Annotated in this window: 33 protein-coding genes and 1 pseudogene (1 of these 34 running past the window's edge); 22 read left to right on the top strand and 12 right to left on the bottom strand. The window is 43.2% G+C overall.

Translation table 11 applies throughout. From position 1 onward, the window contains the following. Nucleotides 1–1,357 (bottom strand): caspase family protein (locus tag F6K51_RS04165; RefSeq protein WP_293018249.1); only part of this gene is annotated, 1,357 nt, incomplete at its 3' end. A gap of 1,157 nt (nt 1,358–2,514) precedes the next feature. Here F6K51_RS04165 and F6K51_RS04160 point away from each other — a divergent pair. From F6K51_RS04160 to F6K51_RS04140, 5 genes are all read left to right on the top strand, one after another. Next, entirely contained in the window at nt 2,515–3,684 is a 1,170-nt protein-coding gene (locus F6K51_RS04160) for a transposase (protein WP_365939903.1), read from the top strand. Nucleotides 3,685–4,293: 609 nt separating this feature from the next. Beyond that, a complete protein-coding gene (locus tag F6K51_RS04155; protein WP_293018245.1) occupies nt 4,294–4,608 on the top strand; it encodes a tetratricopeptide repeat protein in 315 nt (104 codons plus the stop codon). A gap of 543 nt (nt 4,609–5,151) precedes the next feature. Then, nucleotides 5,152–5,385: a hypothetical protein gene (locus F6K51_RS04150; protein WP_293018244.1), complete on the top strand. Its 234-nt coding sequence runs from the start codon at nt 5,152–5,154 to the stop codon at nt 5,383–5,385. 293 nt (nt 5,386–5,678) lie between these two features. After that, complete coding sequence (locus F6K51_RS04145) at nt 5,679–9,197, top strand: filamentous hemagglutinin N-terminal domain-containing protein (RefSeq protein WP_293018243.1); 3,519 nt, start codon at nt 5,679–5,681, stop codon at nt 9,195–9,197. A gap of 25 nt (nt 9,198–9,222) precedes the next feature. Further along, nucleotides 9,223–9,354, top strand: coding sequence for a hypothetical protein (locus F6K51_RS04140; protein WP_293018241.1), 132 nt, complete (start codon nt 9,223–9,225; stop codon nt 9,352–9,354). Here F6K51_RS04140 and F6K51_RS04135 read toward each other — a convergent pair. The 3 genes from F6K51_RS04135 to F6K51_RS04125 form a co-directional block, all read right to left on the bottom strand. Further along, nucleotides 9,351–10,160, bottom strand: a complete 810-nt coding sequence (locus F6K51_RS04135; protein WP_293018240.1) for a TIGR03943 family protein — start codon at nt 10,158–10,160, stop codon at nt 9,351–9,353. The genes F6K51_RS04140 and F6K51_RS04135 overlap by 4 nt on opposite strands. 2 nt (nt 10,161–10,162) lie before the next feature. Next, nucleotides 10,163–10,321, bottom strand: a complete 159-nt coding sequence (locus tag F6K51_RS04130; protein WP_293018238.1) for a hypothetical protein — start codon at nt 10,319–10,321, stop codon at nt 10,163–10,165. A 216-nt stretch (nt 10,322–10,537) separates the two neighbouring features. Next, nucleotides 10,538–11,539, bottom strand: a complete 1,002-nt coding sequence (locus F6K51_RS04125; protein WP_293018236.1) for a permease — start codon at nt 11,537–11,539, stop codon at nt 10,538–10,540. 272 nt (nt 11,540–11,811) lie between these two features. Here F6K51_RS04125 and F6K51_RS04120 point away from each other — a divergent pair, with 272 nt between their 5' ends. The 4 genes from F6K51_RS04120 (at nt 11,812) to F6K51_RS04105 (ending at nt 16,400) form a co-directional block, all read left to right on the top strand. Then, a complete protein-coding gene (locus F6K51_RS04120) occupies nt 11,812–13,185 on the top strand; it encodes a hypothetical protein (protein WP_293018234.1) in 1,374 nt (457 codons plus the stop codon). Between the two features lie 341 nt (nt 13,186–13,526). Then, entirely contained in the window at nt 13,527–15,614 is a 2,088-nt protein-coding gene (locus F6K51_RS04115; RefSeq protein ID WP_293018232.1) for a glycosyltransferase family 39 protein, read from the top strand. Nucleotides 15,615–15,900: 286 nt separating this feature from the next. Continuing rightward, nucleotides 15,901–16,263 carry a four helix bundle protein gene (locus F6K51_RS04110; protein ID WP_293018231.1) on the top strand — a complete coding sequence of 121 codons (363 nt, stop codon included), beginning with the start codon at nt 15,901–15,903 and terminating at the stop codon, nt 16,261–16,263. Then, on the top strand, nt 16,260–16,400 hold the full coding sequence (locus tag F6K51_RS04105; RefSeq protein WP_293018229.1) for a hypothetical protein: 141 nt from the start codon (nt 16,260–16,262) through the stop codon (nt 16,398–16,400). The genes F6K51_RS04110 and F6K51_RS04105 overlap by 4 nt, the downstream gene beginning before the upstream one ends. Nucleotides 16,401–16,510: 110 nt before the next feature. Here F6K51_RS04105 and F6K51_RS04100 read toward each other — a convergent pair whose 3' ends face one another. The 3 genes from F6K51_RS04100 to F6K51_RS04090 all read right to left on the bottom strand — a co-directional run bounded on the left by F6K51_RS04100 (nt 16,511) and on the right by F6K51_RS04090 (nt 17,619). Continuing rightward, entirely contained in the window at nt 16,511–16,663 is a 153-nt protein-coding gene (locus tag F6K51_RS04100) for a hypothetical protein (protein WP_293018228.1), read from the bottom strand. Nucleotides 16,664–17,027: 364 nt separating this feature from the next. Further along, complete coding sequence (locus F6K51_RS04095; protein ID WP_293018227.1) at nt 17,028–17,282, bottom strand: hypothetical protein; 255 nt, start codon at nt 17,280–17,282, stop codon at nt 17,028–17,030. Between the two features lie 67 nt (nt 17,283–17,349). Continuing rightward, entirely contained in the window at nt 17,350–17,619 is a 270-nt protein-coding gene (locus tag F6K51_RS04090; protein ID WP_293018226.1) for a hypothetical protein, read from the bottom strand. 212 nt (nt 17,620–17,831) lie between these two features. Between F6K51_RS04090 and F6K51_RS04085 the strand changes: the two genes are divergently transcribed. The 3 genes from F6K51_RS04085 to F6K51_RS04075 all read left to right on the top strand — a co-directional run bounded on the left by F6K51_RS04085 (nt 17,832) and on the right by F6K51_RS04075 (nt 23,375). Next, nucleotides 17,832–18,668, top strand: a complete 837-nt coding sequence (locus F6K51_RS04085; RefSeq protein ID WP_293018224.1) for a hypothetical protein — start codon at nt 17,832–17,834, stop codon at nt 18,666–18,668. Continuing rightward, the gene (locus F6K51_RS04080) at nt 18,669–21,722 is read left to right on the top strand and encodes a tetratricopeptide repeat protein (RefSeq protein ID WP_365939906.1); all 3,054 of its coding nucleotides are present in this window, start codon (nt 18,669–18,671) and stop codon (nt 21,720–21,722) included. Between the two features lie 459 nt (nt 21,723–22,181). Then, nucleotides 22,182–23,375, top strand: coding sequence for an HhoA/HhoB/HtrA family serine endopeptidase (locus F6K51_RS04075; protein WP_293018223.1), 1,194 nt, complete (start codon nt 22,182–22,184; stop codon nt 23,373–23,375). Here the strand turns inward: F6K51_RS04075 and F6K51_RS04070 are convergent. The 4 genes from F6K51_RS04070 to dnaK form a co-directional block, all read right to left on the bottom strand. Further along, complete coding sequence (locus F6K51_RS04070) at nt 23,334–23,546, bottom strand: hypothetical protein (protein WP_293018222.1); 213 nt, start codon at nt 23,544–23,546, stop codon at nt 23,334–23,336. The two genes, F6K51_RS04075 and F6K51_RS04070, sit on opposite strands and share 42 nt — an antisense overlap. A gap of 98 nt (nt 23,547–23,644) precedes the next feature. Further along, on the bottom strand, nt 23,645–24,982 hold the full coding sequence (locus F6K51_RS04065) for an ATP-binding protein (protein WP_293018221.1): 1,338 nt from the start codon (nt 24,980–24,982) through the stop codon (nt 23,645–23,647). Between the two features lie 10 nt (nt 24,983–24,992). Beyond that, nucleotides 24,993–25,157, bottom strand: coding sequence for a hypothetical protein (locus F6K51_RS04060; RefSeq protein WP_198953976.1), 165 nt, complete (start codon nt 25,155–25,157; stop codon nt 24,993–24,995). 420 nt (nt 25,158–25,577) lie between these two features. Next, a complete protein-coding gene (gene dnaK, locus F6K51_RS04055) occupies nt 25,578–27,488 on the bottom strand; it encodes a molecular chaperone DnaK (RefSeq protein ID WP_293018219.1) in 1,911 nt (636 codons plus the stop codon). Between the two features lie 915 nt (nt 27,489–28,403). Here dnaK and F6K51_RS04050 point away from each other — a divergent pair. The 9 genes and pseudogenes from F6K51_RS04050 to F6K51_RS04015 all read left to right on the top strand — a co-directional run. Beyond that, nucleotides 28,404–28,649: pseudogene (locus F6K51_RS04050) on the top strand (tRNA-dihydrouridine synthase); the annotation flags it as partial. Continuing rightward, on the top strand, nt 28,607–28,717 hold the full coding sequence (locus tag F6K51_RS38300; protein ID WP_365939905.1) for a pentapeptide repeat-containing protein: 111 nt from the start codon (nt 28,607–28,609) through the stop codon (nt 28,715–28,717). The pseudogene F6K51_RS04050 and the gene F6K51_RS38300, both read left to right, overlap by 43 nt. 2 nt (nt 28,718–28,719) lie before the next feature. Beyond that, nucleotides 28,720–29,871, top strand: coding sequence for a condensation domain-containing protein (locus F6K51_RS04045; RefSeq protein WP_293018216.1), 1,152 nt, complete (start codon nt 28,720–28,722; stop codon nt 29,869–29,871). Between the two features lie 292 nt (nt 29,872–30,163). Continuing rightward, nucleotides 30,164–31,903, top strand: a complete 1,740-nt coding sequence (locus tag F6K51_RS04040; protein ID WP_293018214.1) for an SDR family NAD(P)-dependent oxidoreductase — start codon at nt 30,164–30,166, stop codon at nt 31,901–31,903. 79 nt (nt 31,904–31,982) lie between these two features. Beyond that, nucleotides 31,983–36,731, top strand: coding sequence for a PfaB family protein (locus tag F6K51_RS04035; RefSeq protein ID WP_293018212.1), 4,749 nt, complete (start codon nt 31,983–31,985; stop codon nt 36,729–36,731). Between the two features lie 17 nt (nt 36,732–36,748). Beyond that, a complete protein-coding gene (locus tag F6K51_RS04030; protein WP_293018210.1) occupies nt 36,749–37,033 on the top strand; it encodes a hypothetical protein in 285 nt (94 codons plus the stop codon). An 85-nt stretch (nt 37,034–37,118) separates the two neighbouring features. Continuing rightward, a complete protein-coding gene (locus tag F6K51_RS04025) occupies nt 37,119–38,813 on the top strand; it encodes a PfaD family polyunsaturated fatty acid/polyketide biosynthesis protein (RefSeq protein WP_293018208.1) in 1,695 nt (564 codons plus the stop codon). A 235-nt stretch (nt 38,814–39,048) separates the two neighbouring features. Then, complete coding sequence (locus tag F6K51_RS04020; protein WP_293018207.1) at nt 39,049–40,278, top strand: hypothetical protein; 1,230 nt, start codon at nt 39,049–39,051, stop codon at nt 40,276–40,278. A 39-nt stretch (nt 40,279–40,317) separates the two neighbouring features. After that, nucleotides 40,318–40,626, top strand: a complete 309-nt coding sequence (locus F6K51_RS04015) for a 2Fe-2S iron-sulfur cluster-binding protein (protein ID WP_293018206.1) — start codon at nt 40,318–40,320, stop codon at nt 40,624–40,626. 211 nt (nt 40,627–40,837) lie between these two features. Here the strand turns inward: F6K51_RS04015 and F6K51_RS04010 are convergent, their stop codons facing one another. Continuing rightward, on the bottom strand, nt 40,838–41,644 hold the full coding sequence (locus F6K51_RS04010) for a hypothetical protein (RefSeq protein WP_293018204.1): 807 nt from the start codon (nt 41,642–41,644) through the stop codon (nt 40,838–40,840). 470 nt (nt 41,645–42,114) lie between these two features. Between F6K51_RS04010 and F6K51_RS04005 the strand changes: the two genes are divergently transcribed. Beyond that, nucleotides 42,115–43,236 carry the 5' portion of a hypothetical protein gene (locus tag F6K51_RS04005; RefSeq protein WP_293018202.1) on the top strand. Its footprint extends 513 nt past the window's final position, so only the first 1,122 of its 1,635 coding nucleotides appear in the window; its start codon is at nt 42,115–42,117; its stop codon lies off the right edge, out of view.

Here is a 43,236-nt window from a genome sequence, read left to right as displayed (position 1 = left end):
GTAGGGTTAATACTACCCGTAATTTATCCCCATGGGCATTTATGGCTGTGAGTATCTGTTGGAAAAACTCTTTACGCTCATCTAAGTTTTGACAGAGTGTAATAATTTCTTCGCTTTGGTCAATAAATAGTAATAACTTAGAGTTGGGGTTATTTTTTGCCCAAACATCAATGCTCATTGCCAGGTTATGCTGGGGGTTTTGGGCTGCTACCTCTGGTAATTGGGCATCCCTTAAAGCCTTATTTAACCCTTGTAAGGGAGTCTCACCAGGACGGATGGGTGGCAAAATACACCATGTCTCGGTATTATCTTGCCGTAGTTTGGGAATTAATCCTGCCTTGACCAAGCTAGATTTACCGGAACCGGAAGCACCCAACACCACTGTCAGGGGATTAGCTTTGACAAAATCCTGTAACTTTTCTACTAATTCAGTTCTACCGAAAAACAGTGAACTGTGTTTCTCGTCAAAGGACTTTAAACCTCGGTAGGGATTTTGTGACTCATCCAATGGTGGTGCTGGTGGTAAATTAAGTTCATGTCCCGGAGAAAGAAAGATATATTCTCCCTTATCGTGCTTATTTAAACACCAAATACCAGGGGTTTGTCGTATCCGGCATTTTTCTGTGGGTATTTCGACTCGATCCCGTAAATGTAAATATAATTCTGTTGCTGTAATTACCCCATCTCCAGCCGGTTTACCATTTTTGGCGGGAGGAATTATATCTGCTGCACCTTCGAGGGCTTCTAATAATGCCGCCGCAAAAGGGGAATGATTGCCGACTTGACCGCGTTCGCTATCTAAATAAAAGTTATCGAGGGCTTTTTGGTCCGAGGCTGAGGAAGTAATAATTTGCCAGGCTGGGTCAGTAATAAAACGGTCATAACGCTCTTGGTGAATTACTTCTGGCGATGTTAGTAAATCCCTGGTGCTTGACCATTTAAAAGCACCAGCAAAACAGCAGTCTAGGATACCCAAGAAATGACGACAGGGTAATTGACTTAAAGCATCGTGTAACTTGGTCATGGGCAGATAACTATTAGTATCCCCCAGTTTGGCATCTTGAGGAATTAAGTAACCCGCCGGGCCATCATCCCCATTGAGAGCGACTCCATGACCAGCGAAGTAAAATAATAAGCGGTCATTTTTAGTGACTTGTTCTGGTAAAATATGAAATAAAAATTTGTGGAAGTTAGACAGAGTTGCCACTTCGTCTAAGCATACCCAGACTTGGTAATCATGCTTGGTGCGGAGAATTTCTACTAGTTTTTTGGCATCGTTTACGGCGGTGTTCAGGGAGGAAATGCCGTTTGTGTAGTTATTGATGCCGATGATAAATGCGAGATTGCGGGAGAACATATAGCAGTTGGCAATTTTATTAACTGCCAAATTATGGTTTTTTATTCAACAGGAATAACCCCTTATTAAGGGGCAGATATGTTTCAAAATTCGTAAGCATTTAGCTAAGGCAATACCTGCTAAATGCTGAGGGCTAATAGCCGATTTTTAAGTATCTATAAACTTATCTGGCTAACCCCCAAAAATTATGCATAAAATTTTCAAGGGTGGCTATCCCACAGGACTTACCCACGAACACTCTTAAGTCCCCATCTTCCCCCTATCGCCACACTCTTGCCCCTGTTACCTAGGTAAAAATTCTTCCTATTACCAATTACCAGGCTTCATGGATAAATTGAACGAAATTGTTGGCTTCTCTAGGGCTAATGCTAATAAAGATAACCAGATAGATAATTAGCATTAGGCTTAATGTGTTGAACTCTTTCATTTCTATTTTCCTCAGATTAGTTAGTAATTAACTTAGTGATTGACTTAGTGATTGAAGGGATCCTCGTAAGGATTAGTAAGTATTCAGCTATCAACAGCTGATAGCTGGCAAGGGTAGCTTTTAAACTAGCCCGTTAGACTTAGGCTCAATCCTGACATTGCTGTCGTTGATAAATCTCCAATTAACAAGCTCTAATCAACTTCTTCTTCTTCTAGTTTTGTAGCTTTTTAAAGTTTTGACAGTACCCTTGTGGGTACTCTTCATGCTGGAACGATTAGCTTTTGGACTGTAATTACTTAAAATCCCCATTTCTACCCAAAGCTGAATAATCAGGTACACTGGATTTTTTACCGATTCCCGATTCCCAATTCCCGATTCCCAATTCCCGATTCCCGAACCCAATTGAGAACTGTTATATTGGGTGGCATGGGCCCTTACAGCATTGAACTTGCTATCTGCCTAGCTTATAACTCCCTTGGATTGTGCGGTCGTTTTCTTTTCTTTGTTATTCTTATTACTTTTTTCTCTGTTCACCGAGAAAAGGGGGTTCGGGGGATGAGAAGCTCTTGCCTTTAGGTATAGGAAGGGATAATCCCCCAGAGCCAACCGTTCGCGCAGCGTGACATGCAGGTCAAGGGTTCAATACCCTTGAGGTTGGCGGCGAGATCTTCGGGAATATCCAGAATCTTGGTGTAGAATAAAATATATAGTCACCTTTGAAGTGATGGAGATGGTAAACACAGTATTAACAATAGTTTGCAAGATTCAACCGACCCCTGAACAAGCCGATAAAATTGAGGCGACACTCGAAGGGTTTGCGGATGCTTGTGCCTATACCAATAATGCTGTTAAGCCGTCCATAACCAGTAAAAACGCCATACAAGCTCAGGTTTATCAATACATTAGAGAAACCTATGACTTAAGCGCCAATTTAGCAGTAAGAGTTTGTGGACGTGTGGCTGCAAACAGAAAAACTGTTAAACACAAAAACAAGCCTGTATCAAAATTCAGTCCCACTAGTGCTGATTATGATTCAAGGATTTTTAGCTACAGGGAAAAAGAGCAAACTGTTAGCTTAACTTTAGTGGGTGGTAGAGAGAGATTCCTTTTGGAGATTGGGAATTATCAAATTGGCAAACTCAAAGGGAGAAAACCTACATCGGCTCAGTTATGCAAGCATCGTGATGGTCAATATTACATCCATATTCAAATAAAAAATAAGGCTCCTAAACCCCAAAAAACGAAAAAAGTAATTGGGGTAGACTTAGGTCGCACAGATATTGCTGTTACCAGCGAAAACCACAGTTTTTCTGGTAAGCAGGTAAACGAGATTAGAGACAAATTTGCTAGGGTCAGGAAACAAATTCAGCACAAAGCCTCGAAGGGCACAAGAAGTAGTAGGCGCAAATGTCGCCAACTTCAGAAACGGCTATCAGGTAAAGAAAGACGTTTTCAGACTTGGGTCAACCACAATGTAAGTAAGGCCATCGTAGAATCGGCAAAATCTCAAGGGGCAGTGATTGCCTTGGAGGATTTGACAGGTATCAGGGAAAGAACAAACCTCCAGCCAAGATCTAAAACTGAAAAAAGAAGATCCAACAATTGGGCATTCTATCAACTTCGCGAATTTATACAATATAAGGCTTTAGAGGCTGGAGTAAAAGTTATCTTTGTTAATCCTCGTTATACTTCCCAGACATGCCATCAATGCCTACACATCCATCCAATTAAGGGTAAATCTTACAGGTCTCGAAAGCGCTACAAATGTGGTGCCTGTGGATGGAATGGGGATGCTGACTTTAACGGTTCTATGATGATTAAATTATTGGGGCAGAGCGTAACCCTGCCCGGAGGTTCGTACTTATCCTGTTCTCTAACAGATATTGTACAGGGCTACTAAAAGCCCCTGGCATAAGTGCCGTGGGGATTGGTTACTCTACCCTGATAGGATGTCGTACTGGTCGTTAATTGTAATAGAGGTTATTACCTCTATTACAATTAACGTGTTATTCAGGGCTGATTGACTGACAAAACTCCTATAAACTATGGTGTCGCTGCTATCCCGCTAGGGGTTTTACCCCTAGCTAATCACTCAAGTCTGTTAAAACGGACTAGGGATAAAGGGTTGGAGTCGGTTGAAACCGACCTTAGCTATGAGCTGTGGACTTAAATCCATGGCGGGTTTGATAGCAAAGCCCAATATTTTTCAGTGAACCAGTATTCAAAGACACACTAGGCAAGACTGAAACCTGATGTTTAGATGCCCAAAACCCGCGATTTTGGGGATTGGTCAAGAACATCTCAATCGGGTGCATCTCATATTTGAAAATGTTCTGTAGGGTGCGTTAGGGATGGACTAGCCCTGATTTTCGCATTAGCCAGTATTGGAACAGTCCATCCCGTAACGCACCACCACGTTAAACAACATGCATTGAGATGCACCCTCTCAATCGGTAGCTACAGAGTAGTTTGTAGCTGCCTACTAATTGAAGTAGCAATAGGTAAGCCAATGGGAATTTTTAAGCCACGTCAGCAGCCAAAAGAAACCAATGCTCAAAGTGCTAATTTTTACTACTTTAGAGGAATTAGCCATGTAGTGGTGGGCAAATTTCAAGCAGCCATTCTGGAATTGAATGAAGCGATTGACATTGACCCCAACCATGCTGCTGCCTATGACAACCGTGGGATGTGCCTTCGAGAATTAGGAAAGCATCAAGAAGCCCTAGCAAATTTTCAAAAATCAGCGGAAATTTATCATAAACAGGGTAAAAATACTGATTATCAAAAGATAATAGCCAAAATTCACGACCTTCACTCACGGTGATTCACTTAAGCCTGTGTAGTGAATGGTAACTGGTAATAGTTGTGTAGGGTGGGAAATTGTAACGGGCAAGATGCCCGTTCCACCAAGATGCCCGTTCCACCAAGATGCCCGTTCCACCAAGATGCCCGTTACACTAATATGCCCGTTCCACTAATATGCCCGTTCCACCTACCGGGTCAAACAGCTTTTAGCAGATGCATCCGTAGGGCAAAACAGTGCTATCAATGAATCGAAATCGGTATCTAGTTCAGGACTGACACAAAACTGGGCACTAAGCGCTACAAGAAGTAGGGTAAGTTAATAACGCACCCTACAGATAAGGTGAATAGATAGGGTGACTACAGAAGTTCTAAATTCTTACTCTCGGCTTTTTCATAAATTTTCAGAAAGCGCCTGATTAACTAATGGGTTGTTCAAAGACTATGCAGGATTGGCGACCCTCGCCAAGGGCATCTATTGATTAAGTCATTTAACAATTATTTGTCAAATGTTATTGGTCTTTTTTTATTTTTACAAAGTTAATTATAAATTGACTAATGACCAATGTTGGATTATTACTTGAAACAAAAGCACCCAGTCATGCAACTTGGTAAAATTCTAGTCCGTAAACGACTTATTTCTCCTATTCAACTCAATACGGCCCTTGAAATCCAGTCTTTAACTGGTATAAAATTAGGAGAAATTTTGGTAACTAAAGAATTGATTGAATCTCAGGATTTGGAGCAAGCACTGTTAGAACAATATTGGCGAAAAAATGGGTTTTGGGTGATTGACTAATACTCCTGGGTATAATTAAAAATTAAAAATTAAAAATTAAAAATTAAAAATTAAAAATTAAAAAGTATTCTGGTTTTTGATAGCTTTGAATACTATAGCGTTTCTAGGACTAATGAGGTACATAGGATTGTTTAACTCTTGGCTCTTGGCTCTTGGCTCTTGGCTAATCCCTCTAGTGGCCTACGGCCTCAGTCCCTGCTCCCTAAAAACCCAGAACGAAAGTACCTAACAGCAATTGCAAACCGCTGTATAATTACCGAGAAGTTATCTCAAGCAATGACTTGAAGCTGAATATGGCAGCAGGAAAGCTGGTGCTCACCCCCACTGCAGCAAGGGTCAGGGCAATATCCCTCGCCCTAAGTGGGGTAACCTTAGCCATTTCGGGAAACGGTGTTTTGGCCGACTATGCCTTGGCTGAAATAGTTCCGGATGGGACATTGGGTAATGAATCCTCTGTGGTGATACCTAATACCACTGTCCGAGGAGAAATAGCCGATAAGATCGAAGGTGGCGCAACACGAGGTGCTAACCTATTTCACAGTTTCCAGGAATTTAATGTCGGGGAACTGCAACGGGTTTATTTTGCTAATCCTTCTGGAATCGAAAATATTCTAACACGGGTAACCGGGGGGAATATATCCAATATTCTAGGCACTTTGGGAGTAGATGGATCAGCTAATCTGTTTTTGCTCAATCCCAATGGTATTGTATTTGGATCCCAAGCGAGATTAGATGTAGCTGGTTCCTTTTTTGCGTCTACTGCTAATAGCTTGGTATTCGGTGATGGGCTAGAATTTAGTGCCACATCCCCACAAGCTCCGCCACTGTTAACGATTAATATTACCCCAGGATTGCAGTATGGCAAAGATGACCCGAGGACAACAATTACAAATCGTGGAAATTTAGCTGCTGGAAAAGACTTGACCCTAGCAGCAGGCAATCTCGATTTACAGGGTCAACTGGATGCTGGTAGGAATTTGACTCTGTTGGCAGAAGATACAGTCAACATCACCGATAGTGTAGCGCAACCGTTTAAAGCGTACTCTGGTGGTTCGCTACTGATTCAGGGAAATCAGTTAATTACTATTGCAGCAAAGAACCATTCCGATAGTGGTTTATTGGCTGGGTTGGATTTACGGTTGCGCTCTGCTAATCCCATCACCGGAGATACTAACTATACCGTTGGCGGAAATATCATCATTGAGCAGTTGGATGGTAACCCAGGAAATTTCATCAGTCCCAATGATCCCATTATTCTGGCCAATGGGGATGTCAGTTTAGGAAACTATACCGGAGCATCACTGCATATTTTGGCAGGAGGTAGTGTTACCGTTGGTGACATCGAAATTAACTCTACCGATACCGGGGATAATGCGATTAGCCCTAGTAACTCCAATCCGTTTTTGGCTAGTCTGGCTAATGTCACCTTGTCGGACGAAGCGAGAACCTCTGTAGTGATTGATGGCAGTAAGCGACCTACTTTAGATATCCGTGCTGGCATAGATTGGACATTACTCGGCGGTTTTCCAGGAAATACCGATAGTGGTAACCTTACCCCTAACTTTGGCACTGCTGCTACTAGTGCAAATATCGAAATTGGCAAAATCTCGATTAATTCTCCCAATGGACTAGTATTGTTAACCAATCAGTATCAAGCTAACCCATCTTTAGTTAGTGACACCCTGAAAATTAGTTCACTTCTGACTGGTGATGGTACCGATAAAACAAACTTCAATACCTTGACAAGCCAGACATTTTCAGGGAATGGTGGCGAGGTCTTGATTGATTATCGCGGGGGGATTGAAATAACAGAACGCATTGATGCTTCTTCTGCTTCTGGGCAAGCAGGGGATATTACCTTGATTACAAATGATGAAATATCCCTTGACAGAAGTTTCATTCGTAGCAACACCTTCGGCACCGAAAAGGGTGGGGATATCACTATCGATACTGGCTCCCTCTTTGCCACTGACGGCGCTCAGATCGAAACGAGTACGTTTGGACAAGCGAATGCCGGAAAAATTACCATTGTGGCTGATGATATAGTTTCCTTCGACGGAGTTGCACGAGGTCCAGAGACATTCACTGATCGAGTAACTGGCCCAGTCAATATTATCAGATCAGGTGCCGAAGGTAACAGTGGTGGTATTTTTATTACTACAGGTTCCTTGTTTGTAACTGGTGGCGCTCAAATGCAAGTTAGACTTGGAGATCTACGGCCCAATGAGGACTCCATGGGTAACTCGGGGAATATTGAAATTTTTGCCCGTGATCAAGTGACCTTTGGCGGTATCGGGAGTGCCCAATTTGGTACTGCCATCACTAGTGTGGAGGGAGGAGGTATAGGTGATGCTGGTGATATTAAGATTGAGGCAAGGTCAGTTGTTTTAACTAATGGCTCGCTGCAATCCAACACCATAGGTAAAGGGAATGCGGGTGAGGTAAAGATTTTTGCTAGGGAGACAGTCACCTTGGATAAAGGTCCTCGTTCTATCTTAAGTAGGGTTAACCCAGGGGGCGAGGGCAAGGGCGGTAATGTCTTCATACAAACTGGGTCACTTTTCCTCACCAATGGTGCTGGCATTATTTCTGATACCGAAGGGATAGGAAATGGGGGTAACATAACAATTGATGCGGATCAGGTCATCTTCGACGGTATAAGGAGTGATGACAACCCCCTTGATTGCGATAGAGCTGCATGTCCCAGTGGTGTATTCAGTAGTGTGTCACCAAGAGGGATAGGCGATGGTGGTAGGATTGAAATTAAAACTAACTCCATTTCTATGACTAATGGTGGGAGCATAGATGCCAGCACGAACGGCAATGGGATAGGTGGACCTATAGAGTTAACCACCAATAAACTAACTGTTAATGATGGACTTATTTCCAGCGCTGCAGGAGATCAAGCAACTGGTCAAGCTGGTACAATCACCATAAATACTGATTCCCTGAAGGTTGAGGATGAAGGGATAATAACCGTAACCAGCGATAAAGGGATAGCTGGCAACTTGGTAATTAATGCTAATTCTTTGTTGCTTAACAATGGAACACTAGAAGCTAAAACTGCCGATAATAATGGGGAATTAGGAGCGAACATCACACTAAACATATCAGACCTAATACAGATCAAAAACGAAAGCTTGATATCCGCAGAGGCTTCCGATGGTGCTAACGGAGGTAATATAACTATTGATAATAACCGTAATGATAATCCTAATGATGACCCACTACTAATTGCTTTTCCCCCAACTAGTGGTAATGGTAGCGATATCATTGCTAAAGCTCCCATGGGTCAAGGAGGTAATATAATTATCAATGCCTTCAGCGTCTTTGGTGATATCGAAGAGCGCCCAGCTTTCCCAGGCAATGGAACCAATGATATAGATGCCACTGGTAATATAAACGGTGATGTAAGTCTAAACACTACCAATGACTTCCTGGAGCGCGAGCCAAACAGCTTACCCACGGAACCAGGCAATGATCAACTTTACCAGCGCTGTCAACCAGGTAATAGCTCTGGCAGTAGGTTTATCAATACTGGACGTGGCGGCATACCCCCTCGCCCAGGTGAAATCAGCAGCAATACCCTTTGGGAAGATATACGCCGTCCCACTGCCCGTGGACGGTATCGCTCCCGTACGGCATTGGTGAAGCCCCCCGTTAAGCCCCCCACTACCCCTAAGCCAAAACGGATTATAGAAGCTCAAGGCTTGATGATTGATGCTGATGGCAATATCTTTCTGACTGCTTATCCCACTACCGTGACACCGGATGGGTCTTGGCGGCTGTCTGGAGAGTGTGGGCACAGGTAGTGTGGGGAGATGGGGAGATGGGGAGATGGGGAGAATTGAGGTAAATTTTAAATTCAATGTTCACAACTCCGACTCCCTACTCCCTACTCCCTACTCCCTACTCCCTACTCCCTACTCCCTACTCCCTACTCCCTACTCCCTACTCCCTACTCCCTAATAATAATAAGGATTTTTCGGTTCAGGAATTTTCTTAATCCCACTGGCTTCAATCACCAGCTGGCGTCTATCATCCAAGGTTTCAGTAATCATTTGACCTTCAACCTCGATCCAGGTATCGGATGGATAATCATTACGGTTTTCATTTATTTTTACTGGCAAACCCAAAGGATAAGCGTCAGCAGCACAACAGGTAATCACAAACCGGGAAATTAAGAGATGGTCTGGAGGGAGATTAGGAGCAATTACTACAAAACCATCTACTTTGACTTTTTGACCGGTATAAGCATCTGGTTCAGGATAAACATTCAAAAGCTTGATCCATTCAATTAGGGTGCGCTTTTCAGGATTGCTAGCACTGCGAAAGGATTGCGGTTGCGATCGCGTTATGGTGGGGGAGTCGGCTATACCCCGGTGTAGGGCGGTTTGGCTAGTAAATGCCTTGGGTGTCACGATTAAACCAACCATTGCCGTAGCGATTAGGAAGCCACTACTCCAACTAGGGGGAAATAAAGTTGTATGTTGAACAGCTGGTCTAGTTACTGCCTTACCTAATCGGTGTTTACGCTCTAACTTCAGGAGTTGGGATAACCTCAACCCTGATATTAACAATAAAATTATACCAGTGATAACTACCAAGCTAAAGTAATTGGGATGAATTAACAAACTTAACTCACCAGTTAGCCAGGATTTCAACAATAAAACTCCCCATAACGCTAAGGAAATTACTTCTGAAAGAGGAATTGACCAGTTTCTCCTGTAAGAACTTTTTCTGGACAAACGTCCTGAATGGTTAGATGGATTCATAATTAACAAGTCAATTGATTGTAGGAAGATTTAAAATTTAATCTAGGGAGTCGGGAGTCGGGAGTCGGGAGTCGGGAGTCGGGAATCGGGAGTCGGGAGTCGGGAGTCGGGGTTAAGAGATTGAGGCGGGGGCGCGGGGATTGTGGGGATAGGTGAGACATTTTGGGAAACCTTTATTACTGGATTCAACACTTCTGTTAAAATTACTCGTGACCCTTCATCCTTAATAATTCATCCTTCATAATTTAATTCCATAATCAGGTACACAGGATTTTTTCCCGATTCCCGATTCCCGATTCCCGATTCCCGATTCCCGATTCCCGATTCCCGATTCCCGATTCCCGATTCCCTACTCCCTACTCCCTACTCCCTACTCCCTAACTCACATACAAATTAAGAAACAAAGTCAATAAAAATGTTAATTGCCCTGCTATTAGAAATAGGTAAATGATTGACTTGGTTTTAAATACAGATAACAGTAAACCGATGGCTTTGATGTCAATCATTGGTCCGAAGATTAGAAATGCTAACAACGAGCCACTGGTGAAGGTTGAGGCAAAGGCGAGGGCAAAAAATGCATCGACAGTGGAACAGATGGATACTACAGCGGCCAATAGCATCATGGCCAAAATAGACATCACTGGTCCTTGACCGAGGCTAATGATAATATCACGGGGGATAACGACTTGAATGATGGCTGCGATCGCACTACCTAAAACTAGGATTGAGCCTAGCTCCCGAAACTCTTGTATAGCATTTTCGACAAAGAGCTGTAGTCGATCAGATAAGGGTTTAGTATTTATGTTCTGGCTAACGGGTGTGTTTAAGACATTAGCGTCTAAGGGCAAAGGTGTACCAGATTGACCGAGTAAATATGAGCCTGATTGTAGTAATGCTGGCTTATCCTCAGCAAATTTCCTTGGTCTAGAGCGAAACACTGCTCGTTGCAGTAGGGGGCCTAAGTCTTTCTGAGTACTGAAGACACAGCCGATAAAGATGGAAATACTTAAGGAAAATAAAATTCGCAATACCCAGATTTCCGGCTGGTCTCGAAAGGCTACCCAAGTTGACCAAATTACTACAGGATTGATGGTTGGGGCTGCGAGCAAAAACCCAATTGCTACTGGTGCTGGTGCTCCCTGGCTCAGCAACCGCCTAGCCACTGGCACATTACCACACTCACACACTGGGAACAAAAAGCCGACACAACTACCAAAAACTGCTCCTAGAAAGGGGTGGCGAGGCATACTAGCAATTAGCTTGCGCTCATCCACAAAAAACAGCAATAAGCTGGAGAGAATAACCCCCAGTAGCAAAAAAGGTGTTGCTTCAACCAACAAACTCAAGAATAGGGTGAAGGCGTTGTTGAGCTGATTCATGCATTTTCCTATTTATGCTTGAGCAACGTGTTAAGCAAGAGAAAAATCAAAGGTCAAAGGTCAAACACTAGTCTAGGGCAAGGCTTTTGGCTACCAGCGATAGGCAAATTTAATCGGGAATACCTTACCTGATACCAGATGATTCTTTTCTTTTCTAGCATAGAGGCTAGCTGTTTCCCCGTAGGGTGGCGCTTAGCTACACTTCATGAGAGGGTTGGGAATAGGTGACAGTGTTACTATCCTTGTTACTATCCTGATGAAAGGGTAAGCCAATGTCTGACCTAAGCAAAATAGTATACCCTAATCTTGACCTATTCCTCTACGATCTACGGGAAGGTCTAGGGCAAGACCCGGAAATTATTGATCACAACCGTGAACGATTCTGGCAAAGAATCTATGGTCATGCCGAGGGTGATGAATCAGACCTGATCCTAGAGCCAACGTTACTGGCTAAGCTGAAACAGGCAGAGCGCTCAGAATCTAGGTTGGTGGAACTATTGGGTGCTGATGTGGTCAAGCATTTCGAGCGTCCTTTGGAAGGCTACTACTACCCTATCCAAATTGGTAACACTTACGCCCTTCAGGTGAACTGTTCCGGAGTTTATGCTGATGGTATCAGACAATCCAACCATTCCCCCCAACCCATTACAAATATTAAGAAAATCCAAGGGGAAATTCTTGCCCACATCAATCACCAACCTGGAGCAATTGGTCAAACTTGGATCATGTGGGGTCAACTGTGTGACCGTGATCAAGACCCGACACAAATTGCCCTAGAATGCTACAAGCAACTGGTGTCTCAATCCGACTGGTCAAGAGACTTCCAAGCCCAAGGCAAAGTGCTAGGGGGGACTTTATTTGAATTTTGGCGTCCTCCCGCCGATTGGTCAGAGCCAGAAGCGATCAAGCACAACCATCATTTGTTAATCTGGTTGTTTCCCAAAAAGCGGTCTATTGATTCTATCATCGACACCATTACTGGCATTTATATAGACTTAATTTACCTATTGTATTATCGTAACAAAATTCTTTGGGCTTATGGTGAAATTAACAGACCACTAGCAGAACTGAAAGCTGATCTAGTCTCAGTTCAAAGTACTATTGAACAGATCAGTATGTTACCCCAAAATACAGTAAAATTAAGGGAAATACTAAGCAATAATCTCAACCTATTGTCTCGTTATGCTACTAATTTAGGGAGGCTGGATTCCCAAACCCAAACCATTAAAACCAATATCGAAGATTACCAACAACGATTGATTAAATTAAAACAGGTTTATCAACGGAGTGATTGGCACATTCTGGGAGAGTTTAGGGATTTAGCAGCTAGCCAATATCTGCAACAATTGGAGATGGAGCATGGCAGATTAAAGTCTGGTTTAACCTTACTAGAAAATCTAATTCGGACAGTAGATGGCATGACCCAAACTTACCAAACTCAGAGTAATCGCAGCTTACACCAAAGCATTGCTCTGGCTGGTGTGGGAGTAGCAACCAGTAGCATTACCGCTACTGTCCTAGTTAAACAACAACCCCCTGATAATAATAGTATCTTTATAGTAACACCAGCTTTTGCCTGGAGTATTCTCACTGGTGCGATCGCTACTCTGGTAATGTGGATAATTTTACGGTTATTTCGCCATTAAGGGAACAGGGAGTCGGGAGTCGGGAGTCGGGAGTCGGGAGTCGGGAGTCGGGAGTCGGGAGTCGGGGTAATAAAATTGAATGTAGCTGATCAGCTTAAAAAACGTTATATAAATTATTAAAAATAAGGGTTAATTATAACTGTTTCATTTCAATAAAAATGCCTTGTTTAATACGTTTTGTATTAAACAAAAAACCTTGAAATAAGAGTCAATAATAATTGCTAAAAATTTTAAATTACTAAGCTAAATCATTCCCGATTCCCGATTCCCGATTCCCGATTCCCGATTCCCGATTACCTGTTACCTACTCCCTACTCCCTACTCCCTACTCCCTTTCCTTTATGTACTTAAAAAAATCCCAAACCGCTTTATTACTGCTGCTGTGGATTACAATTGGGGCTTTGCTGCGCTTTGCTGGTCTACGGGTTTTACCTCCTTGGACTGATGAATGTGCGACAACAGTATTTAGCCTGGGTAACAGTTTTTACTCGTTACCTCTGAATCAGTTTATGGGAGTGGAAACCCTATTAAGCCCACTACAACCATCTCCTGAGGCTGGCATTAGTGATGTTATTCATTATTTATTAACGGAAAGTACCCATCCCCCAGTTTATTTTGCTCTGACCCATCTGTGGTTGAAACTATTCCGATTAGAGGATGGTATGGTTTCGATTTGGGCAGTGCGATCGCTTTCTGCCTTATTGGGAGTAATCTCGATTCCTGCTATCTTTTGCCTAGGTCGGCTGGCCTTTCGCTCACTATTGGTAGGTCATATAGCAGCAGCAATGATGGCTGTCTCTCCTTTCGGGATTTTCCTCGCTCAACAGGCTCGTCATTATACTCTGGCTATTTTGCTGGTGATAGCATCTCTGGGTTGCTTGGTGAAAGCGGTAGAGTTAATCCACCGTGGTGAACGGTTGCCCAGTTGGCTAGGGTTAGCGTGGGTGGGAGTGAATAGTCTCGGGATTGCTACCCATTATTTCTTTATCCTGACTTTAGGTGCGGAAGCGATCGCATTATTCGGACAAGCTTGGCGAGAAACTCAGCAAGACCGACTAGCTTTCATCAAACCTTACTGGTGGCGGATTTATGGAGTAGCTATGGGTTCCTTAGCGGGATGTTTAGTGTGGATACCGGCCTTACAAGCGATTCATGATAGTCCCCCTACCCAATGGATTTATAGCCAAAATGCGATCGCACGATGGATTGAACCCATAGGACGATTCTTACTATGGCTGTTCAGTATGGTGTTACTGCTACCTTCTTCTTTCTATGACCTATCCCTAGAAATTATTATTGTTTCCGGTATAGTTACGTTAATCCTGGTGATTTGGATAGTATCCCATCTCCGCTATGGACTGAAATTGCAGCAACTCGATCACCATAACCGTTTCGCTTTCACAATCCTAAGGGAGTATGTCTTAGCAGCAATTGGGTTATGTTTAGTCTTGACCTGGGGTTTCGGTATAGATTTAAGCACAGCCCCTCGTTTTCACTTCGTCTACTTTCCAGCAGTGATCCTCTTGGTGGCAGCAAGCTTAGGTGGTTGTTGGAATAAAATTGATCATTCCGCAGTTTTCAAGGGATCCCCCCTAACCCCCCTTAATAAGGGGGGGAAAGAGTACGGAAGTCTTAGTCAGAGGCAGACAGAGCTGGGATCCCCCCTAACCCCCCTTATTAAGGGGGGGAAAGACCTTAATAAGGGGGGGAAAGAGGAGGGAGTAGGGAGCAGGGAGCAGGGAGCAGGGAGCAGGGAGCAGGGAAATGGAACAAAATCCGATGTACCTGATCGGGATGACAAAGGGTATACAGCAAATTCCGCCCCCCTAACCCCCCAATTCTGGGGGGAATTAGCGGATGCTTCGCTTTTTGACAGATGGGGATTTAGGGGGCTTGCAGCTAAAGGCAGTGAGGTCAATTCATCTGAAAAAGGCTATAAGTCTTACTTTGGCAGAAGGATAGTTGTAGCGGTATGGTTGATTGGGCTGTTGGGTGGATTAGTGACAGTCTCGAATCTTGGTTATCTTCAAAACGAGCGCCCGGATCTATTAGTGTCTATTGTTAAGGAAGCAAGTGAAGCACCGGTTGCGATCGCAACGACCTACAAACACCATGGACAGACCGGGCGGATGATGGGATTAGCTTGGGGATTGAAAGGTATGGCTGTTGCTAATGGTTCTAATGGTAATTCCAAGGATTTTCCCCAATTTTTCTTAGTAGCTCGTGACCGGAATAGTTCCAGTTACGAGGATTCTGTCAAACAATTGCAACAAAAATTAATGGAATTGCCACGACCACTAGATTTATGGTTAGTCAATTTCCGTACCAAAATTGACCTAGACTCTCAGCAATGTTTTCGAGAAAAGCGCTCTCGAAAGTGGGCTGGTCAATACAGTTATAAGCTTTATCGATGTGTTGGGGAAAGCTGAACATAGGGGTTTCAGTTAGGTGAGGTAGATTTTTTAGGGAGCAGGGAGCAGGGAGCAGGGAGCAGGGGTAATAAAATTTAATGTACCTCATTTTTTTAGGGAAAGTGCTATAACTAGCATACAGCGGTTTGCCATTCAGTTAGGTATAAAGTTCTGGGTTTTTAGGGAGCAGGGAGCAGGGAGTAGGGAGCAGTGAAGAGGGAAGTCATAAGACGGAAAACAATCCTGTGCACCTGATAGTTATGCAAACCGCCGTAAACACTATACTCTATAAATAAGTTTATAAATGTCAAACATTAATAATTTTAAAGACTTAATAATTTGGCAAAAAGGCATGGATATAGCCGAAAAGTGTTATTTATTAACTAAATTTTTTCCTAAAGATGAATTATACGGCATGGTTCAACAAATTAGGAGAGCTGCGGTATCTATTCCGGCTAATATAGCAGAAGGATATGGGAGAAGGTCAACCGCTGAGTACGTCAGATTTCTTAATATTGCCCAAGGCTCAATTAACGAATTAGAAACACATATTATTTTATCTTCTAGAGTAGGCTTATCTAAGCAAACAGATATAGAAGTAATTGTTTCTTTACTTAAAGAAGAAAGTCGAATGATTATTGCTCTTATTAAAAAGCTAGAACAATGACTTCTGTTTCTCCTTCCCTGCTCCCTGCTCCCTGCTCCCTGCTCCCTGCTCCCTGCTCCCTAAAACCCAAAAAATTGTACTTTACTAGCTTAAAAACCGCTATACCATGGATAAAGATACTAAATTTGCTTTACTAGTAATTGCGATTCCCCTGTGTGGATTAATTTATTGTGGCTCAGCAATAGCAGTGATGGTTTACAGCGAATATGTCAGAGAACATCCCCTGACATTTGGTACCCTTTTCCTACTAATTCCCTTCGCTACCGGAGCATTCATTTGGCTGAGAGCTTCCGCTAAAGCTTATCAAGGAAAGGGAATAGGGAACAGGGAACAGGGAACAGGGAGTAGGGAGTAGGGAGTAGGGAGTAGGGAGTAGGGAAATGGCATCAACAATTCTCACAATTTCTAAACTGATTACTATACCCTACTGAAAGACAAAAGGCGAACAAAATTCAACCTTAATAACCTTAAACATCATAACCTTAAACCTTAAACATCCTAACCTTCAACCTTCAACATCCTAACCTTCAACCTTCAACATCCTAACCTTCAACCTTAAACACCCTAACCTTCAACCTTAATAACCTTGGCCTTTGGCCACGCTACGCGAACAACCTTCAACTTCCCAAAAAAAATAGCCGCAGAAATAATTTCCACGGCTAGAGGTTTTAATGATGACTACAATTTTTCAACCAAACCTAAACACAATCCCATGTCATGAGACCTAATGTTTCGGCCAGGGGGGTTACCCCCCCTAAATTAGTTTAATCGATAATCAGGTACTTGGTCATCATCGTGATGAATTCTCCTGGGATGCCAGTGGGCTGAAGGGGGCTCCACTCGGAGATTTCCGCGTAACGCAGCGCATATAGGGTATGCATGGTCTTGATTATTGCCTTACGTGATCCTTTTAAAATGTGCTTAACTGGGTATTTTTTTTGAGAAGGTTCCTGAGGAGTATTAGCGGGAGTAATCTCTTCAGGATTGTTGTTTTCGTTTGGGATAAACTCTTCAGTCATCGTTAAAACCTTTGTTTGAAGTTAACACTATAATCATAACGATTATATTAAAATGTGTCAAGGGGTTTTAGATTTTTTTTTTTGAGGGGGTATTGAAAGAAAATGAAATTAAGAATGAAGAATTAAGAATTAAGAATGAAGAATTAAGAATGAAGAATGAAGAATTAAGAATGAAGAATTTAGAATCGGGAATCGGGAATCGGGAATCGGGAATCGGGAATCGGGAATCGGGAATCGGGAATCGGGAATCGGGAATCGGGAATCGGGAATCGGGAATCGGGAACAGAGGGTAAATTTTGAAATGCGATCGCGTAGCGTCTCTTTCAGAGAATCGCATTTTTTTGAGAAGTAATTTTATCGAGAACTACGGAAACAGTAAATCGGTAAAGTAATGAATTGTGATAATTTTTGTTCCCTGTTCCCTGTTCCCTACTCCCTACTCCCTACTCCCTACTCCCTACTCCCTATATTTCCCTGTGTTAAACTAAATCGAGATTGGGTTTAAAGCATCTACTAGTTAATGCTATATAATTAACTGGAGGCTAATCCTTGAGTAAATTAACCGGCTTGATAAAAATCTCAAGCCACCAGGACTCATTTGCCAAGGCAGATGTGGTGTTTGTTCACGGGCTGGGAGGGAATGCGATAAGCACGTGGCATCCTAAGGAAAAACGGGATGATTATGACTTCTGGCCAGTTTGGTTAGGAAACGATAAGCTAGGTCTTAATATCTGGTCTTTTGGGTATAACGCTGAAGGGACAAACTGGAAAAGCAACAGCAGTATGCCCCTTTTCGATCAAGCCAGTAATTTATTAGATTGGTTAAATATCCACGATCTTGGCAAGCGTCCATTAGTATTTATTACTCACAGTATGGGCGGGCTTTTAGTCAAGAAAATGCTTAACAGTGCGTTGACCTTTCAAAAGCAAGCTATTCTTGAACAGACTACAGGGATTGTATTTCTGGCTACTCCCCACACTGGTGCTAATCTAGCTAATTTAATTGATAATATTGGCGTTTTGACACGAACCACCGTAACTGTGGAGGAACTAAAAGCTCATCACCCTCAGTTACGGGAATTAAATGAGTGGTATCGAGAACATGTTCGGAGTTTAGGAATTGCTACAAAGGTCTATTATGAAACCCAGCCTTTCAAAGGAATTTTAGTGGTAGACCCAGATAGTGCTAACCCAGGCATTGAAAAAGTTAAGCCGGTTGCCATAGCAAAGAACCATATTGACCTATGCAAACCAGAGTCTCAAGACAGTCAGGTCTATCTTGGTGTCAGGAAATTTATCAAAGAATGCCTCAAAACTCCTGTGCGCCTAAAGGATGACAGCAACGGAACAGTTTATGTTGGCGAGATTCGTATTCATGAGCATTAGCTGAAGTCGTCCGACTGGGAACGGACAAAGTTAAATCCCCCCAGTAACATTACTAATCGTGGCACTCCTCACTTTGTCGGGAGACAAGATAAACTTGAACAGCTCCATCAGGAACTTCAACAGAGCGATCAATTAGTGATTTGTGCCATTGCCGGAATGGGCGGTTTGGGCAAAACCGAATTAGCTCTACAATATGCACTGAGATATCAGGATAAGTATCGTGGTGGTTTGTGCTGGTTGCAAGTGCGCCGTGCAGATCTTGGCACTCAACTTGTTAGTTTTGGGCGTAGGGACTTAGGATTAACCATTCCAGATGAACTAGAGTTCAACGACCAGGTAAGATACTGCTGGAGAAATTGGCCAGAAGGAACAGTATTAATCGTGCTGGATGATGTTCTTTCTTTCGGCAATGACTATAAACAGAGAATTGAACCCTACTTACCTCCAGCCCAATCCCGCTTCAAGGTACTGGTCACCAGCCGTCAGCGTCCAGGAGCTTCTTACCGACGAATTGACTTGGATGTATTATCCCCAGAGGCAGCATTAGAATTATTCCGTAGCCTTGTTGGAAAAGAGCGCATTGACAAAGAACTAACAGAAGCAGAAGCCTTATGTGAATGGTTGGGTTATTTGCCCTTGGGTTTGGAATTAGTAGGACGATATTTAGATCTATATCCGAGTTCCACTATTGCTAAAGTTCAGAAACATTTAGAGCAAGAGAAATTAGCAGCTAAGGCGTTACTTTATCCAACAGAACAAGGGAAGATGACAGCCCCGTTGGATGTAGCAACAGCATTGGATTTATCGTGGAATGATTTACCACCAAAAGCCCAGCAGTTAGGATGTCATCTGAGTCTGTTTGCTCCTGCTCCTTTTGAGTGGTCACTGGTAGAGGCTTGTATTATCCAAGCTCAAGATCAGGAGGAATGGGGAAAAGCACAAGAAGAATTAGAAGAATTATGCGATCGCTTTCTAGTCAATCCTAATATGTTGGCATTGACTGAAAATAAAACCTATCGACTCCATCCACTAATTCGGGAATTCTTCCAGACCAAGCTCGCTCAATTACCAGAGGCTGATTCCTACAAGCAAAGCTTTTGTCAGGCAATGGCGGCTAAGGCAAAAGAAATTCCCAAGACACCAACTCGTGATCAGATTGCAGCAGTGACACCCGCCATCCCCCATTTAGCCGAAGCTGCCACAGTCTTCACTAATTGGATCAGGGATGAAGATTTACTATCACTCTTTACTGGCTTAGGAAGATTCTATGAAGGTCAAGGTAGCTATAACCAGGCTGAACGGTGGTGGGAGCTATGTTTAGACATAACCATAAGCCGCCTGGGTGAGAAACATCCCGATGTGGGCACCAGTCTCAACCATCTAGCAGAAATCTACTTTAATCAGGGGCGATACGATCAGGCTCAGTCCCTCTATGTCAAAGCATTGGAGCTCAGAAAAGAGTTACTGGGTGAAGAGCATCCTGATGTGGCCGAAACTTTCAACGACCTGGCAGTATTCCTCGAAGATCAGGGGCTGTTCGATCGCTCAGAATCCTTTTTCCTCAAGGCATTGGAGATAAGAAAGACACTGCTCAGTGAAGACCATCCTGATCTAGTCCTAAGTCTAAATAATTTGGGAAGAGTCTATGGGATTCAGGAGCGCTACGATCAGGCAAAATCCCTCTTAGATCAGGCATTGGAGATGACAAAAAAGTTGTTGAGTGAAGACCATCCTTATAAAATATATATTCTCAACAACTTAGGAGCACTCTACTCTGCCCAGGGGGACTACCATCAGGCAGAAGATTTCTATCATAAGGCATTGGAGATCGCAAGGCACCGCCTGAGTGAAAAACATCCTCATGTAGCTCACATTCTCAATAACCTAGCAAATCTCTACAATATTCAGGGGCAGTACGATCAGGCCGAACCCCTATTGCTGCAAGCATTGGATATTATAAAACCCTGCCTAGGTAAAAAATATCCTCATGTAGCTCACATTCTCAATGGCCTGGGTAACCTCTACAATCTTCAGGGGCAGTACGATCAGGCTGAAACCTTCTATCAGCAGGCATTGAAGATTAGACAGCACTGGTTGGGTGAACAACATCCCCATATAGCCGAGAGTCTCAACAGGCTGGCTGACCTCTACTATAGTCAGGAGCAATACGATCAGGCTGAAACCTTCTATCAGCAGGCATTGAAGATTAGACAGCACTGGTTGGGTGAACAACATCCCCATATAGCTGAGAGTCTCAACAGGCTGGCTGACCTCTACTATAGTCAGGAGCAATACGATCAGGCTGAAACCTTCTATATGCAAGCATTGGAGATGAGAAAGGGCTGCTTAGGTCAACAACATCCCCATATAGCTGAGAGTCTCAATAGGCTGGCTAACCTCTACTATAGTCAGGAGCAATACGATCAGGCCGAACCTCTCTATCAGCAGGCATTGGACATGAACAAGAAGTTGCTGGGTCGCAAGCATATCTATGTAGCCCACATTCTCAATAACCTAGCAAATCTCTACAATATTCAGGGGCAGTACGATCAGGCAAAACCTCTATATATCGAGGCATTGGATATGAAAAAGCAGTTGCTCGGTAAGAACCATCCAGATTTAGTCGTCAGTCTCAATAACCTGGCAAATTTCTACTATAGTCAGGAGCAATACGATCAGGCTGAAACCTTCTATATGCAAGCATTGGAGATGAGAAAGGGCTGCTTAGGTGAACAACATCCCCATATAGCTGATAGTCTCAACAGGCTGGCTGACCTCTACTATAGTCAGGAGCAATACGATCAGGCTGAAACCTTCTATATGCAAGCATTGGAGATGAGAAAGGGCTGCTTAGGTGAACAACATCCCCATATAGCTGATAGTCTCAATAACCTGGCAAATTTCTACTATAGTCAGGAGCAGTACAATCAGGCAGAACCTCTATATATCGAGGCATTGGAGATTGCAGAGCGGAAGTTAGGGTCAAATCATCCTAAAACGGTAACCTTTCGTGATAATCTGGAAAGGTTGCGTGATATCCGTAATAATCCCTAATTTTTGAATTATTTTAGGAAAAAATTGGCTATTTTGTGTGATTTATTCCTAAAACTGATCAGTTATCAAAAGAAATTATAATTCACAGGAAGCGATTGACCTTGGCCTTTAGGCCACGCTTCGCGAATGGTCACGCTACGCGATGCTCCTTTGGAGCCGCTAAAAGCGATTGACCTTGGCCTTTAGGCCACGCTTCGCGAATGGTCACGCTACGCGATCGCATTCTCAACCCAACAACCAAACAATAGCTCTGTTTACCAAATTCCTATCAAAAGCGCTACAATATAATATTACCCTATATTCATGCCTCTACCCACACCTCCCACACTCCCCACACCTCCCACACTCCCCACCCCCTATTTTCCCTAACTCAAAAATATTATTCCGTCAACACTTCTCATTTTTCAGTAAAGTGTAAGTATATAGACCCCAAAAGCAATTATTAAAAATTCTAGAACCATGAGTTTATCCCTAAAGCAGCTGACCGTTTATCTGACATTGCTGGGCTTGGGCGGAGGTGCAGGGGTTTTGGGTAGTCGCTATCTCATGGCAGAGCAAGAGGTAATCAGACGCCCACAAATCGTTCCAGCAGTATTACAACCATTCACGCCACAACGATCAACAGTTACACCCCAGAAAAACCTGAATTTCATTGCTAAAGCGGTAGAAAAAGTAGGTCCGGCAGTAGTGAGAATCGATGCCGCCCGTCAGGTATCACGGGATATCCCACAACCCTTCCAAAATCCCTTCTTTAGGCGCTTTTTTGGGGATGACCTGCCCATGCCACAACCGCGCATCGAGCAAGGCACCGGCTCTGGGTTTATCCTCAGCTCCGATGGACGCTTGATTACCAATGCCCACGTTGTAGAAGGCACAGAGGAAGTTAAAGTCACCCTAAAAGACGGTCGCAGCTTTGACGGTCAAGTCGTGGGCACTGACCCAGTCACCGATGTAGCCGTAGTCAAAATTGAAGCAACGGACTTGCCCACAGTCAACTTGGGTAAAGCTGAGAATTTGACTCCAGGAGAATGGGCGATCGCTATTGGTAATCCCCTCGGTTTAGATAATACTGTAACCGTCGGTATCATCAGTGCCTTAGGGCGCTCCAGTTCCCAAGTCGGGGTTCCTGAAAAACGGGTCAGCTTTATCCAAACGGATGCCGCCATTAACCCTGGTAATTCTGGTGGGCCGTTGTTGAATGCCACTGGTGAAGTCGTTGGGATTAACACCGCTATTCGAGCCAATGCCCAAGGCTTAGGGTTTGCTATCCCCGTGGAAACTGCGGAACGGATTGCCAATCAACTATTTTCTAAAGGTAAAGTTGAGCATCCTTACCTAGGCATTCAGATGGTGACCTTGACCCCAGAGTTGAGAGAAAAAATTAATCTCGACGAAAACTTTGACATTAAAGTCAACCAAGATGATGGGGTTTTAATCGTCCGGGTGGTGCCAGGCTCCCCCGCCCAGAGAGCTGGTTTCAAATCAGGAGATATCATTAAAACCGTTGCGTCGAAAGCAGTTAAAAATGCCACTGAGGTTCAGCAGGGTGTGGAAGCCTCAGAGGTTGGTGCCCAGTTAGAGGTGGAAGTGCTTCGTAACGGTAAGACTAAATTAATCACCGTGCGACCAGGGGCTTTTCCTATGGAAAATTGATGATAATAGAGGGAGTAGGGAGTAGGGAGTAGGGAATCGGGAATCGGAACCCACCCCTAACCCCTCCCAGGAGGGGAACGGGAATCGGGAATCGGGAGTCGGGGAAGTTGATTCAAGAAATAAGGCGATAATTATAATAAATGTGATAAGTGTGATATAATACCAAATCAAGATAGTTGAATGAATTGATTGTGACTAGGTGGGCAGTAGCTAGCTACAGGATTAGCAAGCTGAGTTAATCGGTCTGTGTACTGCCCACCCTACATCTCCTACATCTCCCGACTCCCTAATTCCTCTGCTCGTAAAAAATCAATAAACTGTCGTGCTGTTCTACCAGAGAAACCATTGGCTCGGATTGCCCACTGTAAGGCACGACGTCTGATTTCACTAGGCTCAAGGGGGATTTGGGCTAGGGTAGCTAGATGTTGGACAATCTTGAGGTAGGTTTTCTGGTCAGCTTTCTCAAAGGTTAGGGTTAAGCCAAAGCGATCGCTAAACGAGAGTTTCTCGTGAACCGTATCCCAACCATGGACTTCTTCATTGCTAGGACGGGGACGGTCTTCAAAGAATTCTCGAATCAAGTGTCGTCGATTAGAGGTGGCGTAAACCACAACATTAGCAGGTCGTGCCGTTAAATTCCCTTCCAAGATTACCTTTAAAGCTTTGTAGGAATCATTATCCTCTTCAAAGGATAAATCATCGATAAAGATAATAAATTTTTGAGGCTGGTCTCGCAATTGCTCGGTAATTACCGGTAAATCAATCATCTCTGATTTCGGGACTTCAATAATTCGCAATCCCTGCTCACCGTATTCATTTAACAACGCCTTGACCAAAGAAGACTTACCTGAACCGCGACTACCGTAAAGTAATACATTCAGGGCTCGGTAGCCTTTCAGCAGAAACTCTGTATTCTTGAGCAATTGCGTCCGCGCCAATTCATAGCCCACCAGCTCACTGAGTCTAATCGGATCTGGATTGGCAATACCAAGCAACTGACCCGATTGCCAACGAAACCCCTGATAGTCAGCAAAAAGTCCAGTCCCAAACTCTCGATAGTATGCTGCGATCGCTTCCAAACCATCAGCCCAATCCTCTAAATTGTTTAGTTTAGCTTGCAGCTCCCCTTGCCATCGAGTACGTTTATCACTCTGGTCAGCTCCCGACCTGGATTGACTTGACTCACAATTCCAAGGCACCAGTTCAACCGGTAAAACAGATGCTCTTTTGACCCACTTACAAAGTTGTTTACTGCTGCACTGATAGATATTTTGTAAAGCTTGTAAGTCATGACGAGCTGCCTCTACCAATGCTGGCGGTAATGTTTCTAATTCAGAACCTTGAACTTGCCTGGTAAAGGAATTATCAGCCCTCAGGATTTGCCTAAACAGATAATCTTGCCAACTTTGGTTTTTGTTAGCTAACCCTTGAAACCAGTCACCATAAGCTTTTAAACAACTGATGTCATCCACATCACTGTTCACCATAGCTTCTAATAGTTTCAAAAACGCTAAACCTACTCCTTCACTCAATACTGATTGATAAACTAGCAAAGATGCAGCTTGGTAGCGGAGGTATTGAATTGAATCAATCGTTTGTTTATCCACAATAGGGTTTTCAGTTGGGTAAGGTTTTTAGGGAGCAGGGAGTAGGGAGTAGGGAGTAGGGAGTAGGGAGTAGGGAATCGGGAATCGGGAATTCATAAGAGGCAAGAGGCAAGAGGCAAGAGGCAAGAGGCAAAAGTTTATTTAAGTTGGATTTTTTATGGTTTAAAAATGTCACATATAAACTACTTTAAATATTTACTAATTTGGCCAAAAGTACTGATAACCCTATTTTTAATAAACTCTACTAACTGACGACTATTCCCTCTAGCCCTTTGCCTTTTGCCTAGACTTTAGCTACTAATTTATCATATAGCAATCCGTGTCGTAATTGTGATAATTTTTTTCCCTATTCCCTATTTCCTATTCCCTATTCCCTATTCCCTATTCCCTACTCCCTACTCCCTACTCCCTACTCCCTAAAATCCCACAAACAAAAGGTTGATGAGCATTTTATCACTCATCAACCTTGATTAGACTTTGGCCAGGGATCAACTATAAGCTATCAGCTATCAGCTAATGGGCAAGCTACAGGAACAGTTTTTGAATAAAACAAGCTGACCGCTGACCGCTGACTGCTGATAGCTTACCTAAACCCCTACTTGCTTTCAGAAAACTCAGCGTCAATGACATCATCACCACCGGAGCTACCAGAAGCAGCAGCATCAGGACCTGGTGTGCCAGCATCAGTAGGCTGAGCAGCCCCCTCAGCTTGTTGATACAGGTTAGCACTAACACTGTAGAGAGCTTGTTGTAACTCAGGGGTCAGAGTCTTGATTTTCTCATCATCCTCTTGGCCAATTGCCTCTCGCAGGTCTTTGATCAACCCTTCGATCTTCTCCTTATCAGCTGCTGGCAATTTATCATCGAGTTCTTTAATCTGTTTCTCGGCCTGGTAGGTCAGAGAATCAGCTTGGTTCTTACGGTCAATCTTCTCGCGACGCTCTTGGTCAGCCTCTGCATTAGCTTCAGCATCCTTAACCATCCGGTCTACTTCCTGATCGGATAGGGTGGATGCACCAGTAATGTTGATCGACTGTTCCTTACCAGTGCCCTTGTCCTTAGCGGTAACATTCAGGATACCGTTGGCATCAATGTCAAAGGTTACCTCAATCTGAGGCACGCCACGGGGTGCAGGGGGAATACCATCCAATCTGAAGGTTCCCAGACTCTTGTTGTCAGAGGACATTTCCCGCTCACCCTGAAGAACATGGATTTCTACGTTGGTCTGACCATCCACAGCAGTGGAGAAGGTTTCTGACTTCTTGGTGGGGATAGTGGTGTTGCGAGGAATCAGTTTCGTCATCACGCCACCGAGAGTTTCCACACCCAAGGACAAGGGGGTGACATCCAACAGTAGGATATCCTTGACTTCACCAGCCAATACACCACCTTGGATAGCAGCACCTACCGCTACCACTTCATCTGGGTTAACGGTTTGGTTAGGATCCTTGCCAAGTACCTTCTTGACCACCTGTTGCACTGCAGGGATCCGAGTAGAACCACCAACCAAGACCACCTCATCAATGGCACTCTTATCGAGTTTGGCATCCTTGATGGCATTCTCTACCGGAATGCGGCAACGGTCGATTAAGTCAGAGCAAATATCTTCAAACTGACCCCTAGTCAAGGTCATATCCAGGTGCTTAGGCCCTTCTTGGGTAGCCGTGATGAAAGGCAAGTTAATGTCAGCTTGCATAACGCTAGACAACTCAATCTTGGCTTTCTCTGCGGCTTCAGTCAGACGTTGTAGAGCTTGCTTGTCCTTACGTAGGTCAATCCCTTCTGCGCTTTGGAACTCTTTGGCTAGGTGATCAACAATTTTCTTATCGAAGTCATCACCACCGAGGTGAGTGTCACCAGAAGTAGCTAACACTTCAAATACCCCGTCACCTACTTCTAGAATAGAGACGTCAAAGGTACCACCACCCAAGTCAAACACCAGGATAGTTTCGTTGCTCTTCTTGTCTAAACCATAAGCCAGAGACGCTGCGGTCGGTTCGTTGATAATTCGCAGCACTTCAACACCAGCAATCTTACCCGCTGCCTTAGTAGCTTGACGCTGGGAGTCATTGAAGTAAGCTGGCACAGTAATGACGGCTTGGGTAACGGTTTCCCCAAGATACTTGCTAGCATCATCAACCAGCTTGCGCAGCACCTGAGCTGATATCTCTTCTGGCGCAAATTGCTTTCCTTGAGCTGGGCTATCTAGCTTGACATTATCACCAACCTTGAGAGTTTTGTAAGATACTTCGGTAGCCTCGTTGGTGACTTCACTGTATCTACGTCCAATGAAGCGTTTGACTGAATAAAAAGTGTTTTCGGGGTTCATCACCGCCTGACGCTTAGCAATTTGACCCACTAAGCGATCGCCATTTTTGGCATAAGCTACGACTGAAGGGGTTGTCCGAAAACCTTCTGCATTAGCAATAACCGTGGGTTTACCACCTTCCATTACTGCTACACAGGAGTTTGTTGTACCTAAGTCAATTCCAACAACTTTTGCCATAAGAGTGTTCCGGGTGCCTATAACTACAAATACTGGTAGGGTAGGAGAGGATTAGAGAAGGATCCGTCAGATTGGTTCAAGGAATAACCGTTGCCAGTTTTTATACCATCGGTTGGATTACCATTATTTATACTGAACTTTATTTGCCAGTCTAATGAAGGGTGGTTTCCCGAACCTAAGATGGGACGGTTCTCTATTGATTGAACCTCCCCAACCTAAGAGGATGGGGATTCCCAGGCACAACCAACTAAGTGGCTGTTAACTCCATGGGCGTAACTTTCCCTCGTTCCGGGGGTAGCCGGGTAGGATTGATACCCAGTTTTTTCGTTTATTAACGCCATTGAGGGTAAAATTCATCCCCGACCTAAGAGGACGGGGATGAATTTTACCCTGGCCAAAGGCCACGCTACGCGAACAAACTCCCCTCTTCGATAACCGATTATCTACTGATTTTCTCGGTCAAGGGGCAGCAGGAAAGAAAAAAGTTATGGTTAATCAGCGCCATTTTCGATTAGGTGTGATAGTCGGAACATAGGGAAGATCACCGAAGTTGGGGAAGAATCCACCCAGAGTTCTGATTTCCGTCACGTTTCAATTAGGACTGCTATGGTCAAAACCCATGTCTGCTTTTTTCCTTATCCGTTTTTCTTGCCTTGCCTGTGTCTAATTTACGAAAATTAACTGCTGTTGGGATTGGTGTGAACCGTAAAAAATCAGTTGTGTTTGCCGTCTTGAGAGTAGTGGAGGAAACTGAAACCGGGTAGGGAGTAGGGAGTAGGGAGTAGGGAATAGGGGTAAGAAACTTGACTTTACCTGATAAGTATGATCAGCTAAGTATAATCAGCACTATAGTATCTTTAAAGCATCAATTATCTATTAATAAGGGCGATCACGACGGAAACAGCACCATTACCCATGGCAGTTCTATCTCCACAATTACAAAAACGGTTAGCGTCACCCCTTAAAATTGGCTCGGTTGAGGTCAACAGCCGGGTTTTACAGTCACCCCTGTCTGGAGTAACCGACTTGGTATTTCGTCGCCTAGTGCGTCGCTACGCCACTGAGTCGATGATGTATACCGAAATGGTTCATGCTAGCCAGTTAAAGTATCTCCGAGAATTGCCCAAGATTATGGAGGTAGACCCATTAGAAAAACCGATGATCTATCGGGTGCACATCTACTAGGCGCTGATTTGAGGAATGCTAACCTGCAAGGAGTAATATGTTAACAATGTCGCAAATTTCCCCAGGAGACACCCTAAACAGAAAGCTACTTCCTGTCGAGGAAGGGACGGAAATCTTAAATCGCCTTGCTACATCGAGTTCTGTAGTAACGATGAGTCGCATCAAAGGACCTCTGAGTGAAGAAATTCTTAGACAAGCTCTTGACCTGATTCAAGACCGTTACCCTTGTCTTAACTGTCGTATTGTTGGCTCGTTAGATAATCTCTGGTTTAAAACTGGAGGGGTGTCCAAGATTCCTTTGCGTGTGGTTGAAAATCTCTACAACGAACACTGGCAAGAGGTTGTTCACGAAGAGCTGAATCAGGGAATTGAGAGTGATAAAGGTTTGATGCGGGCAGTGCTAGTTCGTGCTGAGAGTGAAAATAGTGCGAGCTATCTGATTACATCAACCCACCACGCTATATCAGACGCCTTATCTTGTGTCCAATTGCACTCAGCAATTTTGACCTACTGCCAGAAAATTCACTGTGGGGAACCAATAAATTCAGTACTTCCCTTGCCCATACTCCCACCCATAGATAGGTTAATTCCTATATCAACGAGGGGATTCCAAGGGATTTGGCATAGATCATTTATATTATTACGAATAATTTTTAATCAGGTTTGGAATCGACCAAAAACTCTCAGCTTTGAAAAGTCCGTACCCATTAATTTACGCCGTTGTGGTATGGTGCAAAAATCCTTAGACAAAGGATTAACCCAACAGTTAATCAATCGTTGCAAAAAGGAAAAGACAACAGTACACGGTGCCCTGTGTGGGGCGATGCTGTTGAGTGCTGCTAAAAGCATCACAGCAAATAATAAAAAAAGGTTGTCTGTCAGTTGCCTATCCTATGTTGATTTGCGCAGACGCTTGGAACCAGTGGTCAGTGATGAGGTCATGGGGATGGTAGTTTCAGGTGTTACCTCATATCACACCTTACAAAGCAATTTATCATTTTGGGATTTAGCTCGGAATGTTAAAAAACAGATCAAATATCGTTTGAAGGGAGTGAATGTATTTAGAGTTCTGTTGATAATTACAGCCTTGACTAAGAAGTTATTTAGTAACTCTAATCGAGGCTCATCAACCGTATCTATAAGCAATATTGGCAAAGTTAATATACCTAATAGCTATGGTTTATTTACACTAGAATAAATCAGCTTTGCAGCAGCCAACAGAGCCCGTGGAGGAAGTGTATTGCTTGATGTTACAACCTTTAACGAAAAAATGATTTTAAATTTTATTTTTTCTGAGCCATCAATCAGTAAGGAGACGATGGAAATATTTACTAACAATTTCCTGTCGTGTCTTATGGAGGCTTGCTCAGCCAATGTAGCTTGACCCCTAAGGGAGTGCCACAAAGGCTAGTTGGACACCCGTGACAATGAGAGTTAAATAATCATAACTATTTATCAATTAATTAATTATAAAATTATTGGGAAACTTTATGATCCAAACAATTCAAATCAGTCAATCATCAGTGTTTCTTGTCAGTGGGGGAGCAAAAGGCATTACCGCTGAGTGCGTGATTCGGATAGCACAGCAACAACCATGCAAATTTATCCTACTGGGTCGTTCATCAATCATGACAGATGAACCAGATTGGGCAAAGGATTGTTTTAATGAATCTGAATTGAAAAAACGGATTATGAACAATATCCTTGCCCAAGGACAGAAGCCTACCCCCATGGAATTACAACGGGTATTTAAGACAATTGTTTCAAGTCGAGAAATTCACAAAACTCTCTTGGCAATTGAAGAAGCAGGCGGTCAGGCAGACTATATTGATGTTGATGTAACCGATGCTCTAGCCTTACAGCAAAAGCTGGCGACTGTGGTTGAGCGCATGGGTCCAATTACCGGTATTATCCACGGAGCAGGGGTTTTAGCGGATAAATTAATTGAAAAGAAATCGGAACAAGATTTTGAGAGGGTTTATGCTACCAAAGTAAAGGGTTTCCAAAATCTGCTGAGTTGTGTCAGCCCAGGTCAACTGGATTATTTAGTTCTATTTTCCTCTGTAGCTGGTTTTTACGGAAATATCGGTCAGTCGGATTATGCGATCGCAAATGAAATTCTCAACAAATCAGCTCATCTGGTCAAGCAACACCATCCCTCCTGCCATGTGGTTGCCATCAATTGGGGACCTTGGGACAGTGGTATGGTGACTTCCGAACTCAAGAAAGCGTTTGCTAAGCGCAACATTGAAATTATTCCGATCCCAGTGGGGACAAACATGCTAGTTAAAGAACTGGATAGTGCCAATCAGGACACGGCGCAAGTGGTGATTGGCACTCCACTGGAACCGATGTTAGGGGAGTTAAACCCTGAGTTACGAACCTATCGTATTCGCCGCAAGTTGACAGTGGACGCTAATCCCTTTTTACAAGATCACGTCATTGGCGGTTATCCAGTATTGCCAGCTACTTGTGCCGTAGGATGGATTATTAATACCTGTGAACAACTCTATCCCGGTTACAAATTCTTCAGTTACACAAATTTCAAGTTCTTTAAAGGGATTATTTTCAATCATACTCTGGCAAGGGAATATATTCTGGATTTGAAAGAAATTGCTAAGACCAATGACGGTTCAATAGAATTTGAAGCAAAAATACGGACGAAAAAAGAAGAAAGTAAAATTCCTTATCATGAGCATTATCGGGTTCAGATTAAGCTGGTCAGAGAAATTCCTACTGCTCCCATTTATGATAATGCTAACGTTGAGGAAGATTATAAAATTACTGAACAGATTCCATCATCATTATATCAAAGTGAAGAATCTTCCTTATTTCATGGCCCTTCTTTTTGGGGTGTGAAACAGGTTTTGAATCTGACTCCTACAAAAATTACTGCAGCCTGTGCTTGGTCATCTATTAGTGACCGACAACAAGGGCAGTTTACCATTCAAAATTTCAATCCCTACATCGCTGATCTTAAGACACACCCTACTGGAATTTTGATTTATTATTTTCATCAAGAGGAATTGTTACCTGCCCAATCGGAAAAATTTGAACAATTTGCCATGATTCCACCGGGAGAAACCTTTTATGTATCTACGGAACTAAAATCTAAAGTCAATAAAAATGTCATTGTTGATATCATAGCTCATAATCGTGAAGGACAAATATACTCCCGTTGGCTTGGCTGGAAAGGAACTATTTATCCTATTGGAACAAAGGGCATATAATTTTATAATAGAAATTAATTGAATACCCTCACTATACTTTTTCAAATCAACTGATTATTTTTTTTGTGAAAAATTATCTATGGATAAAATAGCAATAATTGGATTATCTTGCCTTTTCCCTGATGCCAAAACTCCAGAAGAATTCTGGCAGAATCTGATTAGCCAAAAAGATTCCACTTCCTTATTAACTGAGGAGGATATGGGAATTGATCCGGAAAAATTTTTTAATCCATTAAAAAATCAACCGGATAAAACCTACTCCTTAATGGGAGGATATATCCGAGATTTTACGTTTGATGTCACTGGATACAACTTGCCGTCAGAACTTCTGGAAGGGTTAGATCCTCTCTTCCAAAGGTGCCTGTATGTTGCCAAACAAGCACTACAAGACAGTAAGTATTTGAGCAATGACAGTGTGCTCTCAAAGTGTGGTGTAATTTTGGGTAATCTCTCAAGCCTTACTCCACTCTCGAATGAACTCTTTGGATCGATTTATCAGCACACTATCGAAGCTGCACTTAGGGAGCTTTTGCAGAATCAAAACTTCCAGTTGGCAAAATTACCGAAATCTGCCAAATTATCTCTGTATAATGGGATGAACTCTGGCGTGCTCTCAGCGTTAGTCGCCCAAGCTTTTTCTCTATCCGATATTAACTATACCCTAGACTCGGCCTGTTCCTCATCACTGTATGCTGTGAAATTGGCAAGTCATTACCTACTATCCCACAAAGCTGATTTGATGTTAGCGGGAGCCATTAGTCATGCCGATCCAATTTATGTTCGGATGCTATTTTCTGGTGTTCAGGGTTACCCTGAACATGATATCAGCCGACCCTTAGATCAATCTTCCAAAGGTCTAACCCCAGCCGATGGGATTGGTATGGTGGTGCTCAAGCGCTACAGTGACGCGATTCGAGATGGTGATCAAATTTATGCCACAATCTGTGGTAACGGATTATCCAATGATGGTCGGGGAAAGCACCTGCTGAGTCCGAACCCCCGAGGCCAAATTTTAGCTTATAAACGAGCTTATGCTGAGGCAAACATTAGTCCAAAGAGCATCGATTACTTAGAATGCCATGCTACTGGTACTTTCCTTGGTGATACCACTGAATTAGGCTCTGTAGATACCTTCTTTGGTCAGCATCAAGCATCTATGCTGGTGGGTTCTGTCAAATCTAATTTGGGTCACCTGCTAACTGCTGCTGGTATGGCTAGCATGATTAAAGTCATTTTGAGTATGTCTAAGGGTGTAATACCCCCGACCATTAATATAACGACTCCCCTCAGCTCTCCTAATAATGTGATTGCAGCGGAGCAAGTGGTTCGAGCTGCAACTCCCTGGCCAAACAATAAACCGCTTAAACGGGCAGCCATCAATGCCTTCGGTTTTGGGGGAAATAATGCTCATTTGATTCTTGAGCAATCGACTCAGGTCGAAGAAATTCCTGATTTTGAACCGGAAGCCTCTACACCGGTGCCCGCTACTAAGATGGCGATTGTGGGCATGGACAGCTTTTTTGGCTCCTGTGATGGCTTGGATGGGTTTGAGCGTAGTATTTATGATGGAACCCAGCATTTTATGCCCCTTCCTAACCAACGCTGGAAGGGAATCGACGAGCAAGAGCAATTGCTCAAGCACTATGGCTTTACAGATGGTAAAGCACCCTTAGGCGCTTACATCCAAGATTTTGACATTGATACATTACGGTTTAAGATACCGCCCAATGAAGCAGAGACACTCAACCCTCAGCAACTCCTAATGCTTAAGGTAACCGAGCGTGCTATCAACGATGCAGGACTAAGTGAGGGGGGAAATGTGGCAGTGATTATCGCTGCAGAAACCGAACTTTCTGGTCATCAGCTTCAGCAGCGATGGCATTTGTCTTGGCAACTCAAAGAAGGTTTTGTTGAGACGAATCAATCCTCAGCCTCCGAAGCTATCGATACCTTAGAAAGCATTGTTAAAGATAGCATCCACCACCAGGCAAAAACCAGTGACTATCTCGGTTACCTCGGTGTGATCACAGCCAGTCGTATTTCTGCTCTGTGGGATTTCAACGGGCTTTCCTTCACCCTCGGTGCTGGGGAAAATTCCACCTTCAAAGCTCTAGAAACGGCACAACTATTACTCGCTGCTGGGGAGGTAGATGCGGTTGTTGTGGGTGCTGTTGACCTAGCTGGCAGTGTGGAAAATGTTTTGTTGCGAAACCAATTGGCAAAGGTCAACACAGGAGTCAATACCCTCAGTTACGACCAAAACACTAATGGCTGGATGGTTGGTGAAGGGGCTGGTGCTGTGGTTTTAAAGCGTCTTGATACAGCCAAGCAGGAGCAAGACCGTATTTATGCAGTCATTGATGCCATGAGTTTGGTACAAGGCCGTGACCCATCAGACCAGGTCAATCCTTTCCCTCAACCGCCTCTGGCTGAAGCTGTCATACAAGCGTGTCAACAGGCTCATACTCAAGCAGACATCACACCTGGGGATATTGGCTATTTAGAGGTGTTTGGTAGTGGAGTAGCTCAGGAGGATCAGGCAGAGATTCGCGGATTAACCCAAGCCTATCAAACTGCTAAGGCTGATTTAAGTTGTGCCATGGGTAGTGTCAAGGCAAATATTGGTCATACCTATGCTGCTTCAGGAATTGCTAGCTTAATCAAAACGGCACTCTGTCTCTATCACCGATATATTCCAGGAACACCTCAATGGACTGGTCCTAAAATGCCCGAGGTTTGGCAAGGTAGTCCATTTTATGTGGCAAGTGCATCAAGACCTTGGTTTTTAGCGCCAGAGAGCCCCAAACGAGTAGCAGCAATTAACGGTATGGGAATGGATGGGACTTATTCCCATATAATTTTGTCAGAGGAACAGAGTCAGTGCGATCGCAACAGCAACTATTTGGAGCAAACACCGTTTTATCTGTTTCCCATGGCTGCTGATGGTCAATCAGAGTTACTCGAGCAGCTCCATAATTTACAACAAACTATCGAAAATAGTGTTTCTCTATCTACTGCTGCTCGCCAAACCTTTGCCACGTTTCAAAAACGTTCTCAGGCCGCTTATACCCTGGCAATTCTCGGACACAATAACGATGAATTAAAACGAGAGATCCAGCGTGCAATTAAAGGGATTCCCAAAGCTTTTGATACAGGTAAAGACTGGCAAACGCCTATGGGAAGCTATTTTACAGCTAAACCACTGGCTAAACGGGGTACCGTTGCATTTGTTTATCCCGGTGCTTTCAATTCCTATATCGGACTAGGTCAGAATATTTTTCGACTGTTTCCCAAAGTCTACGAGGAGGCAGATAAACATATCGCCAGTATGGCTGCGATGCTCAGGGAAAGACTTTTTTATCCAAGGAGCTTAAATTCCCTATCCAGAAAGCAACTGGAAGTCCTTGAAAAGCAACTGTTAGATGATTCCCATAGCATGCTCATCTCTGGAATGGGCTTTGTTAGACTCTTGACCATAATCATGAGGGATTATTTCCAAGTTCAGGCTCAATCTACCTTTGGGTACAGCCTAGGGGAACTTAGTATGATGATTGGTCAGTCGGTCTGGAGTAACTATGATCAAGCTATTGATGGCTTAAGCTCCTCTGAGATATTTCGCAGAAGACTGTCTGGTCCTAAAAACGCAGTTCGTGAGTATTGGGGATTACCCCAAGGCAATGATGATCAGCACAAACAAATTTGGAGTACGTATGTTCTGATCACTCCGGTATTTCAAGTTGTGGAATATCTCAAACATGAGAATCGCGTCTATCTTACTCATATCAATACGCCAAAAGAAGTGGTAATTGCTGGTGATCCTCAAGCTTGTCGGAGGCTGATTGACACTCTCAAATGCGATGCCTTCCGTCCTCCTGCCGATGATGTACTTCATTGTGACGCCATGGCTTCTGAATACCATGAACTTGCTAGACTGACCAGTTTACCTATCGGCAGCCAACCAGAGACTATTTTTTATTCCGCAGCCGAGTACAAACCCATTACCCTTGAGAGCCATGCCATTGGTCACGCTATCGCCAAGGGTCTTTGTCAGCCCCTCGATTTTCCTCGGCTAATTAAGCAAGTCTACGACAATGGAGCCAAAATCTTTGTGGAGGTAGGCGCTGGCAGTACTTGTTCTAGATGGATTGGTGAAAACCTCAAGGATAAGGAACATGTCACAGTTTCCCTCAATAAAAGAGGTTCAAACGACCATACCTCTATTGTCAAAGCCTTGGCAAAGCTAGTTAGTCATCAAGTCTCTCTAGATTTGTCTGCGCTGTATACTCAGGAACCAGAAAATGCTGGTCAGCGGCGCTCAATGTTTAAAACCATAACCTTGGGTGGGAGCCGGATTAAGTCCACCATTTTGAGCAATACTAACCAGGAAATAGTCGAAGCTCTATCATCAAACGTCCTAATTCATAAGACTTGGGAACAGCCACAGACTTTGCCCAATTTTGAAGCATCTGAACCCGTAACTTTATCAAACGTTCACAGTACTGTCCTAAACCATGAAAATAGTGCTAACCGTGCTTTTGAGCACAGTGTTACAAGCACCGAAAAATTAAACGATGACCAGCCTATTAAAATTCAACTGGAAAATAATTACAGTCTAGAATTAGCCCAAAAAAGTAACAATTTGATGCTGGGAGTAAACTTCAGCGAATTACAGAAAAATCAGTATGAAAACCTGAGTTATAATACATCTCACATCACCAAAAACCATGCTGCTTTTTTAAGGAATCAACAAGAATCCTTGAAGCAAATTGGCGACATTATTCAGCACCAAGTAACGTTTTCCAAGCAGTTGCTTGATTCTGACTCATAATTGTGTATCAACCAAATATGAAGCGCAAAACACTATTTTTATTGACTTGGGTATCTACCATCGTGCTAATTCTGTGCTGGGTGTTACCTACAAAAGCCTACAACGAGTTCTACGGAAATGGACTCCAAGCACACAGTACCGTTCATTACGAATTTACCCGCACCCTAGTGCGGGCAGCGGGTTTTTCGCCAGAATTGGCAGAACAGATTGCAGTTACCAATCAAGCTGTGGACTCAGTTAATTTTACAGGTTACAGCGGCACCAACGTGCGTCTCACCAATACCCTTCGCCAGGGTCAGTAAGGTTTATACTGGCACTTTCCCTAGTTTTGACATGTAACGGTCATGTAACTCTAATAATTAATTTTACAAAATCAGCTTTATTATAATGACTAAAACTAGCTCTAAGCCAATGACTGCTTTAGATACACCTCTAAGCAAAAAGAATAATAAAAATAATCAAATCGGATTTTTAAATTGTTTTTATGGTCAAAATCAAGGTTGGAAAGGGTCTTTGGATGGGATAGCATTTGATGATCGAGGAATTAAGGCCAAACTGCTAGATTTAGAAAAGTCCTGCTATATCGTTAGATCCCAAGGACAGATTGGCGTAACCCAAGAAGGCTACTGGTATCCTTCCGAAAATGGCAACAGCTCTCAAGTAGAACTGCTGATGGCAGTTCCACCAATACAAATTCAACAATTAGGCGATCCCAGTTTTTTATCCTTTCATGGGGTTAAATCTGCCTATGTCACTGGAGCGATGGCTGGTGGAATTGCATCTGAAGACATGGTCATTGCTCTCGGCAAAGAGAAAATTTTGAGTTCATTTGGTGCTGGGGGATTAAGTCCTTCCCGCCTGGAAGCAGCTATTAAACGTATTCAACAAGCCTTACCCCAAGGTCCCTACGCCTTTAATTTAATTCATAGTCCCAGTGAACCTGCGATTGAACGCCATGCTGTTGATCTATTTCTCAATTATGGTGTTAAAACTGTAGAAGCGTCTGCATTTCTAGATTTAACTCCCAACATTGTTTATTATCGAGCTGCTGGATTAGGACTCAATACAGCTAATCAAATCGAAATCAAAAACAAAGTTATTGCTAAAATCTCCAGAAGAGAAGTTGCTGCGAAATTTATCCAGCCTGCTCCAACACAAATCCTTAAACAACTCGTTGAGCAAGGATTAATCAGTGAGCTACAGGCAACTTTGGCAGAAAAAGTTCCCATGGCAGACGATATTACCGTAGAAGCTGATTCAGGTGGTCATACGGATAATCGGTCTTTGGTTTGTCTGTTACCTTCTATCTTGGACTTGAGGGATGAAATTCAGGAAAAATATGGTTATGAAAACCCGATTCGAGTTGGAGCTGCTGGTGGTATTGGTACGCCACAATCAGCCTTAGCTGCTTTCATGATGGGTGCGGCTTATGTTATGACTGGCTCTATTAATCAGTCTTGCCTTGAAGCTGGAACTTCTCAACATACTAAGGAAGTGTTGGCTAAAGCTGATATGACTGATGTCACCATGGCTCCAGCAGCAGATATGTTTGAAATGGGGGTAAAACTTCAGGTTCTCAAAAAAGGTACCCTCTTCCCCCTACGGGCGCAGAAACTCTTTGAGTTATATAGAAGCTATGACTCGATTGAAGCTATTCCTATTCAGGAAAGAGAAAAACTGGAAAAACAAATTTTCAAGAGAAAAATCGAAGCTATCTGGGAAGATACAATAGCTTATATATCCCAACGAAATCCTGATAAAATAAAACAAGCTGCTAATAATCCTAAGGTCAAAATGGCTCTGATTTTCCGCTGGTACCTAGGATTGTCATCTCGTTGGTCGAAGTCAGGGGAGAAAGGCAGAGAAATCGATTATCAGATTTGGTGCGGACCTGCAATGGGCAGCTTTAATAACTGGGTGCAAGGGTCTTACCTCGCTGCTCCAAATAATCGCAGTGTGGTTGATGTGGCTCACCACATCATGAATGGGGCTGCATTTTTACACCGAATACAAAGTTTAAAAATTCAAGGACTCCAAATGCCAGATTACTACAGTCAGTATCGCCCAGTTCCTCTTTCCTAAATTGTGAATGTTTAATTATTGATATTGTCAAGATTGGTAATTGGTAATTGGTAATTGGTAATTGGTAATTGGTAATTGGTAATTGGTAATTGGTAATTGTAATTACTCTTGAACGATTACCCATTACCAAAAACAAGTTGACTATGAACACTACCGCACAGTCCCCTACACCATCTAACTTATAGATTACGTAGATTAGGTAGATAGATTAATTAAATTTTTTCCTAAGGAGAATATGATGCTAAAAACCCATAAAGCACCAGAGAAAGGAAGTCAATTTTCAACTCCATCAGAAAAAGTTGTCCATGGTCGGAAGAATCTTAAGCTGATGGATGTGAATTATCGGCGTAACACTGAGTCGGATTACACCGAAAAGATAGACCAGTTGTCTAAAAACTTCGACTATAGCAGCAATAGCAATTATTACTGGGGTGAACCTGAGCTTTCACTGCTGTACGGTACCCCCCTTTATGAAGCGGCTTCACCCTCCCAACAAAAAGCTCTCAACCATATCTATTGGGCTTTGGATTACTATTTCATTGCTGCTACTGAAACTAATACAATCTTATTCAATGAAGTGACAGCAAATGCCTTCTTTCCCTTTGATGATTACGAAGTTCTCTGTCATGCGCTAGACCTTGAAACTAATCAAGAACGCTACCATATTCGTGCCTTTCACACCATTGCTATTAAGACAGAGTTAGCCCTAATGGGCAAAACACTTTTTCATTGTCCTAGGTCAACCAAACCTCAGGAAATGGATAAAACATTAGCCCCCTTCAAAGGGATGGGTGGACGTGCAGGCTCTGGTTTTGGAAGCCATGTGTACAACATTAGTCTCAGTAATTCTCCTTTTCTAGCGAGCCAGTACTATGTTGCCCGTGGCATCGGGAATTTAAATCTCAAAAGTCGGGAATCTACGCTTTCCCAGGTATATAAGAGATTAGAGAAAAATGGTGAGTTTATTCCCGCTCCCACAGCAGTTTCTCGCTATCATCTACTTGATGAAAGTTTCCACACCGCAACGTCTCAGTTAATGTCTCACGAAATCTATAAGGATTTCCCTGAGCCAAACGCCTGGGAGAAGTACATTGGTAACCAAACGATCCACAGCTTACAAACCGATGTGTTTAATGGGCTATCTACTACACTCCCTGGTACCTTTGCTGGAAATCTTATGCCTATGGTGTATAAGCTCTTGCAAACACCTCTATTTGGTATGTCTAAGCAAGAAGCACTACTGATGATGGAGAAGTGTTTCTGTCAGGAACATGAAGGCTTACATGTGGCAGCAAGATATCACCAGCGTCTTCTATCGGATATCCGCAAGTTTCTTGAAGGTCTAGACTATCTGTCACCTGTTAATCGCGAGATGCGTCTGATGGCTTCATCCGGTTCAGTTGAAAAAGCTGTCGCAAATAACATTCGAGAGTTTAAGAAGTTCTCGAGATCCGTTAAGCGTTAGGTCAAACTTCTGCCAGCTCCTGCTCCAGTAATTTTATACATGAAAGACCAAATTGTTGCTATGGTGAGTATTCACGTTGAGGATGATCAAAAAACCCTTGAGGTTGAACCTAACCAAAACCTAGCTGACATCTGCGATGAGCATCCCATTTCTCTACTTTTTGGTTGTCGGGAAGCATCCTGTGGAACCTGTCTAATCGAGGTAGTTAGAGGGATTGAAAACCTGTCACCTATCACAGCTGATGAGCAGGATTTGCTTGATGTGTTAGCTCCAGACAATCCTCATGCACGTCTAGCTTGCCAGTGTGTTGTGATGGGGGATATTAGTATCACTACTCTCAAGGGGTGAGGGAATGAACAGTTGAGGGGATGAACGGGTCAGGAAAATTCCCTTTCCACACTATTTTTTGTCTAAGCACAAGAACGGAGGGATGGAGTGATCACTCCATCACTCCATCCCTCCATCACTCCTTAAACTAGATCAGGACTTACGCACAGACTCCATGGGTAGGGTGGGCAAAACATTGCCCACCCTACTCCATCACTCCTTAAACCAGAGATCATTGTAAAAACTCAGGAGTTGAAAGGGGAGCATCGATTCGACGTTGATTAGGCTTCTCAAGCTTATAAATAATCGGTGGTTCTGGTAGCAGCAGATACCGCTTGCCCCAGCCATCATTAATATCCTCAGGTCTAGGTTCAGGTGGTTTCGTCTGACCGGTGGGTAAGGCAACGGACAGAACTTGACGTGCCTGGACATACCGTTGACCATCAGATGTATTGTTGATCAGGCTGCTTGCTAGGGTTATTCGCTGCTTCTTTAACTCCTCTTCTAGTTCCCAGAGGGACTCTTTGGGGGTGAGGGTGGCTAGGAAGGTTACTTCCTCTGCTGGTTTTAGTGATAACCCAAGTTTGGACTGATCCATTTGCCAGACTTCTTGAAACTGACCGTCTGGTGCAATTTGCCATAGTTTCAAGTCGGTCTGCCATCTTCCCTTCTTTACATCGACATTTTGATAAGCCAGAATTGAATAGATAAAATTTGCGTCTCTGTTGAAAGAGAGCTGTTGATTAGGGTGCAAATAGCGAATCGCTGCTACCGTGATCGGAATTTCCTCCGGAAGATTTGTGGTTCCTGCTACGGTGTAGATCCCTGGACGGTCTGATTTGGTCACCGTAAGCTGAAAAATTGCTTCGGGAGGTTGACGGAGTAATCGATTAGTTAATTGCCGTCCTGGTAATGGAATCTGGGTGCATCCAGTACTTAATAGTAAGAGTATAAAGATGCTAAATACCCTTTTCAACAAATGGGTCAGATTTTGTTTGACTATTTTTTTTGCCCAAATAAAAATAAAGGTTTTGTGCATAGCCGATACTTGCATAAAAATGTCATTAAATAAAATTTTAACAGGTTAAATTTTATTTTAATCAAATAAAACTGATTAAGGTTTACTCTGGTTAATTTTTATTTATTGATTTAATTTTTTTATGTTATGGTTTCAGGCGGCTATTTCAACCATATCTATTATTTAGATGATGAATAATTGGGCGTTAACTATCTCCTAATAAGCAATTATTTATTTTTTTTGTTGTATGAATTTGAGAGTGATATCAAGTCTATTAGCATTGGTATAATAACATGGATTAATTACCAAACCTTGTGATATAAAATTCACCCTAATACTTTGAACAAAGTAATCAAGATTCGTAATTATATAACCTACATAATTATCTATACCGAAAAAAAAACGGATAATATTTTATCTGCTGGTAAAACAACGTTTATTCCCTATAAATGTGAACTAAGCACAGTTATATTTAATTGATTGTGGTGCTCATGATAGACATAAATCAAATCCCTATTGCTATTGATCCTAATCAACCAAGTATGAGCGCCTTAAAGCGTTCGGTTGGGCTAAGTTACTTCTTATTATCCATTGCCTCGACTTCCCCCTTAGCCAAATGGGGTTTTATAGCCCCGATCACCCTATCACTTTTGTTAGGTGTTGCTAGTCTGAAAACAGAACCAGCCTATGCTCATTTTTCGGGGCTATGTCTTAGTCTTCCGGATCAAATTGTTTCGGAAAAACCTCTTAGCCCTAAGAGCGAAACCTCGAAACCATCACAGAATAACGTCTGGAGCAACACAGACCAAGACCGGCTCGACAGGTTCAACTCTACAAATTTGTCTGAAAAGGCCCAGGAGGACTGGGCTGTTAAGGATTCATGCACGAGGATGAGGGCTAGGTTTCAAGCAAACCCGAACAGCCAATACTACTCGGTTAGTAGCGGACAAGAATTTGGTTGTGGCTACACAAACGAAAGCTGCCTGAGGGACTTTGATAGGACTGTAGGTTTATCCAAGCAATATGACCCTAAGAACTTCCACCCCAGTGAAGATGATTGGGTATCGATTGAGCCTAAGAAGCTGGCACAAACCAACTTTGAGGAAGCACCAGAGCGTCAATTAATTCCAGAGATTGACCCTAAGGATGATAACCCGTTAGCTCCGACCCTAAACGTACAAGGTGCCTTGGTGAATCAGGAAGACACATCAGCGAGACTACGGCTGCAAGGAACTTATCCCCTTTCTCCCCATGCTTTGTTTGGTGCCACAGTTGACCTCACCACTGGGGAGGGCTTTTCCGACACCGAGGAAACGGGATTAAGTCTCAATGAACTTTACTTTACGACTTCTGTGCCTAGCTATTCTAATCTGCGCTTTGTGGTTGGTCTAATGGATTTGACATCTTATTTTGACCGCAATAGCTTTGCTAAAGATAGTACGACCCATTTCTTTAACCCGGTGTTTCAGACGAATCCTGCTCTGGCAGCAGCTGGTATTGCGTCTCGTCCGGGGGTACTGCTCAACTGGAATTTAACCGACAACCTGGAAGTAAGAGCTGCGGGCTTTTCTTCAGACCGAGACCTGGATGATTTTGCGTTTGATGGGTTTTCT

It is taken from the genome of Moorena sp. SIO3I8 (genome assembly GCF_010692325.1).
Taxonomy (GTDB): Bacteria; Cyanobacteriota; Cyanobacteriia; order Cyanobacteriales; family Coleofasciculaceae; genus Moorena.
This window is presented reverse-complemented; position numbering and strand designations above follow the sequence as displayed.

Bases quoted from the DNA above. Each gene is read 5' to 3' on its own strand.
- F6K51_RS04130 (WP_293018238.1), bottom strand. From the start codon at position 10,321: ATGTCTCACCTATCCCCACAATCCCCGCGCCCCCGCCTCAATCTCTTA.
- F6K51_RS04110 (WP_293018231.1), top strand. From the start codon at position 15,901: ATGTCAAACATTAATAATTTTAAAGACTTAATAATTTGGCAAAAAGGC.
- F6K51_RS04105 (WP_293018229.1), top strand. From the start codon at position 16,260: ATGACTTCTGTTTCTCCTTCCCTGCTCCCTGCTCCCTGCTCCCTGCTC.
- F6K51_RS04140 (WP_293018241.1), top strand. From the start codon at position 9,223: ATGGGGAGAATTGAGGTAAATTTTAAATTCAATGTTCACAACTCCGAC.
- F6K51_RS04045 (WP_293018216.1), top strand. From the start codon at position 28,720: ATGTCGCAAATTTCCCCAGGAGACACCCTAAACAGAAAGCTACTTCCT.
- F6K51_RS04115 (WP_293018232.1), top strand. From the start codon at position 13,527: ATGTACTTAAAAAAATCCCAAACCGCTTTATTACTGCTGCTGTGGATT.
- F6K51_RS04120 (WP_293018234.1), top strand. From the start codon at position 11,812: ATGTCTGACCTAAGCAAAATAGTATACCCTAATCTTGACCTATTCCTC.
- F6K51_RS04090 (WP_293018226.1), bottom strand. From the start codon at position 17,619: ATGCGATTCTCTGAAAGAGACGCTACGCGATCGCATTTCAAAATTTAC.
- F6K51_RS04125 (WP_293018236.1), bottom strand. From the start codon at position 11,539: ATGAATCAGCTCAACAACGCCTTCACCCTATTCTTGAGTTTGTTGGTT.
- F6K51_RS04030 (WP_293018210.1), top strand. From the start codon at position 36,749: ATGAAGCGCAAAACACTATTTTTATTGACTTGGGTATCTACCATCGTG.
- F6K51_RS04145 (WP_293018243.1), top strand. From the start codon at position 5,679: ATGGCAGCAGGAAAGCTGGTGCTCACCCCCACTGCAGCAAGGGTCAGG.
- F6K51_RS04040 (WP_293018214.1), top strand. From the start codon at position 30,164: ATGATCCAAACAATTCAAATCAGTCAATCATCAGTGTTTCTTGTCAGT.
- F6K51_RS04010 (WP_293018204.1), bottom strand. From the start codon at position 41,644: ATGCACAAAACCTTTATTTTTATTTGGGCAAAAAAAATAGTCAAACAA.
- F6K51_RS04155 (WP_293018245.1), top strand. From the start codon at position 4,294: ATGGGAATTTTTAAGCCACGTCAGCAGCCAAAAGAAACCAATGCTCAA.
- F6K51_RS04025 (WP_293018208.1), top strand. From the start codon at position 37,119: ATGACTAAAACTAGCTCTAAGCCAATGACTGCTTTAGATACACCTCTA.
- F6K51_RS04015 (WP_293018206.1), top strand. From the start codon at position 40,318: ATGAAAGACCAAATTGTTGCTATGGTGAGTATTCACGTTGAGGATGAT.
- F6K51_RS04135 (WP_293018240.1), bottom strand. From the start codon at position 10,160: ATGAATCCATCTAACCATTCAGGACGTTTGTCCAGAAAAAGTTCTTAC.
- F6K51_RS04095 (WP_293018227.1), bottom strand. From the start codon at position 17,282: ATGACTGAAGAGTTTATCCCAAACGAAAACAACAATCCTGAAGAGATT.
- F6K51_RS04150 (WP_293018244.1), top strand. From the start codon at position 5,152: ATGTTGGATTATTACTTGAAACAAAAGCACCCAGTCATGCAACTTGGT.
- F6K51_RS04075 (WP_293018223.1), top strand. From the start codon at position 22,182: ATGAGTTTATCCCTAAAGCAGCTGACCGTTTATCTGACATTGCTGGGC.
- dnaK (WP_293018219.1), bottom strand. From the start codon at position 27,488: ATGGCAAAAGTTGTTGGAATTGACTTAGGTACAACAAACTCCTGTGTA.
- F6K51_RS04035 (WP_293018212.1), top strand. From the start codon at position 31,983: ATGGATAAAATAGCAATAATTGGATTATCTTGCCTTTTCCCTGATGCC.
- F6K51_RS04020 (WP_293018207.1), top strand. From the start codon at position 39,049: ATGATGCTAAAAACCCATAAAGCACCAGAGAAAGGAAGTCAATTTTCA.
- F6K51_RS04160 (WP_365939903.1), top strand. From the start codon at position 2,515: ATGGTAAACACAGTATTAACAATAGTTTGCAAGATTCAACCGACCCCT.